45 protein-coding genes (2 of these 45 cut by a window edge) are annotated in these 57,671 nt (G+C 47.3%); 33 read left to right on the forward strand and 12 right to left on the reverse strand.

Features of this window, described 5'->3' with window-relative positions; genetic code table 11:
* From ACJJJB_RS03470 to ACJJJB_RS03480, 3 genes are all read left to right on the forward strand, one after another.
* Positions 1-206 carry the 3' portion of a 4a-hydroxytetrahydrobiopterin dehydratase gene (locus tag ACJJJB_RS03470; protein ID WP_020411679.1) on the forward strand. It extends 139 nt beyond the left edge of the window, so only the last 206 of its 345 coding nucleotides appear in the window; its start codon lies beyond the left edge, outside the window; its stop codon occupies positions 204-206.
* A 213-nt stretch (positions 207-419) separates the two neighbouring features.
* Positions 420-887 carry an OsmC family protein gene (locus ACJJJB_RS03475; protein ID WP_444945446.1) on the forward strand — a complete coding sequence of 156 codons (468 nt, stop codon included), beginning with the start codon at positions 420-422 and terminating at the stop codon, positions 885-887.
* Between the two features lie 46 nt (positions 888-933).
* A complete protein-coding gene (locus tag ACJJJB_RS03480; RefSeq protein WP_445365750.1) occupies positions 934-1,329 on the forward strand; it encodes a GNAT family N-acetyltransferase in 396 nt (131 codons plus the stop codon).
* Positions 1,330-1,448: 119 nt separating this feature from the next.
* Here the strand turns inward: ACJJJB_RS03480 and ACJJJB_RS03485 are convergent, their stop codons facing one another.
* From ACJJJB_RS03485 to ACJJJB_RS03495, 3 genes are all read right to left on the reverse strand, one after another.
* Entirely contained in the window at positions 1,449-2,513 is a 1,065-nt protein-coding gene (locus tag ACJJJB_RS03485; protein ID WP_445365751.1) for a bile salt hydrolase, read from the reverse strand.
* Between the two features lie 1,974 nt (positions 2,514-4,487).
* Positions 4,488-4,991 (reverse strand): thermonuclease family protein, encoded by a 504-nt coding sequence (locus ACJJJB_RS03490; protein ID WP_445365752.1) that lies wholly within the window; start codon positions 4,989-4,991, stop codon positions 4,488-4,490.
* 261 nt (positions 4,992-5,252) lie between these two features.
* Positions 5,253-6,014, reverse strand: a complete 762-nt coding sequence (locus tag ACJJJB_RS03495) for a TlyA family RNA methyltransferase (RefSeq protein WP_445365753.1) — start codon at positions 6,012-6,014, stop codon at positions 5,253-5,255.
* 126 nt (positions 6,015-6,140) lie between these two features.
* Between ACJJJB_RS03495 and nhaA the strand changes: the two genes are divergently transcribed.
* The 5 genes from nhaA (at position 6,141) to ACJJJB_RS03520 (ending at position 10,822) form a co-directional block, all read left to right on the forward strand.
* Positions 6,141-7,601 carry a Na+/H+ antiporter NhaA gene (nhaA, locus tag ACJJJB_RS03500; RefSeq protein WP_353374945.1) on the forward strand — a complete coding sequence of 487 codons (1,461 nt, stop codon included), beginning with the start codon at positions 6,141-6,143 and terminating at the stop codon, positions 7,599-7,601.
* A gap of 114 nt (positions 7,602-7,715) precedes the next feature.
* The gene (locus ACJJJB_RS03505) at positions 7,716-9,089 is read left to right on the forward strand and encodes a hypothetical protein (protein ID WP_353374946.1); all 1,374 of its coding nucleotides are present in this window, start codon (positions 7,716-7,718) and stop codon (positions 9,087-9,089) included.
* Between the two features lie 24 nt (positions 9,090-9,113).
* Positions 9,114-9,479 carry an MmcQ/YjbR family DNA-binding protein gene (locus ACJJJB_RS03510; RefSeq protein WP_020411688.1) on the forward strand — a complete coding sequence of 122 codons (366 nt, stop codon included), beginning with the start codon at positions 9,114-9,116 and terminating at the stop codon, positions 9,477-9,479.
* 42 nt (positions 9,480-9,521) lie between these two features.
* Positions 9,522-10,376, forward strand: coding sequence for a thioredoxin (trxA, locus tag ACJJJB_RS03515; protein ID WP_353374947.1), 855 nt, complete (start codon positions 9,522-9,524; stop codon positions 10,374-10,376).
* An 83-nt stretch (positions 10,377-10,459) separates the two neighbouring features.
* Entirely contained in the window at positions 10,460-10,822 is a 363-nt protein-coding gene (locus tag ACJJJB_RS03520) for a YqfO family protein (protein ID WP_353374948.1), read from the forward strand.
* A gap of 3 nt (positions 10,823-10,825) precedes the next feature.
* Here ACJJJB_RS03520 and ACJJJB_RS03525 read toward each other — a convergent pair whose 3' ends face one another.
* Together ACJJJB_RS03525 and ACJJJB_RS03530 are read right to left on the reverse strand one after the other, a co-directional pair.
* The gene (locus tag ACJJJB_RS03525) at positions 10,826-11,359 is read right to left on the reverse strand and encodes a DUF4124 domain-containing protein (protein WP_353374949.1); all 534 of its coding nucleotides are present in this window, start codon (positions 11,357-11,359) and stop codon (positions 10,826-10,828) included.
* A gap of 100 nt (positions 11,360-11,459) precedes the next feature.
* A complete protein-coding gene (locus ACJJJB_RS03530) occupies positions 11,460-12,005 on the reverse strand; it encodes an NUDIX hydrolase (RefSeq protein WP_020411692.1) in 546 nt (181 codons plus the stop codon).
* A 103-nt stretch (positions 12,006-12,108) separates the two neighbouring features.
* On the opposite strand from ACJJJB_RS03530, the gene ACJJJB_RS03535 reads away from it, so the two are divergent.
* The 4 genes from ACJJJB_RS03535 (at position 12,109) to ACJJJB_RS03550 (ending at position 19,418) form a co-directional block, all read left to right on the forward strand.
* Complete coding sequence (locus ACJJJB_RS03535; RefSeq protein WP_444901978.1) at positions 12,109-13,386, forward strand: efflux RND transporter periplasmic adaptor subunit; 1,278 nt, start codon at positions 12,109-12,111, stop codon at positions 13,384-13,386.
* Between the two features lie 32 nt (positions 13,387-13,418).
* Positions 13,419-16,577, forward strand: coding sequence for an efflux RND transporter permease subunit (locus ACJJJB_RS03540; protein ID WP_020411694.1), 3,159 nt, complete (start codon positions 13,419-13,421; stop codon positions 16,575-16,577).
* Between the two features lie 127 nt (positions 16,578-16,704).
* Positions 16,705-17,316 carry an NUDIX hydrolase gene (locus ACJJJB_RS03545; protein WP_020411695.1) on the forward strand — a complete coding sequence of 204 codons (612 nt, stop codon included), beginning with the start codon at positions 16,705-16,707 and terminating at the stop codon, positions 17,314-17,316.
* A gap of 1,061 nt (positions 17,317-18,377) precedes the next feature.
* Complete coding sequence (locus ACJJJB_RS03550) at positions 18,378-19,418, forward strand: helix-turn-helix transcriptional regulator (RefSeq protein WP_444945437.1); 1,041 nt, start codon at positions 18,378-18,380, stop codon at positions 19,416-19,418.
* A 116-nt stretch (positions 19,419-19,534) separates the two neighbouring features.
* Here the strand turns inward: ACJJJB_RS03550 and ACJJJB_RS03555 are convergent, their stop codons facing one another.
* On the reverse strand, positions 19,535-20,527 hold the full coding sequence (locus ACJJJB_RS03555; RefSeq protein ID WP_282951271.1) for a right-handed parallel beta-helix repeat-containing protein: 993 nt from the start codon (positions 20,525-20,527) through the stop codon (positions 19,535-19,537).
* Positions 20,528-20,781: 254 nt separating this feature from the next.
* Positions 20,782-21,282: a nuclear transport factor 2 family protein gene (locus ACJJJB_RS03560; protein ID WP_282951270.1), complete on the reverse strand. Its 501-nt coding sequence runs from the start codon at positions 21,280-21,282 to the stop codon at positions 20,782-20,784.
* A gap of 392 nt (positions 21,283-21,674) precedes the next feature.
* Between ACJJJB_RS03560 and ACJJJB_RS03565 the strand changes: the two genes are divergently transcribed.
* Positions 21,675-22,271, forward strand: a complete 597-nt coding sequence (locus tag ACJJJB_RS03565) for a hypothetical protein (protein WP_444945436.1) — start codon at positions 21,675-21,677, stop codon at positions 22,269-22,271.
* A 320-nt stretch (positions 22,272-22,591) separates the two neighbouring features.
* Here the strand turns inward: ACJJJB_RS03565 and ACJJJB_RS03570 are convergent, their stop codons facing one another.
* On the reverse strand, positions 22,592-23,488 hold the full coding sequence (locus ACJJJB_RS03570) for a LysR family transcriptional regulator (protein ID WP_444945435.1): 897 nt from the start codon (positions 23,486-23,488) through the stop codon (positions 22,592-22,594).
* Between the two features lie 114 nt (positions 23,489-23,602).
* Here ACJJJB_RS03570 and ACJJJB_RS03575 point away from each other — a divergent pair, with 114 nt between their 5' ends.
* From ACJJJB_RS03575 to ACJJJB_RS03620, 10 genes are all read left to right on the forward strand, one after another.
* Complete coding sequence (locus tag ACJJJB_RS03575) at positions 23,603-23,980, forward strand: YybH family protein (RefSeq protein WP_444945434.1); 378 nt, start codon at positions 23,603-23,605, stop codon at positions 23,978-23,980.
* Positions 23,981-23,991: 11 nt separating this feature from the next.
* A complete protein-coding gene (locus ACJJJB_RS03580; RefSeq protein ID WP_444945433.1) occupies positions 23,992-24,909 on the forward strand; it encodes an alpha/beta hydrolase in 918 nt (305 codons plus the stop codon).
* Positions 24,910-25,074: 165 nt separating this feature from the next.
* Positions 25,075-25,686, forward strand: a complete 612-nt coding sequence (locus ACJJJB_RS03585) for a hypothetical protein (protein ID WP_444945432.1) — start codon at positions 25,075-25,077, stop codon at positions 25,684-25,686.
* 620 nt (positions 25,687-26,306) lie between these two features.
* Positions 26,307-28,115, forward strand: coding sequence for an ABCB family ABC transporter ATP-binding protein/permease (locus tag ACJJJB_RS03590; RefSeq protein ID WP_444945431.1), 1,809 nt, complete (start codon positions 26,307-26,309; stop codon positions 28,113-28,115).
* 72 nt (positions 28,116-28,187) lie between these two features.
* A complete protein-coding gene (locus ACJJJB_RS03595; RefSeq protein WP_020411706.1) occupies positions 28,188-29,906 on the forward strand; it encodes a DUF8614 domain-containing protein in 1,719 nt (572 codons plus the stop codon).
* 349 nt (positions 29,907-30,255) lie between these two features.
* A complete protein-coding gene (locus ACJJJB_RS03600; protein WP_445365754.1) occupies positions 30,256-30,909 on the forward strand; it encodes a glutathione S-transferase family protein in 654 nt (217 codons plus the stop codon).
* A gap of 333 nt (positions 30,910-31,242) precedes the next feature.
* The gene (locus ACJJJB_RS03605; RefSeq protein WP_020411709.1) at positions 31,243-31,794 is read left to right on the forward strand and encodes a hypothetical protein; all 552 of its coding nucleotides are present in this window, start codon (positions 31,243-31,245) and stop codon (positions 31,792-31,794) included.
* A 49-nt stretch (positions 31,795-31,843) separates the two neighbouring features.
* Positions 31,844-32,179 carry a YnfA family protein gene (locus ACJJJB_RS03610; protein ID WP_020411710.1) on the forward strand — a complete coding sequence of 112 codons (336 nt, stop codon included), beginning with the start codon at positions 31,844-31,846 and terminating at the stop codon, positions 32,177-32,179.
* A gap of 486 nt (positions 32,180-32,665) precedes the next feature.
* On the forward strand, positions 32,666-33,478 hold the full coding sequence (locus ACJJJB_RS03615; RefSeq protein WP_445365755.1) for a right-handed parallel beta-helix repeat-containing protein: 813 nt from the start codon (positions 32,666-32,668) through the stop codon (positions 33,476-33,478).
* A gap of 516 nt (positions 33,479-33,994) precedes the next feature.
* Positions 33,995-34,960, forward strand: a complete 966-nt coding sequence (locus tag ACJJJB_RS03620) for a hypothetical protein (protein WP_282951263.1) — start codon at positions 33,995-33,997, stop codon at positions 34,958-34,960.
* A 520-nt stretch (positions 34,961-35,480) separates the two neighbouring features.
* On the opposite strand, the gene ACJJJB_RS03625 is transcribed toward ACJJJB_RS03620, so the two are convergent.
* Together ACJJJB_RS03625 and ACJJJB_RS03630 are read right to left on the reverse strand one after the other, a co-directional pair.
* On the reverse strand, positions 35,481-36,809 hold the full coding sequence (locus tag ACJJJB_RS03625) for a serine hydrolase domain-containing protein (protein WP_444945428.1): 1,329 nt from the start codon (positions 36,807-36,809) through the stop codon (positions 35,481-35,483).
* Positions 36,810-37,205: 396 nt separating this feature from the next.
* Entirely contained in the window at positions 37,206-39,794 is a 2,589-nt protein-coding gene (locus ACJJJB_RS03630) for a thrombospondin type 3 repeat-containing protein (RefSeq protein ID WP_445365756.1), read from the reverse strand.
* A 630-nt stretch (positions 39,795-40,424) separates the two neighbouring features.
* Between ACJJJB_RS03630 and ACJJJB_RS03635 the strand changes: the two genes are divergently transcribed.
* The 8 genes from ACJJJB_RS03635 (at position 40,425) to ACJJJB_RS03670 (ending at position 52,946) form a co-directional block, all read left to right on the forward strand.
* Positions 40,425-41,891 carry a DNA-3-methyladenine glycosylase 2 family protein gene (locus ACJJJB_RS03635; protein ID WP_445365757.1) on the forward strand — a complete coding sequence of 489 codons (1,467 nt, stop codon included), beginning with the start codon at positions 40,425-40,427 and terminating at the stop codon, positions 41,889-41,891.
* On the forward strand, positions 41,888-42,409 hold the full coding sequence (locus ACJJJB_RS03640) for a methylated-DNA--[protein]-cysteine S-methyltransferase (protein ID WP_445365758.1): 522 nt from the start codon (positions 41,888-41,890) through the stop codon (positions 42,407-42,409). The genes ACJJJB_RS03635 and ACJJJB_RS03640 overlap by 4 nt, the downstream gene beginning before the upstream one ends.
* 97 nt (positions 42,410-42,506) lie before the next feature.
* Positions 42,507-43,043 (forward strand): gamma carbonic anhydrase family protein, encoded by a 537-nt coding sequence (locus ACJJJB_RS03645; RefSeq protein ID WP_282951260.1) that lies wholly within the window; start codon positions 42,507-42,509, stop codon positions 43,041-43,043.
* Positions 43,036-43,251 carry a DUF1289 domain-containing protein gene (locus tag ACJJJB_RS03650; RefSeq protein ID WP_020411718.1) on the forward strand — a complete coding sequence of 72 codons (216 nt, stop codon included), beginning with the start codon at positions 43,036-43,038 and terminating at the stop codon, positions 43,249-43,251. The genes ACJJJB_RS03645 and ACJJJB_RS03650 overlap by 8 nt, the downstream gene beginning before the upstream one ends.
* Before the next feature lie 58 nt (positions 43,252-43,309).
* The gene (gene dnaE, locus ACJJJB_RS03655) at positions 43,310-46,828 is read left to right on the forward strand and encodes a DNA polymerase III subunit alpha (RefSeq protein WP_445365759.1); all 3,519 of its coding nucleotides are present in this window, start codon (positions 43,310-43,312) and stop codon (positions 46,826-46,828) included.
* 93 nt (positions 46,829-46,921) lie between these two features.
* A complete protein-coding gene (locus ACJJJB_RS03660) occupies positions 46,922-47,878 on the forward strand; it encodes an acetyl-CoA carboxylase carboxyltransferase subunit alpha (RefSeq protein WP_020411720.1) in 957 nt (318 codons plus the stop codon).
* A gap of 352 nt (positions 47,879-48,230) precedes the next feature.
* Entirely contained in the window at positions 48,231-49,562 is a 1,332-nt protein-coding gene (locus ACJJJB_RS03665) for a sugar MFS transporter (RefSeq protein WP_445365760.1), read from the forward strand.
* Between the two features lie 390 nt (positions 49,563-49,952).
* The gene (locus tag ACJJJB_RS03670; RefSeq protein WP_445365761.1) at positions 49,953-52,946 is read left to right on the forward strand and encodes a di-heme oxidoredictase family protein; all 2,994 of its coding nucleotides are present in this window, start codon (positions 49,953-49,955) and stop codon (positions 52,944-52,946) included.
* A gap of 338 nt (positions 52,947-53,284) precedes the next feature.
* On the opposite strand, the gene ACJJJB_RS03675 is transcribed toward ACJJJB_RS03670, so the two are convergent.
* Together ACJJJB_RS03675 and ACJJJB_RS03680 are read right to left on the reverse strand one after the other, a co-directional pair.
* Complete coding sequence (locus tag ACJJJB_RS03675; RefSeq protein ID WP_020411722.1) at positions 53,285-54,133, reverse strand: LytR/AlgR family response regulator transcription factor; 849 nt, start codon at positions 54,131-54,133, stop codon at positions 53,285-53,287.
* Positions 54,130-55,302 carry a sensor histidine kinase gene (locus ACJJJB_RS03680; protein ID WP_020411723.1) on the reverse strand — a complete coding sequence of 391 codons (1,173 nt, stop codon included), beginning with the start codon at positions 55,300-55,302 and terminating at the stop codon, positions 54,130-54,132. Before ACJJJB_RS03680 ends, ACJJJB_RS03675 begins: the two co-directional genes overlap by 4 nt.
* 441 nt (positions 55,303-55,743) lie before the next feature.
* Here ACJJJB_RS03680 and ACJJJB_RS03685 point away from each other — a divergent pair, with 441 nt between their 5' ends.
* Both ACJJJB_RS03685 and ACJJJB_RS03690 read left to right on the forward strand, forming a co-directional pair.
* Positions 55,744-57,075, forward strand: a complete 1,332-nt coding sequence (locus ACJJJB_RS03685; protein ID WP_353374962.1) for a sugar MFS transporter — start codon at positions 55,744-55,746, stop codon at positions 57,073-57,075.
* Between the two features lie 320 nt (positions 57,076-57,395).
* On the forward strand, positions 57,396-57,671 hold the 5' end (the start) of the coding sequence (locus ACJJJB_RS03690; RefSeq protein WP_444945421.1) for a glycoside hydrolase family 3 protein. The gene runs 2,307 nt beyond the window's last position; the window shows 276 of its 2,583 coding nt (coding positions 1-276); its start codon is at positions 57,396-57,398; the stop codon falls past the right edge of the window.

Consider the following 57,671-nt stretch of genomic DNA (forward strand, 5'->3'; position numbering starts at 1 on the left):
GCGTGTTTAAGTTCCGTAACTTCAAGCAGGCTCTGGCGTTTACTAACCGTGTTGGTGCTATTGCGGAAGAGGTGGGGCACCACCCCGCGTTGCTTACCGAATGGGGTAAGGTTACTGTGACTTGGTGGAGTCATGAGGCTAAGGGCCTGCACAAGAATGACTTTATTATGGCTGCACGTACTGACCAGCAATTGGATGCTGAGTGATAGCACCTCTGGGGCCGCTCTGCGGCCTCTGTCCCTAAGTGCCCGGCCCTGACCCCAGGTTGGAAATGATCATCGAAGATACCTGCCAACTGGCTGCCCTCTCTGGAAGTCCCCGAGTAAGCCCGTAGATTTCAGACAATCAGTCAAAATAGCAGAGAAAGACTCTATCTGTAAGAACAGAAATTGTGTGCCCTGGATAAAAGGAGAGAGATTTTGTCTGAGTACACTTCCACAGTAGTCTGGCAGCGCGACGACCAGATTTTTACCGATAATCAATACAGTCGCGCTCATATCTGGCAATTTGATGGTGGCCTGTCCGTCCCGGCTTCCTCCTCCCCTCATGTGGTTCCCATTCCATATTCGGTTGCAGAGAATGTTGACCCGGAAGAAGCTTTTGTCGCTGCACTTTCCAGTTGCCATATGCTGTTCTTCCTGGCCATTGCTGCCAAGCGAGGTTTTGTGGTGGATGAGTATCGTGATGAAGCAGTTGGTCTAATGGATACGAATAAGGAGGGCAAATTGGCAATGACCAAGGTTACTCTGCGCCCCCTGGTGCGTTTTTTTGGAAATAAGAAGCCCAGTAGGGAGCAGCTGGAAAAAATCCATCATCTTTCACATAAACAGTGTTTTATTGCCAATTCTGTTAACTCGGAAATAGTTACAGAAATTCGCGAGGATTAGCTGACCTATTAAGTGTTGTGATTTATTAAGGGGTATTTAATATATTATGTATACAGTGGTAGAGAACGTGGCTCCCGTTGAAGGCTTTCTTCGTTTGAGGGAAGTTGCTGGACTTACCCCGAGAACCAGAGCGGCTGCGGAAAAGGGCTTACCCAACAGCCTGTATGGCATCCACATCAAAATAGGCTCACAGACTATTGCTATGGGGCGGGTAGTAGGGGATGGAGCCCTGAATTTTGAAATTGTTGATGTTGCTGTCGATCCAAAATACCAGGGGCAAGGTTTAGGGCGCTTGGTGATGAGGTATATGATGTCTTATTTGGATCGGGAGGCCATGCCTTCAGCTTATATTACTCTTATGGCGGATGTACCGGAGCTATACGAGAAGTTTGGATTTAAGCTAAGCAGCCCTGAAAGTGAGGGGATGTACATGTTGAAGTAGATTTACATCAAAGTATGTAAAATCTTGGCTGTAATTAAGGCCATATGGAATATCGGACCGAGTGTTTGATATTAAATGGTGTTTTCGGGTTAACTTGTACATCTTGTATTTCTTTCTGTTTATTTTTTTAGTGGCTGAAATACTTTCGTGATATCTCCAACCAATTGGGGGTTCTTTGGGTCGGCAGCCCGCTTTCCTGTGCCTTTTGAAAAATCAATTCCATGTAAATCTACCCAAACAATATTTGGATTTTTAACCCAGTTGAAATAGTAAATTCGGCGTTTTAAATCAATCACCGAAAGCCACCAAGTGGGGTAAGTAGCTGGTTCTCCAGGCCCCTCTTCCTGATTGGGGCGACTGTAAGGTGCGCCAAAAGGAACGGCCACAGTGCGAATAGCACTTAGGAGGTAAGCGACTGCCTGAATATCATTGGCAGGTTTTGGTAGATTGTGTTGATAGTAAGATAATCTAACAAAACGGTCAGCGCCATCAATCCCTCCTGGAACAGATTTAAGTCCTCCAAAGCCTTGGTAAAAAGGCAGGTTTTGAAGCTGCCATCCATAAGGTGGGTCATTTGTCATAACCGAAAATTTCTTACCGTGATGTACAACTAATTTACCATCGATTATTTCGAAGATAGCTGAATCACCGCTTGGGTCCTCTATTGCCATATGTGCACCAAGTACTTCGCCACCAACTTTCACTGGCGATATGCGTATATTTTTCATCCCGATGACAGCATCTGCGACTGTAGCATGGTTATCGAGAATAAAACGCAGCCAGCGCATATAGGATACCCCTGGCGTATTATTTGGTTTGGCGTAGCGGGTTGCTCCAAGATATAGAATATGTGCCGTTAGACCTTTTTCGTTAATTCCGTCGGTAGCACCGTCATTATTTGAGAAGCCATATTGGCGGGCATAGGGAATAATACTTTGTACAACACTTCCATATTTTGAAGTCCATTTGGCGGGGTTATGGCCATCCTCACCAATCATCTTCATGCCTCGAGGATTTATATAAAGAATATCCTCAAAAGAATGTCCCCAATCCATTGATCTGGCGGCAAAAACACCTTGCTCGGTATTCCAGGCAACCCGGGAGCATGCATAGAGTTTGAATGGCCAAAAAAGTAGAAGCAGTGAGATAATCAGTAGCACTCTTCTTATAGTTACCTTGATCATTGCACGAATCGCCTTTTTGGCGTGGATGAAAGATAAGTAGTTTAGCTTCTTTCTTATGAGCTCTAATATGCACTGACTAACCTTGGCGGATATGTACTCCTAGTCTTTGTTTAGTTAGGCGAAGTGCCGGGAGCGAGTGAGATTTTAATTTAATGAGGTTGGCTGGAGAAGTCTTGGCTGAATTGTTATTTAGTATAAATTACTCGAAGTCAATGTTTTAAATGATAAGGGTATAGGTATTAGCATTAAAAAAATTTACCTTGCTAGTTTAAGATAGTGGTCTTTATGTTTTTTGTAGCTTTATTTATATTGGCGGGGGATATTGAACCTTATTTGATGTAGCCCCGAATAAACAGATATTCGATAATTTGGCTGGAATCTATGACAACATTAAAATGGCTAATGGGCAGTTTTTGGTGTAGGGAAAAGGTTGCAGGCTTTCCTGACTCTACTGGGAGAGTGAAGACCTGGGCAAAATAGGATATATTAGTGCCTTTTATGGTTGAGTCGCAGATCAGGGAAAATAGGGCCCTAATAGTTAACAAAAGTAATATTATCGATAAGTACGACGTAGTAATGGATAAGCGAATCGATTCCACCCTGTTTATACTTTCGGCAGCAATAGTTGCCATGGAAATGGTTGTCCTTTCTGGGCTAGGTGAATCCTACTATCCTGATTAGAGTAGTCTGATGCTTCATAGCAATTAAGGCGTTTTTTTAGAGTGAGGGATGAATGGGTGAGGGTCAATTATTTAATTGACCTACTTGCATTTTTTAGTGTAGGCGTTCATTCTAACGAAATTACGCTAAATAAGCACAAAGTAATTACCTTGGAAGTTTTGAATGAGGAGCGGGGGTGCTGGGTACCTCCACTCACTTCCTATCGGAAAGGTGAATTGAAAAAACATCCAGTTCTTTAGTTTCTTGATGTAGATTTAAATAGCTTCTTTCCTGTTTTACTGGCACGGTTAAACAAATGGTCTCTGATACTACTCCAATTATTCCTGGAATGATTCTTGTTGGAATTATAAGCCAGGAATGAGTAAGAGATAGCTCACCAAACAGGCTGCAGATTAACTATTTTGGATATCGAAATGGAGCGTTAGGTATTACTGAGATTAATGAAGGTTGTCCGACTTCAGGATGGCAAGTCCTAGCAGGTTGTTTATTTGCAAGGTTTTAAGCTATCTATCATTTTTATTCATTCCCAAAAAATTTTAATGTTTACTCTGCGATTGTTCCCGGTATATGGTAGGACGATTAGGTTTTACTGAAGAAATGTACCGATTTTGTATGAAGTGAGCCACTTGATAAATACAAGTTATGTATAGCTACATCTCAATGAATAAGCATGTTTTTCTCAAGGGGAGTCATGTCTCAGAATTTATTGGTCTGTATGTTGATTCTGTGATATATGGTTTATAAGAAAAGTATTACACGATGTCCGTTATTGGTTTCTACAGCGAATTAAGACCTGTTTAAAGGTTATATGATTGATAGTCAGGCCAGGTTTTTTTGGTGATCAATATTGAGAGATATTTGAGAATGTTTGAAAGCGCTTTGTGGAAATTTTTTCCTAATGGGGGATGTTATCAATTTTTATTGTTATAGTCGGTTATGCAATAAGTGGTCCTGGGTTGATGTTGATCGGGCAATATAGTTCCTTAAGTTGAATGCTGAATACTCAGAAACTTACAAAGTGTTGAGTAGCTTGGCTGAAGCCTATATAGTCAAAGGATATATGAAGTAGGCTTTAGGGTACTATGGAAAGCCCCATCATTTAATTTTGAGAATTAGCCCGCAAGAATTGGAATAGCTGAAGCAAGGGTTGAGCAATTCTTGTTCTGAAAATTTCAAATGTAGAGTTATAAAAAATTTATAGTTTTAGCGGCCTGGTAGAGAATCTATTAAATTCTTCAGGCCGCTTTATTAAGTGTTGTGAAATTTAGTTAGCGTTGATGATTTTGTAGTGAGTCAATCATCTAGAATTAAATTATTTTCCGGATTGTAATAGCAAAAAGCGTGATCCAGGCTCTTGCGAAAGCAGTAGGGGTCTTTTGCTTCTGCTTCTCCCCACAATCCTAGATTGGAGTAGTATGCAAACTCTTGCTCAATCTCGAATTTATCCCCGCAATAGTAGGCATAATTCCAAGCGGCTCCTCTTGCGACCATTTCTTGATTGATGTTGTACCCATTTACAAACAGATAGCCAGTTTCTCTGCCGTACTGATCTCTCCCTGTAGATTGGAAATCCACAGAGCCAAATGACAATAAATAATTCAGGGTTTGAGTAGCCTCTGGGCCATACGTTTGCGTACTGGGATAGGTTTCTGGTGCATCAATACATTGAAGGCGTATCTCAACATATTCATCAGAAATATATCCGTGAACTGTGTCACCATCTATTATCCTGTAGTTAGTCAGTGGAGCTGCTTGCAATGAACTGGAGAATGCACACAACAAGATTAATCGTTTCATTGGAGTTATCCGGGCCGTTGTTTTATGTGCGCAGGATAGGGAGCATTTATTACGTGTTCATTTATAAATTGTGATAGTAATAAATAGTTTTTATTAAAGGAGGGAGTGTTTTTAGAGGAATATAGAGATATTCCTTAACTCTAAATGGTAAGTATCTAAGATCTATTTGGAAATTTTAATTTTTAAACGAAATTGTCAGGGCCCTCAAAATATGATGGCCCTGGCGTAAAGTAATATTAAACTTTTTTCAGTTCTCTTCGCTCATATTTCCCTATGTACTGCCCAAAGTAAGAATTCCCGGTTGCCATCGCCACCTTTAATTGGACTGTCAATGTATTCTTTGATCTCAAGTCCTAGTTCATCACATAAATGTGTGATTCTCTGGCGCACCTGTGGGTAGAGATTTGTATTGCGCACCAAGCCCCCTTTACCAATACCTTCGGGACCAACTTCAAATTGTGGTTTTACCAGGGTCAACAATTGGCCTTTTGGTTTTAAAAGAGTGGGTAGCTGCGGCAGTATTAATGTTTGGGAAATAAAGGATACGTCCATAACGATGGTATCAAACCCGTCGTCCCCATAGGGAGCTATCTGAGAGGCTTCCAGGTGGCGAGCATTAATACCCTCAAACAGGTGCATACGTGGGTCCACCAGGAGTTTCTGTGCCAACTGGCCCTGACCAACATCTACTCCTACGACAGATTTTGCGCCTTTCTGCAACAGACAGTCGCTGAATCCGCCGGTGGAACAGCCGATATCCAAGGCGTGCCACCCCTTTGGGTTTAAGCCTGTGTGATCGAGAATGGCTGCCAGCTTTAATCCGGCACGGGAGACATACTGATCTTCCGGTAACGGTGTGACATTAAGGGAACAATCGTCACTGACTAATTGCCCGGCTTTGCGTGCTAGTTCCAGGGGGCCGCCTTCAGATAGCATGACCCTGCCGGTATCAACCAGCTTTTTGGCGTGAGTGCGGGAATTGGCGAGTTTTCTCTTTACGAGCAATTGGTCCAATCGGGTCATCTTCTGCAATGCAATCCTGTCAATATGGTTAAGAATACAGTGGCCATGCTAACCTCTGGCTCCCGTAGGTAGAAGTGCGGCCCTCGTTTTTGTAGGGCTAGTCTTTAGGTAGGAGGACGTCAGTCGATGGCAAAAAGCGTTTTGGATAAGTTCAAGATTCGTAAAGGAAAGGTATTTGAAGCGCCTTTAGAAGGGGCCTTTGGGCGCCTGGTGACACCTTTCGAAGAATTTATCCATCGACAAAGCAGCAGCGGCATTTTACTGATGCTTTCTGCGCTGGCTGCACTGATTATTGCCAACTCCCCCCTGGAAGACGCGTACAAACACCTGCTGCATATGCCTATCAGCCTTAGTGCAGGGGAGTGGGAGTTTTCTCTTTCCCTTCATCACTGGATTAATGATGGCCTGATGGCAATCTTCTTTTTTCTGGTAGGTCTGGAATTGAAGCGCGAATTTATGGTGGGCGAGCTTTCCGACTTGCGCCAAGCGGTATTGCCGGTAATGGCAGCCATTGGTGGCATGGTGGTTCCGGCCCTGATCTACGGCGCCTTTAATTCTGGCGGTGAGGCAGAGCGTGGCTGGGGTATCCCTATGGCTACAGATATTGCCTTTGCAGTGGGGTGTATTGCGTTACTGGGTAACAGGGTGCCCCGGGCGGTAGTAACCTTCCTGGTGGCCTTGGCCATTGTGGATGACCTGGGTGCCATCCTGGTAATAGCAATCTGGTATACCGAACAGGTAAACCTGACTGCGCTGATTGCTTCGGGTTGCCTGGTGGTGATTATGTGGCTGTTAAAGGCTGCCGGTGTGCGCCGCTCCCCAGCTTATGTTTTTGTTGGGGTCTTGTTGTGGTATGAACTCTACCTGGCCGGTGTTCACGCAACCATTGCCGGCGTTATTACCGCTATGGCATTGCCTGCCAAACCTAAATATGACCCGGTGGCGTTCAGTACTTTTGTAAAAGATATTATTCGCAGCTTTGATCGCTGCTTCCGCCCGGGAGACAAGATTATTGCCAATGATGCTTTGCGTGCTCGAGTCATGGCTCTGGGTAATGGTGTGAACCTGGCACAGTCTCCCCTGCAGCGTATGGAAACCCGGTTGCATACCCCGGTGGGCTTCCTGGTAATCCCCATCTTTGCCCTGGCCAATGCGGGTATTCCGTTCGACAGCTTTACCAGCACTACTGCGGTGATTAACCCTGTTACTTTGGGGGTTATTGCCGGCTTGGTGATCGGTAAGTTGGTGGGTATCGTGGGTGCTACGTGGATTGGCTGGAAGTTGGGGTGGGGCAAGCTGCCTAAATCGGCGAACTTCCAACATATTGTTGGGGTGGCATTACTAGGCGGTATCGGCTTTACCATGTCGATATTTATTGCCGAGCTGGCGTTTAGCACCCAGGCGGATCTGTTGATTCAGGCCAAGGCGGGCATTCTGTTAGCCTCTGTGATCGCCGGTATCGCTGGTTTTCTGGTGTTGCGTAGTGCACCTGTGTCAGAAGAATTTGAAGGTGTGCACCTGGAGGTAGAAGGCGAGGAGGGCCTCGGGGAGAGTGCAGCGGACGAGCACCCTGGAAAACATAGCTAAGTTCCTGTCGTCATTTTGATTGTGGGCCCCTGCCTTGTGGGGCTGCGGTTCCCACCAGAGACAATTCATCACACAATCAATATCGGTATTAAATGAGTCGAGCGAGAAATAATAATGATGCAAGCGATTAAAGCGGTGGGTCTGTTGCCGATGCTAGCTGTACCACTGTTTTTGGGTGCATGTGAAGGAAAAAAAGCCAGTGAGACCCATACGGCAATACCACCGAAGGTTATTGAGGCAAAACAGGCTATGGAAGAAGCGAAGGGCGATTTATCTATTGACGATGTGGCAAGGGCGTATGTTTCCCTGGTACTGGAGCTGGGTAATCATGACAAGAGCTATGTGGATGCTTTTTACGGCCCAGCCGAGTGGCGTGAGCAGGCACAGCAAAGTAGCGCGAGCACGGCAGAAATTGCCCAGCGTGGGGAGGCGCTACTTGAACGGTTACCGGTCGGTAGAGAAGCAGATGGTTCTATGGGTGGCCTTCGTCTTCACTACCTGAAAACCCAATTGGGGGCTTTGGTGGCCCACGCTAAGCGCCTTTCCGGTGAAAGCGAACGCAACTTCGCCCAGGAGGCCCGCGAGCTGTATGACACCCAGCCACCTAAGCAGGACTTTGCCAGGTTTGAGCCCCTGCTTACGGAGTTGGAAGAGTTGCTACCGGGTGACCAGCCACTGAGTGAACGGGTACAGGCATTTCGCAGTAATTTTGAGATTCCCGCAGACAAGCTTGAGGCGGTATTCGATGCGTCAATTAGAGAGTGTCGTCTGCGTACCAAGCAGTACATTCCGTTGCCGGACAATGAGAACTTTGTACTGGAGTATGTCAGCGACAAGCCCTGGAGCGGTTACAACTGGTACCAGGGGGGCTCCCACAGTTTAATCCAGGTGAATGGTGGTCTGCCGATCACTATTGATCGCGCTATAGATCTGGGGTGCCATGAGGGTTATCCCGGTCATCACACCTACAATGCGCTGCTGGAGCAATCCCTGGTGAAAGAGCGCGGCTGGGTGGAATACAGTGTTTACCCTCTGTTCAGCCCTCAGTCTCTTATTGCCGAGGGCAGTGCTAACTATGGTATTGAGCTGGCCTTTCCTGGTGAGGAAAAGACCCGCTTTGAGATGGAAGTACTCTACCCCCTGGCCGGGCTGAATCCGCAGAATGCTATAAAGTACGATCGCGTTATGGCGCTAGTGGATAAGTTGAGCTTTGCCGGTAATGAGATCGCGCGCCAATATATTGATGGGGAAATCGAAGGTGATGATGTGCCGGCGCTATTCGAGAAGTACACCCTGATGAGCCCGGCCAAAGCCAAGCAAAGAAAGGACTTTGTGGATGCCTATGGCGCCTATGTCATTAATTATAACTGGGGGAAAAAGCTGGTGGCGGATTATGTAGAGCGCGGTACAGATAATACCGATGAGCGCTGGCACCGTTTTGCCAAACTGCTGTCCTCACCGCGCCTGCCATCTTCATTGGACTGGTAGGGTTTTATTATGTTGAGAGTGGCGATGAGGAATTATCTGCTATCTCGCCCTGAGGCTATTGAGGATTTTCCCTTTGGTCCAGATGTGGCGGTATACAAGATCAAGGGGCGAATGTTTGCTACCCTCAGCCGTTACCGTGGAGTGGATGCCTCCAATCTGAAGTGTGATCCGGATGAGGCTCAGGCCTTGAGGGATATCTTCCCCGGTGTGCTGCCGGGGTACCACATGAACAAGAAGCACTGGAATACGGTGTTGCTGGATGGCACAGTGCCAGATTATGAGATTGAGCGGATGGCAGATCGATCCTATGGATTGGTAGTAAAAGGCCTGCGCAAGATAGAGCGGCAGTCCCTTGAATTGGCCTATGGCGCCGATATCCTATACCGCTAACAGTACAACAAACCAATACGCAGACGTGACTCAGGAGAGTTTGTGAACGAATTTATTGTCGATGTAACGGCAGAAAACGCCCAGCAAGTATTGATTGAAGAATCCATGAAGCGCCCGGTACTGGTGGATTTCTGGGCGGACTGGTGTGAACCCTGCAAGCAGTTAATGCCAGTATTGGAAAAACTGGCTAACGAGTACGCTGGTCAGTTCCTGCTGGCCAAAGTGAACGCGGATACCGAGCAGATGATTGCCGGCCAGCTGGGAGTACGCAGCCTGCCTACGGTGATGTTATTGAAAGATGGTCAACCGGTGGATGGCTTTGCGGGCGTGCAGCCGGAAGCTCAGATCCGCGAAATACTGGACAAATATCTGCCCAAGCCCTGGGATATAAAGTTGCAGCAGGCCCAAGCACTTATTGGTGAGGGTAAGGTGGATGAGGCTTTACCTCTGTTGCGCCAAGCTTACACTGAGTCCTCAGAGCGGGCAGATATTGCCAAGCAGCTGGCAGCAGTATTACTAGACCAGAATCGCGCCCAAGAAGCGGAAACTGTGCTGGGCAAAATCCTGCTTGCAGATCAAGATGCAGAGTACCAGCAATTGATGGCCCAGCTGGAATTGAAGCTGCAGGCCGCGGATACTCCGGAAATCCAGGCATTGCAGAAGGCGCTGGAACAGAATCCCCAGGACTATGACTCCGCCTACCAGTTGGCGGTACAGTACAGCCAGGCGAACCGTCACCAGGAAGCCCTGGAGCTATTACTGGATATACTTCGCAAGGATATGAACTTTGCCGATGGCGCAGCCAAGCAGGCATTCCTGGATATTGTAAAAAGCCTCGGTACTGGAGACCCTGTTGCCACCCAATACCAGCGCAAACTGATGACAATGATGTTTTAAATCATTATGAATTGATGCTGGGCTTTGCCGTACGAAAGAGGCCTTAAGGGCCTCTTTTTTATGCCCCACTGTGAGCTGCTGCTATGTATAAGTTTTGTATTTATATTCCCGAATCCCATCTCGAAGAGGTGAAGCAGGCCCTTTTTGCTGCTGGTGCGGGGCGCATTGGTGATTACGATCATTGTTGCTGGCAAGTGCTGGGTACTGGCCAGTTCCGTCCATTACCAGGTAGCCAGCCATTTATTGGTGAATCCGGGGAGGTGGAGCAGGTATCAGAGTATCGCGTGGAAATGGTATGTGCGGATGAACATGTCGATGCCACACTGCAGGCACTTTATGGTGCCCACCCCTATGAAGAGCCTGCTTTTGACCTGTGGCGCCTGGATGATCGTTGCAATATAGCTAGTAAGCAAAGGCAGGAGACAAGAGAGTTTCCCACCGCTTAGATTCTAGAGGTTGTCTAAGGCTTGTTGGCGCTGCAGGCTTTTCTCTTGCAACGCTTGCACTTCTTTAAGAAGTTGGGAAATCCGGCTATCGGCTCCAGCGCTCTCCTGCGGGGGAGTCGCTTGGGCATGCGGAGGCTCCTCATTGGCAGAGACCTGAGTGCCTGGTACTGTGTTGATGGGCTTTACCCGGTGGATACGTATTGAGGTATCCAGCCCTTCAGGCACTGAGTCAGAGAAGTGCCAGTTTCCCTCTCTATCCTGCCAAGTGAAGACTTCAGTGGCGGGTGTTTCACTTTGAACTGGGGATATCAATCCACTGGACTTCACAAAGCTTTCCAGTTGCTTTGCAGATTGCTGTGAAGTGGAAGTGACTGTGTGCAGTGCACGTTGCCCTTGGTAGCGCACATTGTCTATTGTCTTCTGGTCCGGCAACCAGTCACTGGGAGACATTATTGGTTTGCCCTCTGGGTCAGGCAGAATCATTGATAAACCTACGCCTACCAGGAGCAGGACCGCAAGCATATAGGCATATTTCATCGGAACATCCTTTTACAATCTGGTGAGGCTGTGTTTCTCCCAGGTCTTGGGGTAACAGCTAGCCTTCATTCGCCATATAAGTTTGATGTGGGTTTGCCGATTACAGTTTGAGTTTTCGTGAAATTACGCCGCGGTGCAGTTGGTATTGCCCCAGTTTGCTGTCCTCAAAGTAGTGCTCGAGAGTTTTGTGCATAATGGGAAAGGCAATTTCACGCCAGGGGATGTCCACTTCGCGAAATAATTCCACTTCCAGGGATTCCGGTCCAGGCCCAAAATTGGTATCTGTCAGCTCACCGCGGTACATCAGGTAGACCTGATTGATATGGGGGATGTCATAGACCGAGTAGAGGCCATCCACACGGATGTTGGCGCGAGCTTCTTCCCATGACTCCCGTAGGGCACCTTCTTCGCTACTCTCCCCGTTTTCCATAAAGCCTGCGGGTAAGGTCCAGAGACCCAGGCGCGGCTCAATAGCGCGTTTGCACAGCATCACCCGGTCTTCCAGGTATGGCAGTACACCGACGATAACGCGCGGATTTATGTAGTGAATGGCGCCGCAGTTGCCGCAGAGGTGGCGGGGGCGATCATCACCCTTTGGAATGGAAAACGTGACGGCACTACTGCCGCATTGGCTGCAAAATTTCATGTCGTCAGTATACCTATGCAAGATTCCAGCGTCAGCTCCCAGAATTTTGACGCCTATAGTTGTTAATAGACGTTGATGTATTTAAGGCGGTGTCTTCTCTGCCATGGCGCGTTTTTTATTTTTTTGGCTGATCCTATTTGTCTTATACGCCTGTGGTGGCAAGGGCGATGAAGAAAAAACGCCGCCACCGCCTCCAGTTGAGGTGCTCGTGGTGCGAGAGCAGCCTGTTATTCCGCGCTTTGAATTTGTCGGTAGGGTAGAAGCCACTGACGAGTACAAAGTGCGCCCCCGGGTAGAGGGGTATATTCAAAGCCGCAACTTTAAAGAAGGCGATACCGTTCAGAAAGGCCAATTGCTTTTTGAAATCGACCCACGTCCTTTTATTGCAGAGTTGGATAATCAGAGCGCTAATTTGGAGCGCACTGAGGCCTCGTTACGGGTTGCCGAGCGTAATTTCCGCCGAGGTCGCACCCTCGTAGCAACCGGTGCTATCAGCCAAGTGCAGATGGATGAACTGATGGGCACGTACGAGGAGACAAAATCCCAGGTGGATGCGGATCGCGCCAAAGTCGAAAGCGCCAGACTGGATCTATCCTACACCAAAATTTATGCGCCACTCACAGGTCGTATCGGTCGCACGGATTTTACCGAAGGCTCCCTGGTGGGCCCTAATTCTGACCCCCTAACGACCATCGTTAAGATGGACCCAATTTATGTACTTTTCGAGGTGCCTGAAGATCAACTTTATGCTGTTCAGGTGGATGCGGAGCGACGCCGGCGAGAAGGACTGCCCCCCACCAGTTTGGATGTGCGTATAGAACTGCCGGATGGCAATTTTTACCCCTACAAAGGCAACATAGTTTTTATCGACAACCAAATAGACCCAAATACCGGATCAGTGGCAGTACGCGCCCTGTTTCCCAATCCAGGGCAGTTGCTGGTACAGGGTCAATTTGCCCGAGTTTCCATTTTGGTATTTACCGGCAGTGAGGCATTGAAGCCATTAGTGCCACAGTCATCTGTGCTGGAGGATATGCAGGGTCGCTATGTGTTTGTACTGGGTCGAAACAATATCGCGGAAAAACGCTATTTAACCCTGGGTCAACGCGAGGGGGAACTTTGGGCGGTGAATGATGGGCTGGTTGCCGGTGAGTCGATAATCGTCAATGGCCTGCAGCGGGTTCAGGCCGGAAAACCGGTAACACCGCAAAATACACCACGCAATCCCTATGATGCCGCAGCGAAGCCGGCGGAACCCACAGGAGAAGGTGGCTCACCAGCGCAGATGCAGTCAAAGGGTGCGAAGAAAGGAGAGCCTGGTAAAGGAGAGGATGAAAGTACGCTCCCGGGTTATGAGGGAGAGGCAGATGACTATAAGTAGTCCCGAAAGGGCGGGGGGCATCTAGCGGCTTTATGATCAGTGCCTTTTGTATCCGGCGGCCCCGTTTCGCTTTTGTAATATCCATACTGATCTCCCTTGCGGGGATTTTATCCCTGCCCTTATTACCAGTAGCCCAGTTCCCTGAAATTACTCCTGCGACTATTAATGTCACTACCAACTATGCAGGCGCCAGCGCGGAGGTGATGCGCGATAGTGTCGCTGTGCCAATTGAGTCACAGGTCAATGGGGTGGAAGGCATGGATTATATGTCTTCAACCAGTGGCAATGATGGCTCCTATAGCCTGACGGTCACTTTTAAATCCGGTTACGACGACGATATTGCTCAGGTAAATGTTCAGAATCGGGTAGAGCAGGCAATGCCTCAACTACCAGAGGATGTAAAACGGGATGGTGTAGTGGTTTCCAAGAAGAGTACTACGCTACTGCTTGTCGTTAATTTATTTTCGCCAGACCAGAAATTCGACGAGCTATTCCTGGCCAACTATGCGGAAATTTACCTAAAAGATGAGCTGGCCCGTGTTTCGGGAGTGAGCAGTGTTGTTATTTTTGGTTCGCGTAATTATGCCATGCGGTTGTGGTTGGACCCCAATCGTATGGCAGCACTGGATGTTACTGCCCAGGATGTAATCAGTGCGGTGCAGGCCCAGAACGTTCAGGTGGCGGCAGGGCAGATTGGCTCGCCACCTATCCGCAAGGATCAGCAATTTCAGTACAATATTCTGGTGCAGGGACGTCTGGTTAGCCCTCAGGAATTTGAAGATATTACTATCCGCGCCAAGCCCGATGGCGCCATGGTTAAGGTTAAGGATATAGCCAGGGTCGAACTTGGGAGTCAATCCTACTCGTCCTATGGTCAGTTGGATAACGAGCCTTCGGCAGTGATGGGGGTCTATCAATTACCTGATGCAAATGCCTTGGATGTGGCTGAGGGCATTAAAGAGAAGGTGGCGCAGCTCTCTCAACGTTTCCCTGAAGGGCTCACTGCAGAAGTTCTTTATGACACCACTCTCTTTGTGGAGGCCTCGATTAAGGAAGTGGTGCAGACACTGTTTATTGCCTTGATTTTGGTAATACTGGTGGTGTTCCTGTTTTTACAGGACTGGCGCTCCACTCTGATTCCCGCTATCGCCATCCCGGTATCTCTGGTCGGTACCTTCGCTCTGATGCTGGCATTTGGTATGACCATCAATACCATCACCCTGTTTGCGCTGATCCTGGCCATTGGTATTGTGGTGGACGATGCAATTATTGTGGTGGAAAACACCCAACGCCTGATGGGGGAGGGGTTGCCTCCCAAAGAAGCGGCACTGGAATCTATGCGAGAAGTTACCGGGCCGGTGATCGCTACCACCTTGGTGTTGTTTGCCGTATTTGTGCCGGTAATGTTGATGCCGGGTATTACCGGAAAAATGTATCAACAATTTGCCATTACTATTTCTATGGCGGTGGCTATTTCCTCATTAAATGCGCTTACGCTGAGCCCGGCACTGTGTGCCAGTATTCTTAAACCCGGTAAAGATGGAGAAGTTGCCGGAATTAAAGAGACCGGAGCATTTGGTTTCTTTAATAAACTGCTCCATCGCTCCACCAATTTCTATGTGGGCATGGTTAAGGCCTGTGTGAAAATTCCACTGATTGGTATCCTTTCTGTTATCGGGCTTTTTCTTTTTACCGCCTGGTTATTTACCAGTATTCCCACCGGATTTATTCCCGATGAGGACCAGGGCACTTTTATGTTGCATGTGCAGCTGCCGGATGGTTCATCCCTGGAGAGGACTGGACCAGTGGTTGATCAGGTCACGGATATTCTGTTGGAAGAGCCGGCCATGGCCCATGTGGTAGGGGTGCCGGGTTACAACCTGCTCACCAACAGTGCCTCCTCCAATACGGCCATGATGTTTGCGGTGCTGAAACCCTGGGACGAACGAACAAACGAAGAAGATCATCAGTTTGCCCTGATGGATCGCCTGCAGAAAAAACTGGCAGCGATACCCAATGCGCAGATTATGCCTTTCGCAATTCCGCCGTTACCGGGTATAGGTACCGTGGGTGGATTCGAATTTGTACTTGAGGATTTACAGGGGCGCAGTATTCTGGAACTCACCCAGGTTTTATTTGACCTGCTGGGTAACGCTAACCAGCGTCCAGAAATTGCTCAGGCCTTTACCAGCTTCCAGGCCAGCACTCCCCAACTGGAATTAAAACTGGACAAAGAAAAAGCCCATGTGCTCGGAGTGCCCCTGCCGGAAGTCTATTCCACTTTGCAGACATTTCTTGGTGGCTATTACATCAATGATTTCAATCTGTACGGCAAAGTATTCCGGGTGATTGCCCAAGCTGATGCGCAATTTCGCGATGAGGAAGAAAACCTGGCGGGCTTCTATGTGCGTGCCAATAGCGGTGGCCTGGTGCCGGTGACTTCAGTTGCCACTATCACCCCGATCGTCGCTCCGCAAACAATCACCCGCTATAACTTGTACAACAGTATCACTATCAACGGTGCCCCTTCGACCGGTTACTCCAGTGGACAGGCTATGGATGCAATGGAGGAGTTGGCCGAAAACCTGCCGGAGGGGTATGGCTATGAGTGGACAGGGATCAGTTTGCAGGAAATAACTTCGGGTAATCTGGCTCCAATCCTGTTCAGTCTGGCCATTGTGTTTGTATACCTGTTCTTGGTCGCCCAGTATGAAAGCTGGAGTATTCCGATCGCAGTGCTCTTGTGCGTGCCAATCGCTATATGCGGCGCCATGCTGGTGGTTTGGTTGGCTGGCTCTATCAACAACCTCTATACCCAGATTGGTTTGGTCTTACTTATTGGCATGGCGGCTAAAAGTGCCATCCTGATTGTGGAGTTCGCCTGTGTAGAACGGGATAAAGGGAAGTCGATTGCTGATGCGGCTCTCTCTGCCACGCGTCTGCGTTTTCGAGCGGTTCTGATGACGGCTATGTCATTTATCCTCGGAGTGATACCGTTACTGGTGGCCACTGGGGCCGGCGCGGTCAGCCGGGTTTCCCTGGGGTTGGTGGTGTTTGGTGGCATGTTGGCCGCCAGCTTGTTCGCCACCCTGCTGGTTCCGGTCTATTACGCCTTGGTGCAGACAGTGCGGGAGAAGCTAAAAGGCGGTTATACCCCGCAGACTGAACGAAGTGTTGCGGCGGAAAAGTAGGGATGTAGAGGTGTTCGAGCTATATGCGACAAATGGATTATGTGGCAGATAGCTCGGTGTTAACGCCAGAAATGAGTATGATGAAAGTTAGGGAGTACCCAGGTCTTCTGGGGCAGGACAGTGATTTATGCTATCAACGATTGAAAAAAATATATTTCAGCAGATTGAGGAGCTTGAGGCTGGAGTTCCAATAGGGCCAGACCTGTCCGGTCACGCTGCGGTTCTGGTTGCCCTGACCGATGAGCCTGACCCACAGGTAATTCTTACCAAGCGCTCCGCCAATTTGTCCACCCATTCCGGAGAGGTCTCGCTGCCTGGGGGACGTTGGGATGCCACCGACCCGTCGTTGCAATATACCGCTTTGCGCGAGGCAGAGGAGGAAGTTGCCCTGCCGATGAATGCGGTGCGTATGCTCGGTCCCCTGTGGCCGCGTAGAACCAGGTGGCAGGTAAATGTAACCCCATGGGTGGGAGTAATCTCCCCTGATATCGAACTTTCCCCTAATCCGGGTGAGCTGGATGCCGTGTTCCGTGTTCCCCTTTCTTTTTTTATGGCTGATCCCCGTATCCGTACCGATAGAGTGACCATTGATGATCAAGCTATTTATTTGCCGGCTTATCAATACGAGAGTTATGAAATCTGGGGTTTTACTGCTGGGGTGCTTACGGAATTTCTGGTAAGAATACTGGGGGTATCAATTGGGCGTCGCGATGATGTGCCATTGCGTGCATTAAATTAGTCCTGGTTGGTGGGAATAATTTTATAATTTATTTTGGCCTGTTTTATTACTGTGTTGGGAGTTTAACCCGGTATCAGCTCACCCTGGTTGTTCCATGCATCCAACAACAAACTTATCTGATCGCAGGGTATCCGGATCAGTAATGATAATTGGAAAAACAGGATCTTCCGGCAGGACAACTTCCCTCCCTCGCCGACATTGAAAAAGCCAGTGACCTGCTACCTTGACTAATTGATTCCGGTATTCGGCGGCTACGGCAACAGGATAACCGGATCGAGTCGCTACGATAAACATGGTAGTTGCTTTGCCCGAGGCAGATTGCCCATGTTCTGAACTTTGATGTCAGGGAGAGTATGTAATATGCCGCCCCCCACCTTGTTGTGTATCACTGTGTAGCATTTCAGTTGGGGGCATAGGATTGCCGTGTTTGAAGCGACCTTCAGGCGTAAACACTGATGCTTAGCCATGTGTATCATAGCTACCTATCGTTAATGTGTGGCGAGCAAGTAGATCACTCATTGCGAACTTATCTTTGAATAATTGAAGATCATTCATTTTTATAATCGGATGCCTAAAAAATGGACACCAATGAAAATAACCTGTGTGTCTAATTTTACTGGGATTAACTTTTATAAAGGACATAGTACAAATCAAGGAATAGTGTCGGCCTCCAAGCCAAATTGATAGAGTTCATTTCCGAAGGAATTTTTCCGTTCACCTTTTCTTCATTTTTTTTGCACCTGATGCTCTAACCAGCTAAATGACTATCAATAACAAAGCTGTTATCTACCCGCCTGAAAGCCTGAGAATTACAGGGTTTTCTGATCAGGACGCCAACAGAATTACTGGCCGGGTACTGTTAGCCATAGTCAACAGTAGAATGCTGTGCCAATGAGGGGCAAGGATTGGCCGAGTAATACCCGGGACTCGAAAAACGCGTCTTTATGAGCTCTGAGCTGGAATATGCTGTCTCAATATTCTCTATATTGGTGAGCAGTTGTTCCAAATTGGTTTATTCTTGCCTATTGCCAGCAATGAGACAGCTTAAGGATAAGCGAATCATGCGTAAGGATTTTCTAAAAGAAAAGAAAAAAAACCCGTTTATACAAAAAAGTATCAATACTGGAATTTGGCCGATAGAGGAGCGTTGGTCGCGCTGGAAGCAACATCTGGAGGAAATATTACCTTACAACTGCGAGCTAATTCTCAAGCCCCATCACTGCCAGGAGTATGAGGGGGAATTCTCTGGCACCATAAACCCCCTTACTGGAGACTCTTTTGCCCGCGCAATCTTCTCTGGAAACTCTTTTCATCGCAACAATCATCATCTTAGTGATGGCTACGCAGATTACACCGTGGTGTATATACTGTCTGGTCGTGGTGCCATACAGCGTGGTAATCACTTTATTCCAATGAATTCTGGTGGGATTTATCTGGTGGACTTGGGGCAGACTATTATCCATGACTTGATACAGCAAAGTCATGTACTGCTATGTCGTATCCCTAGAAAAAAAATCGAAAAATTTCGAAAGGGCCCTGGTGATAATCAGCCTCTAGTGATTGATAGCAATAGTGGCCCAGGCCTATTACTCAGAAATTATCTTTTGCTCTTGCCAAGAGCCAGACAGCAAAGTTCTTTTGTCTCTCCTGAGACACTATTTAACCCGGTAGCGGAGTTGGCTATTGCCTGTATAGAGGAGAGCCGCGGAAAGGCGGCGGCTGAAGTGGAAACACCGCAACGCTTGAATGTGGTATTTCGCCAGACTTGTCAGCTTATCCAGAAGTACTGTTGTGATGTAGATCTTTCAGCCCAGCAGCTGGCCATATCCTTGAATATTTCCCCTTCCTATCTACACCGTGCCTTGCGTTATCACAATACATCCTACAATAGCTTATTGCGTCGTGCCAGGGTGGAGTCTGCCTCAGCACAACTGGTGGGCTCTGGGCGCAATGCAAGTATGTTGCAGGTTGCCTTAAACAGCGGTTTTAATGGCACCAGCCAGTTTTCACGGGCTTTTAAAGAGGAGATGGGGATCACGGCGTCTGAGTTCGTAAAACAAACTTTCGCTGAGAAGAATGATTTACTCGTATTGGAAGAGTAGCTTTAGAATTTGGGGATTACATCCCAGCGCTATCATAATCTTATCTTAGGTCCCTTGGAGTGCTTTAAGACGGAAGCAAGGGGGGCATCAGCCACCTTTAAGTATGTGAAATATTCCTATGGAAGAAAGCGCAGGCATGCCGGTTCAGAGGACTCAGCTGTATTGTTACCCCACTCATTGGCAAGATTAAGGCATGTTGGGTCGGCACCTGGTGAACTTAGGTCATAGTTCATATTACCCAGTGCGGTGTTTCCTCTAATGATGTTGCTCTCACTACTGGTTTCTTCTATAAGTATGCCAACAGTTTGGTTGCTATTGGCGGTATTTCCCCTAACAATATTATTGGAGCTGTCATCGGCTATTTCTATGCCTTCAGCACCATTATAATTGGCAGTGTTTTGGCTTACTGAGGCATTGTTAGTATCGATTAATATTCCATCCCCGGAATTGTGCTCAGAAGTGTTAAATGAAACTACGCCTCTGGTTCCATCCAGGTCAATACCATCATCACCACTGTATGATATGTAGTTATGTAGTACTGTTGAGTCCTCTCCATCAATTAGTATCCCTTCATCTCCGGCATATTTTATCGTATTGTGTGTAATTAAATTGTAATTTCCATTTGAGTCTATGCCATCATCACCACTATATAACGGGTTTCCAGTGATCGTATTACCTTTGATGATATTGTTGTCACTATTGATCTTTATACCGTCATCCAGGTAGTAATTTTTTATCTCCATATTCAAAATGGAGTGCGAGCCGGAGCCAGAAACAAGGATACCCCCGGGGCAGTTTTCTATAATTCCTCCGCGTACCTGCCGGCCAGTTCCCTCGATTAGTAAGCCAAACTGGTCTTCCATATCTGAATTGCCGGTGCAAGTTATTCCTCCATCCCCCTGTATTTGTAAGTTGCCGGAAGGTCCGCTGACAATTATCGCGTAAGGATTTTCTGATGTTAATTCACAGTGGAGGTTTTCAGTGAGGAAGGCTGTAGTTGTGACGGTTTCATAGCACTCTACAGCGAATGCAGGGGAGATTGAAAGCGCATTGGCTACAACTATGGTAATAGATGAAGGTATGGTATTTAAGTCTATAAGTTTCATCATAATCCCCCTTTAAGTCAGAGTTAAAGTCAATCTATAAGCTGTTGTTCTGGAGTGCTTGTTAAAGCTGAGCTTTAAAACCAATTTGGTTTTTGTTGCTTAATGTGTCTTAAATGGTTTTATAAGGCTATGGTCTGGCAATTTTTGTTAATAAACAAATGATATTTTTGAGTATAAGAGGTATTTTAATTATTTTTAATTATATGGGTTGTTTTGAATCTTTGGTGGTATTTTGTGCTCGTTGCTCTTGATGACTTTTATACTATAGGTTCTCCCAATTTATCCCATGCGTCGAGTAAAATATTAATTAATTTGTTTGTATGGTGATCTGCGGTTAGCACTGAAAAATCAGGGTCTTCCGGCAAGCCAAAAGCTTCAGCACGCCTGCATTGAAATAACCAGTTGTTATTGATTTTTATTAACTTGTCATCGTATTGTCCGGCCATGATGGTGCGATAGCCATGACGTGTGGCGGCGATTACGAGGGTGGTTGCTTTCCCTGTAGCGCTTTGCCCATCAGAAGAAATGGTATACAGAGGCGAGGAGGTTATATGTCGAGTTCCAAGCTGGCTGTGTATAATCAGATATTGACGCAGTTTTTCTCGCCCTCTTATCATCAGGTTTCCATTCTCAAAGCGCCCATTTTCTGTAAAGAGCGATGCCCACCCCTCAGCATCATGGTTGTCGGCTGTGAGGGTGTACTGGGCCAGCAAATCTAAGATTGCTAGTTTCTCAATATTTTTCTGTAGATTATCCATCGCAGATGCCAGTTCAAAATTTATCTGTTGGGGTCAGAAGCATATCTTGGGATTAGTTGGTTATTTTTTCGTGAGTTTAATTGATTTTTTATTTGAGTAATTGCTGCTTCGTAATTTCTCGTTAAAGTGCAATTCCTATTTTTTTTGATTATCGGTTCTCGGGTTTTTGTTAAGCCTTCAAGTGGAGTATATCAGGTAGTTTCTGTTGAGCTACCAGGTATACGTTTTTAGTTTATTAAAATAAAATTGTGTTTGTTATAAATTGGATGTCTGTAATTCTGGATGTGCAACAATTCCGATGTCTTGAAGTCTAAAAGTATATGATTCTCACTGTAACGCTATTTTTGGCGTTAAAAAAGGCTTCTCTGCCTGGTTAGGTGAAATTAACTTAATTGACTTTAATTATTAATAGAGGGGATTTTGCTATGAGTCGTGCTACAGATATTGCTGATGATGCAGAAGTAGATGCAAATAATCACCAACAATATACTTGGGGTCCCACCGATAGAAATATTACTACCTGGGGAGGAGGTACGGGACCTCATGCCCTGTTAGGAAGTCCTGCCCAGCCTATCAACTGTTGGAGTTATCCAATACTGCTTGCAATAAGGCGCGGCTACCTCAATAGGCAAGGAGCTTTAAATCTAGTTCAGGATCTCAATCTAAAGTCACCATCACTTAAGCCCTATGCTTTTAATACTAGTGACCTGACAACCATGTGGACTGACTGGAAAGATTTTCCAGGTTCTTTGTGGCGCCCAAGAAGGGGGGACCTTGTATTTTTCCGGTCCTTTATGGGCGGATTACTAAATCACGTAGCTATATCAACTGGGAGAATACACCCAATGCTGGGTCATAGTGAGATTATTAGTTTTGGTGAAGGTAGAAGTACAGGGGGGCTCGCGACAGTAAATCGAACATCAATTGAGCTGGTTATGCAAACCCATCATACAGAGGTAAAATTTATTGCTCCTAGCTGGGATCATTAGCCTGGCTAATGTTGTTGTCTAGTATTTATACGATTGATGATTTCGTTTGAATAAATGGCGATTGAGGAACAAAATTATAAATTTTTCTTGGCTTTGAAGCTGGTTAGACAATTAAATAGAGTACAAGCAGAGGTTGTTTGTTTTGAGCAAGCAACCTTTGCTTTTGCTATTCATTTTTATGTTTGAGATCTTTCTGTTGGGCGTATTCCCTTAGGTTGTTCTCAAATTTTTTTGAATGTCAGCCTGCAGGTAATGGCGGCGTTTACGAATGATTTATTATGGCAGGTTAAAATAAATCAGTAAGTTGATCATGAGGCAGCCTAAAGCTGATGGTTATCTTTATCTGAATATTTCAGTTGGTCTTTTACCGATTTTATAAATCTCTGGACTTTAACAGGAGGCTTCTTTGGGTAAAGGTGCATATAATGTATAGGGGTTGAGCCGACTTCAATCACCCGCTTCAATAGACCTTTTTCGATACTTTGTGATGCAGTAATATCTGGAATTCTGGCAATCCCTAACCCCATCTCCGTCATTTTTAAAATATCATGTAAAGAGTTGCAGCGAATTTTTGGTATGACTCGTATTTTTCTTTTGCTGCCTAACTCATATTTAATTGGGATACCCTGCCAATCATTAGCGATATGTCGCCAATGGATCAATGTGGAGAGGTCCTCTGGTAAACCACCCTGCTCATCCATATAAGTTTTGCTTGCATAGAGACTTTCCCGAAGTATGCCTAGCTTGGATACTTTGGCTGATTGCATATCGAGGCTGCCCACTCGGATTGCAAGGTCTACTTGAGACTCAATCAGGTCTATGGGGGCATCGTTCGCCAGTAATCGTATTCCAAGCTGTGGATGCTGTTCCGCGAATTGTGCAATTGCCGGAACAATAACTGGCTCACAGAGTGCGTGAGGTGCAGTAATCGTCAGCGTGCCTGATAACTTTTCATTGGTGCTTTTTAAGTCTGCCAAGGCGGAGTTATAGATATCCCGGATTTCGCGGCAGTGAGTGTAGAACTGGGTGCCAGCTTCCGTTAAAGAGAGTGCCCGTGTACTTCGGTAGAGCAGCCTTGTACCAAGATCTCCCTCCAGCCGGGTAACCGCTTGGCTAATTGCCGACTTGGTACGGGTAAGGTTATCTGCCGCAGCTGTAAAACTACGGGCTTCTACTACGGCCAGGAATACTTGCATATCCTCAAGATTAGGCTTCATTGTTTAATTTTACTAAACAGTTATTTGATTGAATACCTGTTTATCATAAGGTAGTAGCTGGGGCAATATGCTTGCAGAAATTCAATACTTAGTTTTTGTGAAGAGGAGTCTGATATGAGTAAGGTGCTAATCGAAAAAACTGTAGTAGCCAGCGAGCAATGGAAGTTGTTTTTCAATCAGGGTAATGCTGAAGGCTGTGCGTCTATGTATGAAAAGGATGCCCAAATGGTGGCCAAACCGTTCGGCCTGTTTCAGGGAAGGGAGCAGATACAGGCCTTTTGGGAAAATCTGGTAGCCCAGGGGTTCTCAGAAGTGTCCTATCTGGATACTAAAATTGAGGTCGTAGATGATGTTTCAACTGTACTTTCTAGCAATTGGAAAATGAACAAGGCGCAAGGGGTGATCACGCGGGAACTCTGGGTTCTACAGGAGGATGGCACTATGCGCCTGCGCGAGGATCATTTTGAAGCTTTAGACCCGAGTGTGAAGTAAAGGAATATAAGATGAACGAATACTGGAATAGTTTTACACGGGAAAAAACAGACGAACAATACAACCCAACGCTGTGGACCCATCGGTTGCCTACAGAGGAGTTACTACCAGCCCATGTGGCATTCACCGAGAGTCATAGCTCCATTTACCGTCAAAAGGTAAAAGATGGGTTGCAAACTGTTCACTTTGGAGAGGGAGAGTTATTGGGTTCTATGGATGTCTTCAGGCCTGGGAATGTTCCTGAAGATGCACCCATCGTAATTTATATTCATGGTGGTTGGTGGCAGTGGTTCTCAAAGGAACAGTTTTCCTTTCTAGCTGAATCTTTTAATAAAAAGGGGGTTGCTGTCTACATGCCTGGATACCGTATGGCCCAGGATTGGAATAATGGCCAGCCAATGGAATCCATTGTAAAACAGATGCAGTGTGCGATGGCTACGGTACTTATAGAAGCTGAACAGAGAGGCTCGTCGGCAGTTTACCTGGTAGGGCACTCGGCGGGTGGTCAGCTTGTAGCGATGCTTCACCAGACCGATTGGGAACAGTTTGGTGTTTCAAAATCCGCACAGAGCAAATTCAAGGCTGCATTTTCCTTAGCCGGGCTTTTTGATATCCGCCCCCTGGTAAAGAGCTTCGTCAATGACACAATTAAGATGTCGATGGACTCAGCGGAGAGGGTAAGTCCACAGTTAATCCCGCTTAGAGAGGGGAGAAAACTCTGCCCGCTACATCTAATAGTGCCTGAGTTTGATACTCCTGAGTTTTTTCGCCAGACAAAGGAGTATCAGGAAAAACTGCTTAAGTCAGGAATCAACTGCTCTTTTTCTCTGGCTAATGACCGAGATCATCTTAATATTCTTGAACGATTGAATAATGTTGATGACAAAGTTTTAAAATATATGTTAGAAAATATGGATTGCCATGGTTGATTACTTTCAGTTGGTTTGGGGTTGATCCAACAGGATAGTTTTAAAGCTTCGAGATCTCTGAGTTATTTTTAAGGGCTTAAATGCCTTTATTAGGTCAATTTATTTTTGGAGAGTATTGATTTCTAAGATGTGATTTGAGTACAACAGCCATTCAAGGAGAGAGAAATGCCTTTTACAATGCATCAAAGCAGAAGGTTTGTCCGTGAATTTGAAGCTTGTAATGCTTATAGACAGCAAACAGGTGGGGTGAATGAGTATTTGATTTACAGATTTGACAGTGATGACAGCACCCTCAGTAACATATTCTCGATTGACTACAAAACCCCTGTTCGAAGTTCACCTTTACCTGGAGGAATTTACCCTGCTCAAAGGGGTAGGCTTAATAGCAGTAAGACAAAAGTGACCAAGCCACAAAATTATCAAGGTGGTGGGCATGCTGAAGAAATTTTCTTACGGTCACTGGATAAGTTTACTAGTTATGGGCCGGTAGGGAGAATAGAAATGTATATTTCAAAGATTCCATGTAATTATTCATCTGCAATGATGGTGAATGTAAATGGGTCAAATCATCACGTCCCATCTGGTTGTGGGAATAAGCTTCAATTGATGATCGAAGCCTTTACCAATATAAATTGGTATATTTGTTTTGATAGAGAGTACTCAGGTGCGACTCAAGGGCGTGAAACCAAGCAGAAAATGCTGGTGTTAGATGCAAAGATGAATTGTGAAGTTTACCGCTACAATAATGGCGCGCTGAATCGAGTTTCGGCGAATTAGGGGGGGAAGCTGTATCACGTTAACTTAAGAGAGTTATTTGTCAATCCAGATGACTTTCTTGGGTGTGTCGAGTGAGTTTATGACTTTTCCTGACCTGTAATATTATATTTTTTATGAGATTCTTACTCTAAAAATATGTATTGGTTATTGGCTTGGCGAAAGTCAAATCTGATAATTAAAATATTATCTGTTTATTGGTAATAGGCAGAGCCTCTCTTTCTCACTAGATAAACACTATTTGCTGCAGGGCAATGTCGTTATAGTCGTTGGTAGCAATATAGAGGTATCGCTAAGCGCCGCTTGCCGCTTTGTGGAGGCGGGCTAAGGGTAGCTATTCTGATGAATTGTGAGCTGGAGGACGAAAATTCGAATAAGCCTTCTTATACTTCCACCGATGCTGACCAGGTTGGGTGTTTGCCGCTGTTTCCAGTGCCTGCTGTCTCCCTGGCATCTGATAACCCCCTCTTTATGCTGCGGATATGATCAATCTGAATATTGGTTGGGTAACCAAGGTATGTGATGCCGCAGTAGGGCGTTCACCCTGCATATCTGGCTGAGCGTCTATATAAGTCTTTCAGTCTATTTATAATAGGCGCCTAATTTTCCTTCCGGAACCAATTATGCCGAGACCTAAGTCCACAGTTCCATTGGATGAGGTGCATTGGGGCGCACTTAAGACCCTGTTTCCCTACCTGCTGGAGTTTCGTAGAGCTGTTGTCCTGGCAATCCTGTGCCTGATTGGAGCCAAGGTCGCAGGGGTTACTCTTCCATTTATTCTTAAGCACATAGTCGATAATTTGGATAAAGCTGGTGGTGTAGCCGAGGCTATTGCGTTGCCGTTGGGGCTTTTGCTGGCCTATGGTGCAGTGCGTTTTTCCAGCACCTTGTTCGGTGAGTTGAGGGATACCATTTTTGGCCGTGTGACCGAGCGTGCCCAGCGCCGGGTAGGGCTGGAGGTATTTCAGCATCTGCACAAGCTGGATTTGGATTTTCACCTGGATAGGCGCACCGGCGGTTTGTCCCGGGATATTGAGCGTGGTAATAGCGGCATCGGCTTTCTGATGCGTTTTATGGTGTTCAATATCGTGCCTACCCTGGTAGAGATTGCTATGGTGGCGGGGCTTCTTTGGTGGAATTACAGCGGTGTGTTCGCCCTGGTAGTTTTGGCGGCGGTCATTATTTATATCGGCTTCTCCGTAGTGGCCACAGAATGGCGCACCCGCTTTGTACGAGCGCTTAATGAGGCGGAGTCACAGGCCAGTAGTCGTGCCGTGGACAGCCTGCTGAATTACGAGACGGTTAAGTACTTTGCCAACGAGCGGCACGAATCCAGCCATTATGATAAGGAGCTTGCAACTTGGGAGCAGGCCCGGCGTAAGAACCGCTTATCCTTGTTTAGTCTGAATACCGGTCAGGCTCTGATTATTGCCAGCGCCATGTGTGCCGCGATGGTGCTGGCAGCGGTTGGGGTAACGAACGGACAGATGACCATCGGTGATTTTGTCCTGGTTAATGCCTTTATGATGCAGATCTTTATCCCGCTTAATTTCCTCGGGTTTGTCTACCGCGAAATGAAGGGAGCCCTGGCAAATATTGAGAAAATGTTCTCCTTGCTGACGGTAAAGCCCGCGGTAGCAGATATGCTGGAGGCGTCCAAACTACAGGTATTCGAAGGGCGTATCGACTTCGAGCAAGTACGGTTCGGCTACAAGGACAATCGCGAAATTTTGCGTGGAGTAAGCTTCTCAGTGCTGCCACGTCAGAAAGTAGCTATTGTCGGTGCTAGTGGTGCCGGTAAATCAACATTGTTTAAGTTGCTGTTCCGTTTCTATGATGCCGAGGGTGGCAGAGTCTGTATCGATGGTCAGGATATCCGCACTGTAACCCAGGAATCCCTGCGCCGAGCTATTGGCGTGGTGCCACAGGATGCGGTGCTGTTCAACCAGTCAATCAAAGAGAATGTGCGCTACGGCAAGGTAGGTGCCACTGATGAGGAGGTAATGGAGGCGATCCAACACGCGCACCTATCAGACTTTGTCGAGCAATTGCCTAATGGAATAGATACCTTGGTGGGAGAACGCGGCCTGAAACTTTCCGGAGGGGAGAAGCAGCGGGTTGCGATTGCCCGGGCGCTGCTCAAAAAACCACCAATTATGATTTTTGATGAAGCGACCTCCTCCCTGGATAGCCGATCAGAGCGTAGCATTGTCGCCTCACTACAGGAGATTGCCCGGGAGCAGACCACTCTCGTCATTGCTCACCGCCTCTCTACGGTTGTAGATGCGGACACCATCCTGGTAATGGATCAGGGCAAGGTTGTTGAGCAGGGTTCCCACAGCCAGCTGCTGGAACAAGGGGGTCATTATGCGATGCTCTGGCAGATGCAGCAGCAGGAGCGTACCGATGAGGTAGAGATTGTCACGCCCTAGGCTCCTATCTTGATAATTGTGCCCAGCCCGACTAATGTGGCGCCGACACAAAAAAACGATAGGCAGAGCGATATGACCATTCCTTTTCAGTCCTCCAAGATCGCTGCCGCGCTGTTGGCGATAGCGCTGGTGGGCGGCTGTAGCAAAAACAAAGAGGCCGAAGAAGTCAAAAAAGATGAGGCCGAAGCCCAGATTGTTGAATCTGAGACTGTGAGCCCGCCTCCTGGCCAGACTGTGGAGAATGCAGATAAGCGTTTTGATATCTATGTGCCTGTAGAGCTTACTGCTAACCTCAGCAGCTTGAGCAATAACCAGCGCAAGATGATTGGTTTGCTGATCGACGCCAGCCAGATTATGGATCGCCTGTTTTGGCTGCAGTCCTACGGCCCCGCAGAAGTACTGCTGCCGGAAATCGAAGATAGCCGCGCGCGCAAGTTCGCCGATATTAACTATGGCCCCTGGGATCGTCTAAACGACAACAAACCGTTTATTGTTGGCTATGGCTCTAAACCCCTCGGTGCGAACTTCTATCCAGCGGATATGACGCGTGAGGAGTTTGAGGACTGGGATCAGCCTGGCAAAGATGGCCTCTATTCCCTGGTCCGTCGCAATGATGCCGGCAAGCTGGAGCTGATTCCTTACAACAAAGCGTATAACGCGGAATTGAAAAAAGCCGCTGATATCCTGCGCCAGGCTGCCGCACTGGCCGAGAGCAAGGAGTTTGCACACTACCTGACCATGCGCGCCGATGCGCTGTTGACGGATAATTTCCGTCCCAGTGATATGGCCTGGATGGACATGAAGGAAAATGAGATCGACGTAGTCATCGGCCCCATTGAGAACTACGAAGACCAGATGTTTGCTTACCGCACCGCTTATGAGTCTTATGTATTGTTGAAGGATAAGGAGTGGAGTGAAAAGCTGGCTAAGTTTGCCGCACTGCTGCCTGAGCTTCAGAAAGGCCTGCCAGTTGAAGAGAAGTACAAATCGGAAGAGCCGGGCACTGATTCTGACCTGAATGCTTACGATGTACTTTTCTATGCAGGGCATAGCAATGCTGGTTCCAAGACCATTGCCATCAACTTGCCCAATGATGAAGAAGTGCAGCTGGCCAAGGGCACCCGTCGTTTACAGTTGAAAAATGCCATGCGCGCTAAGTTCGACAAGATTCTGGTGCCTATCAGCGATGTACTGATTGCTCCTGAGCAGCGCAAGCATATTACTTTCCCAGCTTTCTTCGCCAATACCATGTTCCATGAAGTGGCCCATGGCCTCGGGATCAAGAAAACCGTTGATGGTGGTGCGAATGTACGCACTGCATTGAAGGAAACCTCCTCCTCCCTGGAGGAAGGCAAGGCGGATATTCTGGGTCTGTATATGGTCACCCGCCTGCATGAGAAAGGTGAAATCGAAGATGGCGAGCTGATGGATAATTACGTTACCTTCCTCGCCGGGATCTTTCGCAGCGTACGCTTTGGTGCGGCAAGTGCGCATGGTAAGGCGAATATGATGCGCTTCAACTTCTTCAAGGAGCAGGGCGCTTTTACCCGTGATCCTGAAACTGGTCAATACAGTGTAGACTTCGAGAAGATGCAGCAGGCAATGACTAATTTGTCTCGCCTGATCCTTACCATCCAGGGTGACGGTAACTATGAAGAAGCTAAAGCGCTATTGGCCAAGCAGGGCGTGATTGGTCCCGAATTGCAAGGTGACCTGGATCGGTTGTCTGAAGCGAACATTCCTGTAGATGTTACTTTTATCCAGGGGAAAGAGGTACTAGGCCTTAAATAACAGAGTTTTAGGACTGGAATTAAAAGCCCGGCATCGCCGGGCTTTTTTATTCTTTCTTAAAGCAGATCATTGATTTTGAAGTAAAAGCTATTAAATAATTTTTTCTACTTTGATAACAAATGTTATCTAGAGCTTTCAGTGATTCTCTTCTCCCCCAGGCTTTACTTGTAGTTCTCATTAAGCTTGCTCAATCAAGTCAAACCTGTTGCACTTTGGCTTAAATTTGTTGGTACGTTTGTGCCCTTAAACTGATAGAAAATAAATAGCTTTTTGCATTCTTTCGTTGCTAAATAAGCGCCGGTTATTATGAGGTGGAAATTACTAGTCTTCAGTTAGGTGGAGAGAAAGGATGCGCCGTATTTTATACACCGGTACAAAAAATGCCTCCTCTTGGGCATTCCGCGCTTGGCTCGCTATGCGGGAGCTTGGTATTCAATTTGAAGAGCGAGTGGTGGATATAAGAAAGCCCCAGAGGTTCGAAAATCTGCGGCGAATTGGAGAAATATCACCATCTGCATCCGTACCAGTGTTGGTTGATGGCGATAACATCATCTTTGACTCTTTGGCAATTATGGAATATGCCAATGAAGTAGGTGGGGATGCCCTGCTCCCCGCTGAGCCTTTAGCCAGGGCAAGGGTCCGCTCATTTCTGAGCTGGCAACATGCCGGGTTATCGGGGCTCTGTCCCCGCCTGTCATTTGAAAGTGCTTTTTATCCCAATAAGCGTGAGATGACCTCGGATGAGCATAAGGATACGGAGAGATTATTTTCTGTGTGGGAGTCGGAACTGAAATCTAGTGGTGGCCCTTATCTATGTGGGGAGCTTTCTCTGGCCGATCTGGTACTGGTGCCTACAGTTATTCGGATTTACTCACATTCTCCCCATATGAATACCTGGCCCCTAACTCACCAATGGATAGTGAAACTGCTGGCAAGAGAGAGTGTGGAAGAGTGGGTGTCCCAAGCCAGGTCTTTACCGCCCGTGATTTTGGACAATTATTGACTGCCAGCACATTGATAACGAGTTTGGAGTTGGGCTGGCGTTGTTTATTTCGCCAATAACTGGTCACTATTGGAACTGATGCTGGCCTTCCTTTACTGCCCCTTCATATTTTTAGGTACTGATGAACTGGCAGTTACTACCTTTTATCTGTTTATGGCGTTTATAGCTTGTAAAAAGAGGGACGCCGCGTACATTTTGCAGGAAATTCCTCAAATGTGAACCTATAGAAACTCGGTTGTAAAAAGGCGACTAAAATGTCCCTGGGGTAAAGGAAGGTTTGCCCGCTGGAATTGGGCGGCCAATATAAAAATGTTAAGGATAAACATTGGAACAATGAAAATACCAGCCTTGATTCTCGCCTTTGTATTCTGCCAAAGTGTGCAGGCCTCTTGCCAACTGGAGGAGTATGAACGTTTCCTGAATACGCAAAGCCTGGTGATGTTGGAAGCTTCCGTTAAACTGTTCGAAGAAGATAAAGATAAGTTCAAAACAATAAAACCATTCGTGAAGCTGGAAGTCAGGAATAACAAGCTGAAGGTATATATTGCCAGAAAACTGAGTGAGCTGAATCCAGAGGTACTCAATCTAACCGGGCCAATTGCCAATCTGGTTCCCAGTGTGTCGGTGCAAATTATGCCTGACGGGTCCATAAGGGATAAGGTGGATTTGGCGATGTCTGCAGATTCCCACTACCGACAAGAAAAGGCAGCAATGAAGCCTGTAGAACAGTTATATCTGTATCATGAAGGAATGACAGAGTCAGAAAAAAAGCGTTTTCTTGTCGCCAGAAGCTCATTGAGTAAACTTATGGAGACCAATGAGCAATTTGAATTTATGAAGCGTGCATTTACTACTTCGCTTGAAAGTCTTTGTCCCGTTGATTAGTAATCGCTAGTGAACTTTTGGTGATAAGGAAAGCGGTAAATCTCCGGTAATGTTTGAATTAAAAACAATAGCTTTGTTTTTTGTAACTGCACTTGCTGAAATTGCCGGCTGTTATCTTCCTTATCTCTGGATCAAGCAGGGAATGAGTGCTTGGCTTTTGCTACCTGGCGGCATTAGTCTCGCGCTATTTGTCTGGCTGTTAACACTTCACCCGACCGCAGCAGGGCGGGTTTACGCAGCTTATGGCGGTATTTATATCTTTACGTCCATTATGTGGCTATGGTTGGTGAATGGAGTCAAGCCAACTGTCTGGGATATAACCGGTGCCAGTGTGGCAGTGGTGGGGATGAGCATTATTATGTTCTCCCCGCGACAAATGCATTAATATAATGGATTTGCTGTAATAGTATCCGATTTTTTCTTCATAAGAATAAGTTTTATATATAAATCAAGTTTCGTTTGTATTCTGGTTAACATATAAATCTTTAATGAATTGACGCTTTAGCTGTTTTATGGTTTTCAGTGCTTCTGTTTTTTGCTGTAAAATGGTGCGCTTATCTTTTTATGGCTGTCGTGTTGTTTTACGTTTTATGCCCGGAATAAAAGTTTTTCTCATAGGCTTATAATTTTTTTAATCTTCCTAATTTACCTGGGGTCGGGCATTCTACTTACCTGGGCCAATTGAAAAATAGTAAATGGTTATAACAGTATCTGTTGGGGATATTGATTGTTTTGGCTGTTGATAATCCAGGTTGTTTTGCTATCTATTTAGGAAAAATTTCCTATGGCCCTTTCTCAAACCTAGGTCAAACTCTCCTTGGCTTTGGGTGTACTCTCCTTTGAAACAATCAATAAATGAAGGGAATCTAATATGAAAAATGTAAGTGTTAATCCTTTAAAAGCAGTACTGCTCGCCGTTGCCGGAGCCGCCAGTATTTCGGTGTCGGGTATAGCTTCAGCTGTCAGCTGTGGTGATGTTCTTACATCCGCAACTGTTCTGTCTGGGGATATTCTTTCATGCGCGATAAATCCTGCAGTAACGTTAAAAGAAGGTGCAAGCCTGGATTTAAATGGTTATACCATTAGTTGTGATACTCCCGTTGGAATCGGAGTGAGGTTAGTTGGAGCAGGCAGGGTTCTTGAGGATACTGCAGGCGGTGGAAGCATTGAGGGTTGTGCCACTGGAGTATCTGCAGAGGGTGATGGTGGCCATTTTATTATGGGAGTAAGTACCACTCTCAATAGTTTGTCCGGAGTTACCCTTTGGAGCACTGGCAACACCTTGGAGGCTTCTTACGCGAATGGCAATACAGGCATGGGTATTCGTCTGATGGGTGACGGAAGCCAGGTGAGAACTACTGAGGCGACAGGAAATACTCTTATGGGAGTAAAAATTGTCGGTAACAATTCATTGTTGAGAGATAATGATACCAGCTCTAATGGAGCGAGTGGCATCGTAGTTGCCGAAGGAAATGGCGGTATTATTGCCGAGAACTTATCAACGGACAATGGTGTAAATGGAATCATGGTACAGCCGTTTGCTCAGACTGGATGGCTTATTATCGGGAATGATGCCGCAGGTAATACAGGCAATGACCTCAATGATCAAAATGTTCCCCCTTGCACTGGTACTGTTTGGGTGCTCAACACCTTTGACAATGCTGCAGACGCCTGTATTCAGTAGAAGTAAAATCTAATCTTTGGGTGGGCCTATGTGTTGAGGTCGTATTTGATATGTAGGTCCATTATATTTTAATTTGACTTTTCATTCGTTAGTGGTTTGACTTGAGATGGCCAGGCCGCGACATTTGACTGCATTTTATGCTTGGTAAATAGTCAGTCTATATTGCACCTCCATTTGTTACGCTCTAAATCTCCACACTTTTATTTTGTAAGCTGGCTGGGTGATTGCGCCATCGTGTTGTATTTTGCCTGATTTTGATAATTCTCTTCAAGGTCTGAATCTACCTGGGTATTTTTTCCTATATTTTCGGTACTTATCTCCTATTGCGCAAGCACGGCCTGGCTACAAAACTCATCACAGCATCAAGCTGTGGCCTTATATAAGAAGTAACTCGTTGTGTGTTTCTACTGTGAGGAAATTTACAAGGATAGTTGCCAGAGTATCGGTACAACTTTTGTTGAGTATTACGCAGGAAACCCCTTTAAGCATTGGCGTTTGCTTTTGTGCTAGGGCGTGATGTTGATTAGATTCATCTTTAAAGCAGTAACAAGAAGTTTAAGTTTGCTAATTTCATTTCCTAAGGAGATAAACGTGAAAAGATGTACCCCCATAGCAGCCGCTGTTTTGTTCGCTATTGCCAGTCAAGGTGTTTTTGCTGACAATAACACTGCTATTGTTAACCAAAGTGGCAATGCGCACACTAGTGTTGTGGATCAGGTGGACCCAACAGTTACCCATAGCTTGATTTCCCAAACCCAGATTGGCACCAGTAACAGTGCCTTTGGCCAGCAGATAAATAGCACCTCATTTGCTTCTATATTTCAGCTTCAGGATGGGCAGTCAAATACAGCTAATTCTGTTCAGGATTTTGCCACTCTTGGAACGACTGCCGGTATTGCGCAAGTTGGTAACAACAATACCGCAACAACATCTCAGATTACTGCAGAAGCCACTGTAGCGACGATCAACCAGTTTCAGCAAAGTAATACAGCGACAATTATTCAAGCAAATACTTTCGGTGGTACTACTGCGGTAGCTACTCAAGTAGGCACTTCCAATGTAGCCACGATTGGGCAGTTTGTTGTTGTAAGTAGCTCTGCGGATTCAAGTCAAGTTGGTAATACCAATACAGTAAATATCAATCAGTCCAACCTTACAGGTGGATTTATTGATGCGGATCAGTTAGGAAATAATAACTTGTTGAATGCCTCACAGGTTGGCATTGGCCATATTGCCTTTGTTAGACAGGAGCAGGAGTCGAACACTCTGAATCTCTTGCAAACTGGTACTTCTAACTTTGCAAACTCCTTCCAGCTTGGAACCAGTAATACGGGACTCTTAGCCCAGTTTGGAATGATGAATGTTGCAGTTGCTTCGCAGAATGGGCAAAGTAATAATTTTAGTGTGACTCAAACCGGCACTATGGATACTGCAACAGTCGGACAAATTGGTAATAACCATAACAGTACAATAGTACAATAGTTAATCCTTGCCTCAAGAAGTCCCTGGCAATTTTTAGTTTAATTGTTAGGGATTTCTTATTGTTGTGATCTATATTTGATAGCCCATTTCTTGTTGGGCTATTTTTTTACCTGAAAGTAAAGGTTAAGGTTGATTTGGGAAGTTGAGCTCTTTGCTATTTCCTTAAATCCTGGTTGATATGGTTTCTTTAATGTTAGGGTTGAGGGTTTATTTGCTAATGCTCATTGATAGTTAGAAGAAGAGGTTTTAAGAAACAGCTTTGTAGTGTATTTTTCTAATCGGGAGGGAGTTCTCTTATAAGGCCTAAAAGGGTAATTTTTTCTGATCATAAACCGAGAATCTGGTTTTTTAATTTCAGTTAATTGTTGAAGCTATTGTTGCTTCATATACTGAATAGGGGGTGAGGCCAGAATGGTGATCTATATTTATAGTTTCCGACACTCACCGTAGTGCTTTCTGTATACTCCTAAGAACAACCTACATTATAAGTCGAAGGCCGCTGCTTAAAGAGATAGTTATACTATTGTGTGCTTGTTTGTAGCCCTGAGGCGGCTTCGAAGAGTTTAGTTATGAGTTTGTTGACTTTGATTTTGTTGGCGTTCTCAAGGTTGCTATTAGCCAGTAAAATTACTCCAATTTTATCAGCTGGGTTATAGAGTAAGTAAGAAAAAGAGCCTGGATCCCTACCATTGTGGCCATTAAGTTTGTGATTTTTTCCATTGTAATTCCATAGGAAATCAAGACCCCAGAAAATGCCGAAACCATCTTCAATTGGTGTCAACATATTAGAAACAGTTTTAGCCTCTAGAATTCTACTGCCCTGTTTTCTTGATACTAATTCACCACCATTCATAATAGTGGCGAGGAATAGTGCCATATCATAGGCGCTACTCCTTAATCCTCCATCTGGCCAGGTTGCAAGGTCGTAGTGTGGTATAGGTGTTAAATTATTTTCGATCGCATAGTGTGGGCTGGCGATATTTCCTGGGATAAAGTCGGGGAGCTTCCAGCTTGTGTTAATCATACCTAAAGGGGTAAATATTTCTCTATCCGCATAGTCAGCGAGAGAAAATCCGCTGGCGAGTTCCACAGTATATCCAGCTAAGGCTGCTCCTATATTAGAATATTCATATGCTTCTCCAGGTGTCTGCGAGAGAAAGTTGTGCTCTGAATCATAAAACTCTCCCTCGCTGTCGAGGTACGCTCCTAAAAAACCGGCCAAGGTGATTGGGCTGTCTTCTGGACAGATTCCAGGCTCTTTGAGGTTCATCAGTTTTGAGTGGGTACCATCTCCATGATTGATATAGTAACTACATTGATATGTGGGGCCATCATTAATGCCAGATCTATGGGTGACAAGATGTTGGAGTGTAATAGGTTGTGAGCCTGGGTTATCAATGTTGAAATAGCCCCCAGCAAGAAGGTTTTGTACTTCCTGATCCAGGCTCAGGATTCCGTCTTCTTGCGCTTTTGCAATCGCTGTTCCCATAACAACTTTACTCACTGATGCTAGCCAAAAGGCCGTATTCCGGGTAACCAGGCCACCCTCTTCCAGGCTTTTTACTCCATATCCTTTAGACCATATGATTGGCATTTCAGGCCTGGCAACCAAGGCAATAGCCATGCCGGGAATTTCGATATCCCGCATGGTGTTTTTAACGGCTTCATCAATTTTGGTGTGGTCAAAAATGCGAGGTTTATTTGTATAAGTTACTGTGGAATCAGCTTTAGTGTATTCAGTGTAGTTGCTGGTATCACTAGCATCCATTGCATTTGTAAGCACGGTTATAGATAGACTTGCACAAATAAAAAGATTAGACAGAATTGAAGTTGTCTGTTTTCCTTTCATGGTAAAACCTCCTTGATTTACTTTTCGTTTGGTTACTCCAGTTTTTTACGTCCGCTATCTATTTTCCTATATTTTTGCTGAAAAAAATTGGAATCAAAACAGCGGTTTAATGCTTCGGAAGATTGTTTCTTTCCTGCTATAGAAGAGGTAGCTCTTCCAGGAAGGGTGTTGCCAGTATGTGAATCGCTGACTTAACCTGTGCTGAATAAGATAGGTTTGAAATTATTCTGGCGGATTTATCTATTAATTAGGCGTGACTGCAGGCTTAATAGTAATCGGCGATTAAATTAAGCTAATACCTTGAAGGGGCTGTGTAGAAAAAATGAAAGGTACTTTTTATGGTGATAGTGAAAGCAGCAGCCCTTTTTAGGGCTGCTGCTTCGATGATTAATAAGCTTATGGTTGCTGGTCAATCGGTACCGCGCAGGCTAGATAAACATCCAGCTTGTTATTAATAGAGTTCAGGCCTTTCAGGCTTAGGCGAACCTGATCAAAGTCAGCCTGGGTATTTGCAAGGAGTAGACGGTGATAGTGCGCTCCGTTCACTTTGAAGGGGGCGAGCATATAACCACTTGTAGTCTCGCCAGTGGCTATGCCATCCAGGTAAGTACCGATAACAATGCTGTTCAGTTCGATCTCATCGAGCGGTGAATTGCCATTTTCCACCAGGAAGCCAATCATGTAGCGGCCGCTCTTAATATTGTCGTGATTTATCTGGATATAGGCGCTGCCTCCAGCACCGCTAACTACCTCTATTCTGGCTGCATCGGAGAGTATTCCGTTGGTTACCTTGTCGATAGATGTTACTGAACATCCATCGCAAGGTGAGGTTATGCCGTTGACCAACTCAGCATTCACACCATCCATAACTTCAAGACCTTCGAAAGAGGTACAGGAAAGTACACTATCAAAGTCACAGGCATCTCCTACGCCATCATTATCTGAGTCTTCCTGGTGAGGGTTGATGGTTTGTGGACAGTTATCGATATCATTTTCTACACCGTCATAATCCACATCCGGGTCGCAGGCATCTCCCAGACCGTCACCGTCAGTGTCAGTCTGGTTTGGGTTGGGAATAGTGGGGCAGTTATCTGCGCCGTCATCTGAGCCGTCGTTATCCTGGTCATGATCACAGGCATCACCGACACCATCGTTGTCGCTATCTTCCTGCCCACCATTTGGTACTGCTGGACAGTTGTCGACATTATCTTCAATGCCATCTCCATCAACGTCATCATCGCAGGCATCACCAGTACCGTCGTTGTCACTGTCGGTTTGGTCATTTGGAGTCAGAGGGCAGTTATCGAGATCGTTGATTACTCCGTCGCCGTCGCGATCGTTATCACAAACGTCGCCGATATTGTCTCCATCTTGGTCTGCTTGATCGGGATTTGCATCTGCCGGGCAATTGTCCTCACCATCGTCATGGCCATCGTTGTCGCTATCACTGTCCAAGTCACAAGCATCACCAATACCATCGCCGTCCTGGTCCTCCTGCAGTGTATTGCTGACAAGGAGACAGTTATCGACCTCATTTAATATGCCGTCGCCATCTAGGTCGGAATCACAGGCGTCACCAATGCTATCGCCGTCGGTATCTGTTTGATCGGAGTTGGGAACAAGCTGGCAGTTATCGGTGAGGTCATCTACGCCGTCATTGTCATCGTCGGAATCGCAAATGTCTCCCTGGCCATCACTATCATTATCCGCTTGATCCTGGTTGGGAATATAGGCGCAGTTATCGCTATTGTTGTCGACGGTATCTCCATCGAGATCGCTATCACAGGCGTCGCCTACGGTGTCACCATCCAGGTCTAGCTGGTCGGGGTTGGGTACATTAACGCAGTTGTCGATACTATCTGGAATTAGGTCCCCGTCGCTATCGGTATTGTCGTCACAGGCATCACCGTAGCCATCTCCGTCTGTGTCGGTCTGGTCTTCATTGGGTTCCAGCGGACAGTTATCATTGTTGTTTTCTACACCGTCATTATCGCGGTCGCTGTCACAGATATCTCCAGTGCCGTCATTGTCGGTGTCGGTCTGGTCCTCATTGGCATCTGCGGGGCAGTTGTCGGAGTCATCTTCAATACCGTCAGCATCATCGTCGCTGTCACAGGCATCCCCTTCGCCGTCAGAGTCGATATCACTTTGGTCGGGGTTGCTAATAGAAGGGCAGTTGTCGGTATCGTTTTCAGTACCATCATTGTCGAGGTCGGAGTCGCAAGTGTCACCAATACCATCGTTATCCTGGTCATCCTGCGAAGCGTTGGGGACATTCGGGCAGTTGTCAGAGTCGTTATCAAAGCCGTCGCCGTCTCTATCGCTATCGCAGGCATCGCCTATGCCGTCTCCATCGGCGTCTTTCTGGTCGGGATTTGGTGTATGTGGACAATTGTCGGCGCCATCGTCCAGGCCGTCATTGTCACTATCACTATCGGCATCACAGAGGTCGCCAATGCCATCATTATCCTGATCCGCTTGGTCGGGATTGGCTGTATCCGGACAGTTGTCCAGGCTATTGGTGTAATCGTCGCCATCACGGTCATTATCGCAGGCATCACCGACGCCATCGTTGTCTATATCGCCCTGCTCATGATTTGCGTCAGCGGGGCAATTATCGCTGTCATTATTAATTTCATCGCCGTCAAGATCTTCATCACAGGCATTGCCAATGCCATCGCCATCACTATCTGCTTGGTCAGAATTGGCTGTTAGCGGGCAGTTGTCGTCGGAGTCTGAATGGGTATCACCGTCGTCATCGCTATCGCATGCGTCACCATTGCTGTCTTTATCGGTGTCATCCTGGCTGGAATTGCTGATGCTTGGGCAGTTATCCCTGCTGTCTTCAATCCCGTCTCCGTCAGTGTCCACAATACTGGCGCCTGGCAATAGATCTTCGGCAGCATCTCCCCGGCCACCGTCGGATCCACAGGCACTTAAAAATAATATTGAGAGAAAAAGTATAATTAGCGGTATTTGGGGCATGGTTAAAGTCTCCGAAAACAAATTTTATTTTTGTTATCTGTCGGAGAAGAAGAGATGGATCTCGTCGGTTAACGTCGGAAAAGTATAAAAATTATTTTCACTAGTTTCCCGGTCTCTACTTCCCTGTAGATAGTTCCGGGGTCGTGCAGATAAATCGCTAATACTTTTGTATGTAACTACGGCACCGGACTTTGTGCCGTTTAATATGCGTTGTTTTGGTGTTGGATGTGTGAAGGTCTATGAAAAAATGGCGGGCTATTTTCTGGTTTATATCTCTTGTAATTTTAAAAAATAAAACTCCGCCATTTGGTTGGGAATGTTCGCGCAGATGTTGTGTTAAACATGTTTAGGCAAAAGTGTCAGGCAGATATAAGAAAAGGACTATGAGTCGAAGATACTTTTAAATTCATACTTGTATTGTTATTTATGCTTTAGCCTGATTTTTTCCAGTAAGCGAAAAAATTTATGCATTCTCTGCGCAAGTGTTACTGCCGTTATTGCTACTGATATAAGCCTGCTTCCAATTGAGTGAGACCAGTTAGTCAGTCTTTTATAAATGGCCAGTTCCGTTTTTGACTAGTTCCATGGGCGTGGAATCCATACACTGGTAGTCAGAAACGGGAGGGGTTTATGAAAATTGATGCTGCAGTTTGCTCCAGTGCGCGACTGGCTCGCGATCGTCGTTTCGATGGACGTTTTTTTACAGCGGTGAAAACCACCGGGATTTTTTGCCGTCCCATCTGCCCCGCACGCCCCCCCCTCGAGCAGAACGTTACTTACTTTGCCACTGCGGCAGAGGCCGCGAGTGCTGGTTTCAGGCCCTGTTTACGCTGCCGGCCAGACTCTGCCCCAGGCAGTCCGGCCTGGGAACTGGTCTCTACTACCGTACAGCGGGCACTGAAGTTGATGCGCAGCGAACGGGAGCCTCATTCAGTGGAACGGCTGGCGGAGCGCCTTGGGGTCAGCAGCCGTTACCTACGACGTTTGTTTGCTGAGCACTTGGGCGTGAGCCCTTTGTCGGTATGGCAGACTGAGCGGGCGCTTTTTGCCTTTCGTTTATTGCGTGATACCAATTTGCCGGTAGCAGAAATTGCTTATGAATCGGGATTTAACAGCTTGCGTCGATTTAATGGTGTGTTTAAACAGATTTACCAACGCACACCATCCGAGGTGCGCAGGGAGGGCCATAATAAGCGGCTGAAATGTGGTGTTTCTACAAAAGTACGGCTCTATCTCGATTACCGCCCACCATTGGATTGGCAGCAATTACTGGCATTCCTCCGTACCAGAGCCCTGACGGGGGTAGAGCAGGTAAGGGACTGCGAGTATTTACGCAGTTTTGCGTTGGAGGGGGGGCGTGGAGTGATGCGGGTGACCCACGATCCAGAGAGAAACCGCTTGGTAGTGGAGGTATCCGGGCAGGAGGGTGGTACCGGCTTGTACCTGCTTAATCAGTGTCTTCGTCGATTGTTTGACCTGGATGCTGATACAGCGGAGATCCAGGCAGTGTTAAATGAAGACCCCTTGCTGAAGAGACAGCTGGCACAGCGACCGGGCCTGCGCTTACCCGGAGCCTGGGACCCATTTGAATACGCTTTGCGGGCAATACTTGGGCAGCAAATCAGTGTGGCAGCGGCTACCACGATTGCGGGGCGCCTGGTGGCTCGCTATGGGGAGTCCTTTGTGGATGACTCTGGAGTTGAGAGGTTCCTGTTTCCCACTGCAAAACAACTTGCTGAGGCGGATTTTACCGGCTTGGGGCTGACACGTACCCGGGCCAATACTTTGCGAGAGTTTGTTGACGCAACACTTGATGGCCGGGTTAATTTTGGCGAGCAGTCCCTGGAGGATTGGTGTACGCAGGTCACTGCATTGCCGGGTATCGGCGATTGGACAGCACAATACATTGCCATGCGCGGGCTATCCATGCCGGATGCCTTCCCATCTTCAGACCTGGGAATCCTGCAAGCACTGGGCAGTAAAGGTCTAAAGGCAAAACCAAAAGAAGCCCTGGCGAGGGCTGAAAAGTGGAGGCCCTGGCGGGCTTACGGGGCAATCCTGCTGTGGCAGTCCCTGAAATCTGGAGAGCAGAAATGATTTTTTATGAGAGTTACACCACAGAACTGGGTGAAGTTGCCATAGCGGCCTCTGGTCAGGTAAATGAGGGTGAAGCCAGGGGTATTGTTTCGTTGCAGTTTTGCGATAGTGAGCGCCCGCTTCGCGCTGGGCCGGGTTGGAAAAGAGAAACCTCTGATCTTATCGAAAAAGCTGCTCAGCAGTTGCGAGAATATATTGCCGGGAAGCGGAAAAATTTCGATCTGCCCCTGGCCCCGCGGGGGACCGAATTCCAACGGCGAGTATGGGACGCCCTGTTGCAGATTCCCTTTGGTGAGACCCGCAGTTATAGCCAGCAGGCACAGCTCTTAGGGCAGCCTCGTGCTATTCGCGCGGTAGCGCGGGCCAATGGTGCCAACCCGGTAGCGGTGATAATTCCCTGTCACCGGGTAATTGGTGCGAATGGCAGCCTTACCGGTTATGCCGGAGGCCTGCCACTGAAGGCTCGGCTTTTGAAGCTGGAAGGAGCCAACTTTGTAAGTCAGGGTGAGTTACTTTAGTGCCCGGAAAGTGAAAAGCACAAGTGCCACCTGCTAGCCATAGACCCTTTGGCGCGGGATAATAAGCGGTTCATAATCATATTGAGCCGGAGGCCAAATGCTGTACAGATTGGGGGATAAACAGCCGCAACTGGAAGGTGAGGGCCACTATATCGCGCCCGGTGCCCATGTGATTGGCGATGTGCGTATGCTTGCGAACAGCTCTGTGTGGTTTAATGCGGTGGTGCGTGGTGACTGTGCGCAGATCACCATCGGTGAAAATAGTAATGTGCAGGATGGCTCTGTGCTGCACGCCGATCCGGGTACGCCGTTGACAATCGGTACCGGTGTCACCGTAGGCCATAAAGTGATGCTGCACGGCTGTGATATTGGTGATTACAGCTTGATAGGTATCAACGCCGTGATCTTAAACCGGGCCAAAATCGGTAAGTGCTGTATTATCGGCGCCAATGCGCTGGTGACCGAGGGCACGGTGATTCCCGACTATTCGATGGTTGTGGGTACTCCCGGTAAGGTGATAAAAACTCTCGATCCCGCTGCCTATGCGCTGCTGAAAGCCAGCAGCGATCACTATGCGGCCAACGGTAAATATTTTGCCAGCGAGTTGGCTCTGCTCGAGGCTGAGGATGTCTGAACAATCTGTAAAAACTGCGGTGCCTGAAGAGCACCCGGTTAAGTCCCCCTGTATTTCCGTATGTGCACTCAACGACCAAGATGTTTGCGAGGGTTGCTTTCGCAGTGGTATGGAAATCAGTCGTTGGGGCTCCATGAGCAACGATGAGCGCCGTGCAGTTCTGAAGCTCTGCACCGAGCGAGCGCGGCAAATGGGCCGACTCTGGTAAATCATTGAATGCGCTTTGCGGGGGCCTAGCTCCGCAGGGCCTGGAATCAAACGCGAATATGACCCAACCTTTTGTCCATTTAAGAATCCACTCTGAATTCTCTCTGATTGATGGCCTGGTACGTATTAAGCCGGCAGTTGCACGAGCGCAGGAGCTCGAAATGCCTGCCCTGGCTCTTACCGATCAGTGCAATCTGTATGGCCAGATAAAATTCTACCGGGCCTGCCTCGGGTCCGGCATTAAACCTATAACTGCTGCAGATTTCTGGCTCAGTGAGGGCGGCGAGGGTAAGCCTACGCTGATCACCCTCTATGCCATGAACGGCGATGGCTATCGCAATATCACTGAACTGATTTCCCGCGCCTGGATGGAAGGGCAGTACCACGGCAATGCCTATATCAAACGTGAATGGGTGAAAGAGTACAGCGAAGGGGTGCTCATGTTGTCCGGGGCCAAGTACGGCGATGTGGGCCGCGCCCTGGTTGCCGGACGCCGTGCTCAGGCTGAGGAACTGGCCAGTGAATGGGCGGAACTATTCCCTGGTCGCTATTACCTGGAGCTGCAGCGCACTGGTCGCGCCGGGGATGAAGATTACCTGCACGCTGCAGTGGAATTGGCCCGGGCCCTGAATTTACCTGTGGTTGCCACTAACGACGTGCGCTTTATGGAAGAGAGTGAGTTTGAGGCCCATGAAGTGCGTGTATGCATCCATGAAGGCCGTGCTCTTGATGATCCACGCCGTGAGCGCCGTTATTCCGCCGAGCAGTATTTCCGCACATCGGAAGAAATGTGGGAGCTGTTCAGCGATATTCCCGAAGCTTTGCAAAATACTGTAGAGATCGCTAAACGCTGTTCCGCACCGATTCAGCTGGGTAAGTACTTCCTGCCTGAGTACCCGATTCCCGAGGGTATGACTGAAGACCAGTTCTTTGAGAAGGTGTCCTATGAGGGGATGGAGCGGCGACTGGAGAAGATCCTGGATAAGACCGCTGCCGATTACGCCCAGCGGCGCCAAGTGTATGAGGATCGCCTGCGTTTTGAACTGGATATCATCATCCAGATGGGATTCCCCGGCTATTTCCTGATCGTGATGGACTTTATCCAGTGGGCCAAGGACCACGATATCCCGGTGGGGCCGGGGCGTGGTTCCGGTGCAGGCTCCCTGGTGGCCTACTCTCTGGATATTACCGATCTTGACCCGCTGCAATACGATCTGCTGTTTGAGCGATTCCTCAATCCGGAACGGGTTTCGATGCCCGACTTCGATATCGACTTCTGTATGGAGAAGCGCGACCGGGTTATTGGTTATGTAGCGGATAACTACGGCCGCCAGGCGGTGAGCCAGATTATTACTTTCGGCACCATGGCTGCAAAGGCAGTGGTGCGTGATGTGGCGCGGGTGCAGGGCAAGTCCTACGGCCTAGCCGACAAGCTGTCTAAGATGATCCCCCCCGATGTGGGTATGACATTGCAGAAGGCCTACGATCAGGAGGATGTACTCAGGGAGTTCCTGGAAAGTGACGATGAGGGCCAGGAAATCTGGGAGATGGCCCTGCAGCTGGAAGGGGTTTCGCGCAATGTGGGCAAGCACGCCGGTGGTGTGGTTATCGCCCCCACCAAGCTCACTGATTTTGCTCCGCTTTATTGTGATGAGACCGGCGCTGGCCTGGTAACCCAGTTCGATAAAAACGATGTGGAAGATGCCGGCCTGGTGAAGTTCGACTTCCTCGGCCTGCGGACACTGACCATTATCGACTGGGCCAAGCGCATGGTGGATGAGACGCGCGCGCGCGAGGGGTTGGAACCTCTGGATATCGCCGCGCTGCCGCTGGACGATGATGAAACCTTCAAGATGCTCAAGCGGGCAGAAACTACAGCGGTGTTCCAGTTGGAATCCCGGGGTATGAAGGATCTGATCAAGCGCCTACAGCCGGACAACCTGGAAGATATGATCGCCCTGGTGGCCCTGTTCCGTCCGGGTCCGCTGCAATCGGGCATGGTGGACGACTTTATTAACCGGAAGCACGGTCGCGCCCAGGTGGCCTACCCGGATGCCAAATACCAGCATGAAAAGTTAAAGCCGATCCTGGAGCCCACATACGGGGTAATCGTTTACCAGGAACAGGTCATGCAGATCGCCCAGGAGTTGGCGGGGTATACCCTTGGTGGCGCTGACCTGCTGCGCCGGGCAATGGGTAAAAAGAAACCGGAGGAAATGGCCAAACAGAGGGCCACTTTTGAAAATGGGGCAAAAGAGCAAGGAATTGACCCCGAACTTGCGATTAAGATCTTCGACCTGGTAGAGAAGTTCGCGGGTTACGGTTTTAACAAGTCTCACTCGGCAGCTTACGCCTTGGTGTCTTATCAGACTGCCTGGCTGAAAGCGCACTACCCAGCCCAGTTTATGGCTGCGACCATGTCTTCGGATATGGATAAGACCGATAAGGTGGTGACCTTTATCGAAGAGTGCCGTGCCATGGAGCTGGTGTTGGTGCCGCCCGATGTGAACCTGGGTAGCTTCCAGTTCTCGGTGGATATCGACAACCGAATTATCTACGGTCTTGGTGCCATTAAAGGGCTTGGAGAGGGGCCTATCGAGAATATTATCGCGGCGCGGGAGGAGGGTGGGCCCTTTAGTGATCTGTTCGACTTCTGCTCGCGGGTTGATCCTCGCAAGGTAAACAAGCGTGCTCTGGAGGCGTTGGTTCGCTCTGGTGCTCTAGACAGTATTGGGCCGGATACCGGCGGCAATGATGGTCTGGATTATTCTCGTGCGGTGCTGTTTAACGCCCTGGACGAGGCAGTGAAGGCTGCTGAACAGCAAAAGGCCAATGCCAATGCAGGCATGATGGACCTTTTTGGTGAAGTGGTACCCCAGGCATCCGATGGTGATGTTTACGAAGATTTTCGTCGCACCCGTTGCTGGAGTATTCGTGAGCGCCTGGAGGGTGAAAAAAATACTCTGGGACTTTACCTGACGGGCCACCCTATTGATGAGTACGCTGATGAGCTGCAGCACTTGGTTAAGGCGCGCATTGCCGACCTGAAGCCGGGGCGCGAATCGCAAAAAGTGGCGGGGTTGGTTGTCGCTTTGCGAGTGATGAAGACCAAGCGTGGCGACTCCATGGCAATTGTCACCCTGGACGACCGCAGTGGTCGTATTGAGGCGGCTATGTTCAGCGAGGCTTTTGGTGAGCATCGGGAAAAGTTAGCCAAGGATGCGCTGCTGGTGTTGGACGGGCCTGTGGCGAATGATGATTACAGTGGCGGTCTGAAAATGACGGTCAATGGAGTGTCAACTCTGGATGAATTGCGCCAGAGCAGCGTGAGTGGTTTGCGTTTACAGGTTGTCAGTGGCACTGCGACGCCGGGTTTGGCAAAACGATTGGCCTCCTGCTTGCAGCCTTATACCGGTGGTAAATGCAGGGTCAGCCTGGAAGTCGTGCGTCACGATGCGCGAGGTCTCTACCGCCTTCCACCCGAGTGGAATGTTGAGCCGAATGACCAGATGGTTCAGTCCCTGCGAGAGTTGTTGGGAAGAGAGCAGGTGGCGCTTCAATACGCTGAAAGGCGTTAAAGTCCACCGGACTCGACTGGTCGGTTCTGTACAGTTAAGCTATGCCGCTGTGAATGCCCGGTGGCGTTGGAAAGAGTTAAAGGCGCAGATTTCATGAATTTCAACTTTCTCGAGTTTGAGCAGCCAATTGCAGAGCTGGAAAGCAAAATTAAAGAGTTGCAGCTGGTCGGTGACGACAACGAACTGAATATTGCCGAAGAGGTTACCCGGCTGAGGGAAAAAAGCAGAAACCTGACTGAGTCTATCTACTCTGAGCTCACCCCCTGGCAGGTTGTGCAGGTAGCGCGTCACCCACAGCGTCCCTATTCCAAGGACTATATAGAACGCTTATTTACCGACTGGGATGAGCTGCATGGCGATCGCCACTTTGGCGACGATAAGGCAATTATTGCCGGTATCGCCCGCCTAAACGGCAAACCGGTGGCGGTGATTGGGGAAGAGAAAGGCCGCTCCGTCAATGAAAAAGTTGCGCGCAATTTTGGTATGCCGAAACCAGAGGGTTACCGCAAGGCTCTGCGTATCATGGAAATGGCCGAGCGCTTCAAAATGCCGGTGCTCACCCTGATTGATACCCCGGGAGCTTACCCCGGTATTGATAGTGAAGAGCGCGGTATTAGTGAAGCCATCGCCCAGAATTTAGCTGTGATGTCCCGTTTGCGCACGCCGATTATTTGTACCGTGATTGGTGAAGGCTCTTCAGGTGGTGCATTGGCTATTGGCGTGGGAGACCAGCTCAATATGCTGCAATACTCCACTTACTTTGTGATCTCCCCGGAGGGCTGCGCCAATATTATCTGGAAAACGGTGGAAAAAGCCCCGTTAGCTGCTGAGGCTATGGGGGTGACCTCCAGTGTGCTGGAAGAGCTGGGTATCGTAGATGAAACAATTCCCGAGCCCCTCGGTGGTGCACACCGCGACCCCGATGCCATGGCTTTGAGTCTGAGAGAGCGTCTCGGTGAACAGCTGGATCAGCTGAGCAGTATTCCAATTGATGAATTGTTGGAGAAACGTTATCAGCGCCTGATGAGCTACGGTAATATCGTTTCCTAACCCCTTAAGAAAAGAGTTTTGTGGCCGGCGTCTTACTGGAGAATCGAGGGCCGGCTACAGACCTTCCCCTTCTTTTTTTCCTCAGTTAATGACCCTTAGCTAGCTTCTCAGCTTGCAACTGGGCGTTGTCTTTTGACTGTTTCCCAAGACATTAAGCCGCTGGTTTTGTCTTCCTCCAAACGATCTGCTCCTTAACTTGCTGGTTTCAATTGCTTTTGAGCGCTTTTCTTAAGCAGCTGGGTATGGCTAGCGGAATAGTTACCTGCGTGTCCACATTGCCCCTGTTTTAACCCCCCTTATCGAAAAGACCTGCGGAGTTGATGTAGCTCCATGTTAGAAAGCTGGAAGAATAATGAGTGGTTTGATTGGCAATGATCTCCAGCTATGGGTGGGCGATATTGCTGAGGTCTGTGGAACAATAATTATGGCAATTTTGCAGAGTAATACAGCAACGGATACCGAGCAGTTGCAAGCTGGTGAAAAACCTGGAAATAGTTTTGCGTTGGTGGCTTTAACCTCCCTGTTTTTTTTGTGGGGGTTTATTACCTGTTTGAATGATATTCTGATTCCCTACCTCAAAGAAATATTTAGTCTGAGTTATACCCAGGCAATGTTAGTGCAGTTCTGTTTCTTTGGGGCCTATTTCCTGGTTTCCTTACCTGCTGGTTTTTTACTTTCTCGTATCGGTTACCAAAAAGGGATAGTAACTGGGTTAGCTGTTTCGGTAATTGGATGTCTAATATTTATTCCCGCTGGGCGTATGGAAACCTATGCGCTATTTCTGGGGGCGCTTTTTATTTTGGCCTCTGGTATTACCATTTTGCAGGTGTCGGCAAACCCTTATGTCGCTGTGCTAGGTAAAGAGAGTACTGCTGCCAGTCGTTTAACAATGACCCAGGCATTTAATTCTTTGGGAACAACTGTGGCTCCACAATTTGGGGCGCTGTTAATTCTTCCCGCTGCAGGTGTTGCTGCTGGTGCCGTCGGCGCCACTTCCGTAGAAATCCCCTATTTGATATTGGCCGTGGCCCTGGCATTGTTGGCAATTGTATTTGGATACCTGAAACTACCTAATATCGTCAGTGCCAACAGGCTGCCCGAACCTGAAGAGATTACCGGGTCGGCTTGGAACCATCGCCACTTGGTACTTGGTGCTGTAGCCATATTTCTTTACGTGGGTGCAGAGGTATCCATTGGTAGCTTTCTGGTGAATTTTATAGCGGAGGACTCTATTGCCGGGTTGGAAGAGTCCGAAGCCGCATTTTATATTTCCCTTTATTGGGGCGGTGCAATGGTGGGACGTTTTGCTGGTGCGCTGGTAATGCACTATATATCTGCCGGAAAAGTGCTGGCTATCTGTTCTATTGGCTCTTGTTTACTTCTAATGATCACGATTACCGGCAGTGGGCATCTCGCAATGTATGCTGTGTTGGCGGTTGGTTTGTGTAACTCCATTATGTTCCCGACAATATTTAGCCTGGCCCTGGCGAAACTGGGCACGGCTACCAGTCAAGGGTCTGGTATTTTATGTCAGGCGATAGTTGGCGGGGCTGTTGTGCCATTGTTGCAAGGAGTACTTGCCGATCAAGTGGGTGTGCAGCTTGCGTTTGTCCTACCGATTTTTTGTTATCTGTATATCCTTTACTACGGTGTGATCGGACACCAGCCAAATAAGTGCGCTTAAGTTGTTTTTATACTCTCAACTGAGCTCGTTTTGCCGGCATTTTATGTCGGCTTTTTTCTGTTCCTAAGAAAAATATTAGGCTTAGGGTTGATTTAGATAAGCGAGCTTAAGCTCCTTGATAAGGTAGGTTTAATGATGTCTATCCGCATGCATTGATTGGTGGGATTTATCTTTATGCGACATTGATTTTTTATTGAACTCTTGTGCCTACCTTGACACTAAGCTGGATTAAATTTTTGAGTGAAGCTTCTGGATAAATATTTTGGTTCCGTGTGGCCGCTTTCTTTCGTGAGAGCTTTGTGAAAAATTTCCTGTTTTTTGATTTTTCGTAGGTTGAAGTTCCAATATAAGAGTAAGTCAAGAGTAATTAACCGGGAAGGAAAGATAATTATGAATATCTATGATGCTCGGAAGGCTAGAGTGCAATACCTTTCAACCAAACTGTTTTTCAAGTACTTAAACCAATTGCGCAAGCCGGTTAAGGTGGGTGTCATTTTTTGTGCTGTGTTTTTTCTCGCTGCTAACCATGCCGTGGGTTTGCAGGCGATACAAAATGGAATTGGCGGTATTCAATTTACAGATGAGGGCTCAGCTGAATTTTTTGTTAATGTCGGTAGCTGGGCCGATGTGCATTACCAAGTAAATGGTGGTGTGCAACAAAATGTACGGATGCAACAATCCGGTAACCGCCAAACACTCTTTCTGGATGATTTACATCTGGGTGCCACGGTGAGGTACAGCTTCACCTACTTTGATCAAGAGTGTAACTGTGCTATCGATAGTGATTTACGAGATTATGTTCATGGCGATGGCGATGGCGATGAAACTGATGGGCAAAATAGTGATACAGGTATACAAGCCCAAGATGTCAACAGTGCGCGGTTTTTTGTAAATGGCCAGGGCTGGGCCGATGTGCACTATACACTCAATGGCGCTGGTCAATTAAATCACCGTATGACCCAGGCGGGAGGCATAAATAAATTTGATATTACCGGCCTCTCAAATGGTGATGTTGTCCGCTATCGTTTCACCTACTGGGATGTAGATTGTAATTGTGCCAAAGTTACTGAGTGGGCAATTTATACTCACAACGGTGACGGTGACGGTGACGGTGACGGTGACGGTGACGGCGTAGTTGATAGTGTCGATCTCTGCCCTAATACGCCACAGGAAACATCTGTAGATATCCACGGCTGTCCGCTGGCGGTTGATGTAGCTGAAGTCAGCATAATGAATGGCTTCCTGGTTGGGGGTAGAGGCAGTGAATTTCCCGGCTATGCGCTCTACTTTTTTGATGGCGATTTAGGGTCACCAAATAGTAATTGTAGTATTGAGTGCTCTGATAGCTGGCCTCCATTGTTAGTAAATGATGCGGCAGCTTCAGGTATTTCTGGCCTAGACGTTATTGTACGTGATGATGGTAGTCAACAGGCTGCTTACAATGGCCGTCCTTTATATTTCTTTTCTGGTGATTCCCAACAGGGTGATCAAAATGGTCATGGTGTAGGTGGAACTTGGTGGCTTGCAGAGTTGTTTGATCGCAGTGACATTGTTCCCCTGTTTAACGGTGATACCCCCCTTGAACCTGATACGGTTATCGAAACGGGAGATGCGATCATTACTCGTTTTGCTGATAGAGCCCGGGATAGACATGCCAGGGAAGATCAATTCCAGGCTTATGACCATTACCTTACTTTTTATTGGGAGCACCGCACAGCGCAAGTTGAGATTATCGACCGGGTTGCAAAGGGTGGTAATGATATTACCATCAACGTGATCACAGAGTGGGAGTTGGGCCAACCCGAGTTCCGCGCTTTTTATCGGGGAATCAATACCGTTGCTGAGTACTACCACAATGTCTTTTTAGACCGCGATCCTGAGGATGTAACCCGGTATAGCACAACGATCCATTTTAACAGTAAAGAAGGTCGCCCCCTTCAAGCTGGCGATCGTATGGAAATGGAGGTGAGTCAGTTTTTACTTAATCCACCCAATGGCCGGGCCAATTATTATGGATCTACCGTGCTTTATATTGTGGGACAAGGAGGGTTGGTGCCTTGGGAAGCAAAGGGCACCTTTGGTGACCCCGCCACAGAACGAGAGGATTCCTATCCTATCCCTACTAAGGGGTGGTTGGGAGGGGGCACTACTCTCCCCTATCAATATTCAGGTGAAGCAGATAACCATTTTATGCAAATGGCTTCGAATCTTGCTCCGCAAAACGGTCAAATCTTTGTGCGGGGTCGTCGAATTCATCACAGCGATTTTGGTGATGGATCCCACAATGAGAGTAGTGAAAATCCTGGGCTTATTGAGGTTGCCAATAAATTAGGCCCTCAATATATAAACCGATCCTGCGTTAGCTGTCATGAAAAAAATGGCCGGGCCCCATCTGCAACTACCGGCTCTGATCTATCCCAGTATGTAGTCAAAGTGGGTTCTGTTAGCGGAGAAGCGGATCCACTTTTAGGTCATGTATTACAGCCTAAAAATATCAATGGTAGCCCGGAGGCCACAGTTACTCTCACCGCGTGGGTGGAAAATAACGGCTTACGCCGCCCAGTCTACAAGTTTAGTGGAAATAGCCCTGCGTATTATTCCGTCCGTATTGCTCCACAATTAGTAGGCATGGGTCTATTGGAAGCAATTCCTGAAAGCGCTATCGTGGCCCAAGCGGATCCAGACGATAGTAATGGCGATGGTATTAGTGGTCGTTTGCAGGTTGTCAGTGACCCGCAGAGTGGGGAGCAGCGAATTGGTCGTTTTGGCTGGAAAGCGGCTCAAGCCAGTGTTGCTTCGCAAGTTGCCGCAGCTCTCAATACCGATATGGGAGTAATGACTTCGATATTTCCGCTACCTGATTGCGGTAGCGCCCAATCAGGCTGTGGCGCTGTTGGTAGTGAATTAAATGAACAGAATCTTAGTGACTTAGTCGACTATGTATCACTATTGGGCGTTAGTGCACGCCGAAACCTGAACAACAATACTGTGCTGAAAGGTGAAGAGTTGTTTACTAATGCTGGCTGTAGCAGTTGCCATACGCCTACCGTGGTTACCAGCGCTTATCATCCAAAGGCGGAACTTCGTAACCAAATAATTCACCCTTATACGGATTTATTGCTCCATGATATGGGTCCAGAGTTAGCAGATAATCTTCCGGAGGGGGTAGCTTCAGGTTCTGAGTGGCGAACCCCTCCACTTTGGGGGATTGGGCTGGGAGTCGATGTTAGTGGAGATGAGAGTTATCTTCATGATGGTCGTGCCCGCACCCTTGACGAGGCAATTTTGTGGCACGGGGGAGAGGGGAATAATTCGAGACAAGCTTATGAGCGAATGTCGGCGGATGAGAAGAATGCGTTAATTATGTTCTTGCAATCACTCTAATAAAAATAGCCCCTCTCAAGTAAGAGAGGGGCTATTTTTAGAATATTTCCGGCCCCTATGCTGCTTACCAAGTACTAGAGAGTGCTAGCTTACTGTAGTAAGGGAAACCCATATGAATTTGATAATCCTTATATGGCAGTTAACATTGACACCTGGAATGTAAGTTTTTCGAATGATTCGTTTTATAGGTGCGTGTAATCGGAAGTGCTGGAAAGTTGACTATATGTGAAAAAGAAATTATTTGTCGTAAAGATATTTCGATTTTATTAACAGATAGAAATACCAGCTAATCCCTGTCGGTATTTCTCGGACTCGAATTATCTTTTGTCAAAAGAATACTAGGAAGCTTGGGGGGCGGCTAAATTTTTGTGCCGATTGGACTCCAGGAACTCTTTGATTGGCAAGCGATAGTTTCTGCTAACCTTTACTTTCGCGCCACTGGTCAAGGTGAGAAAATATTCTCCTTTGGTAAGAACCTTAATGTGCTCAATAAAGTTAAGGTTTACCAGTGTGGAGCGGTGAATACGTTTGAAGTTCTTAGGACACAATTTTTTCTGTAAGTCTTTAATAGTGCTACGCATAACATGTGTCTCTCCTTTTACATGTACGCACATATAATCCCCGGCGGCATCAATCCACTCAATATCCTGCTGGCTCACCATAGTGATACTACCGCGGTCTTTGATGGCCAACCGGTTGGAAGCGTTTTGAGGCAGAGTAGCCCCTCTGTGGGCGTTACCCTGGTTTACAGTATCGTCAATGGAGCGCATCAGCCGGTTTTTCTCTGTCTGATGGCTATGTTTAGTAGAGGTATTCACCAGTTGTAGACGTTGCCGAGCCCGTTCCAGGGCTGTGCGGAGACGCTTACCATCTAACGGCTTGAGTATATAATCTACTGCGTGGACTTCGAAGGCTTTGAGAGCGTATTGATCAAAAGCAGTGGCGAATATAATTTGGGGCATAATGTCTCCCTGCAGGTTATAAACTACATCGAAGCCATTCATTCCCGGCATTTGCACATCCAGCACCAGCAAGTCGGGAGTGTGATCGGATACTGCTTGCAGCGCTTCTCTGCCATTTCGGCAGCAGGCAACAATTTTTATATCGGAAAACTCCTCAAGCATGCTTTTTAACAGCCGGAGGGCCAGGGGTTCATCATCCACTAGCACGACGGTGTAATTATTCATAGGGCTTCTCCCTGTGTCTGGTTTATGGGGGAGGTGGAAATTTCCAGCGGGATATCAATATGCACCATCATCCCGCAACCGGTCTTTTGGAACTGCTTTATTTGGAAGTCTTGTGGATAGAGGCTGGAGAGTCTCTCGCGCACGTTCTTTAATCCAACGCCGGTAGAGGTTGTGTGGCCGTTCTGCTGCTCTGGAGAATCATTCGAGCAGCCTGAATCATTGACTTTCAGTACTAGGCGGTTACCCGACCGGTGGGCGCGAATTGCTATAGTTCCACCTTTTTCATTGGGGGCAATAGCGTATTTAACTGAGTTTTCGACCAAAGGCTGCAGTAGCATACTGGGAACCCGGGCTTTGCGGACTTCTTCATCAATAGCGATATCTACACTGAGCCGATCGACAAACCGGGTCTTCTCAATTTCCAGGTAGAGTAGAACGGCTTCAATTTCCCTTTCTAATTCTACTTTTTGCATTGGCCCTTCTTTTAGGGATAGGCGCAGGAAGTCGCTTAGCCGGATTACCATCTCCCGGGCTTCGTCGGCTTGCTGAAAGCGAATTAAGGCATTAATGGAGTTCAGGGTGTTAAAAAGGAAGTGAGGGTTCAATTGATAACGTAGCATCGTCAGTTGGGCTTCGTTGGCAATAGCTTCCGCCCGGAGTCTACGCAGCTGCTCGCGTTCGTTGACTGCAGCTACATCAAGCATTTTCCTGTGCTCATCCTGCAGGAGCATATAGTATTTCACTCCACAGTACAGGGCGCTCCAGAATAAAAACACAAAGAGTGAGGCGTAATACCAACCCCCGAATTCGGACCAGATAGAATGCTCACCGCTCAGTCGGATATAAGCCTCCATTCGTACCAGTGTCCATATGCCTGAAATTACTGCTACAGCGAGCAGGTAGATGACGGTTCGTACCGCGAGCTCCGAGTCCCAAGCTATATCAAAAATGGGCCTGAGAAATAGCGACAATACAAAAGCAACTGCGCATTGGAACACGGTGTTTGCTGGTTCAAATTTCGGCCATTCAGAAGGGGAGTGCCATAGTGTGAGTGAGAGAAATGTAACCAGCAGGATGCCGGCCCAGCTGACCAACTGTAACTTCCAAAACCAGCGAGTCGACTGAACATCAGCGTTAAGTTCTATAGTTTGACGGGGGGAGTACTGCATGATGTCCCGTTTATTTAGTATTGTGAAAATGACGGGATAGGCGCTGATTATTGCGCTTATTATTATCCAATAGATACTACCTTGGCTTGGCGGGCCCCGCCATAGCTGGTGAGCGCCAGCTTTCCGGCTTACCTTTTAATTGGTCCTACTTGTCGCTTTTTGGGGTGATTAGTCAAGTAACTTTCGGCAATCTGGGTCCATAAGGCAAATATACGTGTTGAATGATATTTTTACTGGTTAATACCCTAAGCCCGTTAACCATTTTTAATGGTGATGCGATATTTTAGATTGGAATCAAGGACAAAAGAAGAAAGTCGATGACTGGAATAGGCCATTCTGCTGCATTAATTTTCCTTGTTTATCCTTAAGCGACTAAAAAGGGTTTAGGATAAACAGTTTCATTGCCGATATATAAAGAAGAGATTTGGGGATTGGTTTCTAATGAGCCAGATGTTGCCCGGGTCGAGGCTTCCCTCGAACGATATGGCTGTAAATGGTATTGGTGCTTCGGAACAATCTGCCGTGGCTCCAGGTCCTTTCAATTTGGCCGCCTTGACTTCACTGTTTTTACTTTGGGGCTTTATCACTGGTCTAAATGATGTACTGGTGCCCCACTTCAAAAATGTTTTTGAGCTGAGCTATACCCGCGCAGTACTGGTTCAATTTTATTTTTTTGCTGCCTATTTCCTGGTATCCGTTCCAGCAGGCCTACTATTACGGCGAGTAGGTTACCAGTTAGGGTTAGTACTGGGCTTGTTAGTAGCTTGCGCGGGTTGCCTGATATTTATTCCTGCTGCGCGCCTCCAGATCTATGAAGTTTTCCTGCTGGGATTATTTGTGCTGGCTTCAGGCATTACAGTACTTCAGGTGTCGGCAAATCCCTATGTTATTGCCCTCGGACACAGTAGCACGGCACCCAGTCGATTAAACCTTACCCAGGCATTCAACTCTTTGGGTACCACGTTGGCACCTATAGTTGGCGGAGCTGTTTTTTTTACCGCTTTTTCCATCACTTCTGATCCGGATACAGCGGTTACTCTGTCTGACTTCCGTGCGCGGGAGGCAGCCCTGGTAGAGAAGCCATATTTTTGGCTGGCAGTTATCTTGTTGCTGCTTGTGGCTTTCTTTTCCTGGATACGCCTGCCCGTTATTCCAGGGCATCAATTAGCTCCCGGGGCTGAGGCTAATAAAAGTGATGTTTTCTCTATATGGCGCTTTCCGAGATTGACGTTGGGTGCGGTGGCGATTTTTGCCTATGTTGGAGCTGAGGTGGCTATAGGCAGTTTCCTGGTCAGTTTTTTTGGCGAGCCCTCAGTTGCGGAAATGCGTCCCTTAGAGGCTGCACACTTTGTCTCCTATTACTGGGGAGGTGCCATGTTAGGTCGTTTTGCCGGCGCTTTGTTATTGCGATATATACCCGCGAACAAAATGCTTGCAGTCTGTGGGTTAGGGTCGGTTGTTCTGATTGTAGCGGCAATGCTTTTCTCCGGGCTGGTGGCAGTTTGGGCGATTGTTGCTGTAGGTCTGTGTAACTCCATTATGTTTCCAACCATTTTTAGCCTCGCTCTTCGTGGTTTAGGTAGGCATACCAGCCAGGGCAGTGGTGTGTTGTGTATGGCCATTGTCGGAGGAGCGATGATTCCGCTTATGCAGGGTGTTCTGGCTGATAATGCTGGTATTCAACTTTCATTTTTAGTGCCGATGTTGTGCTATTGCTACATCGTTTACTACGGTGCTTTTTCTCCAACTTTACGCGGCGCGGCAGTGGAATAGGGTATGTCTATATTTCCACTTTGTCCGTATTTTGAACCAGTCCATCGGATTTCTATTGGCGCTTCAGGTCAAGTATTGCACTTTGGTTGAATTCATCCTTTTCAGGCGGTTTCTGGTTAGAGTGGGTTGTTAAAAGTTGTCAGATATTTACCTGTTTGTATTTTGGACATTCTGTAATTATCCAGAGCCGATAAATTTATAAAAGTAATAAAATTAGCCTGTTTCCAATTTTCTAAAATTGAGCTTGAAGCCCGCAATACCAGTGGGTAGCTGGAAAATAGTAGCTGGTTAACAAGATAGGAAAAACTTGGGAGTTATCTGTGAAATTTAGTAAAAATTTTTCACTGGGTATTGTGCTCTGTGCGTCAGTATTTGCTGGTTGCCAACAGCAGAATAATGAGAGCCAGGCAAGAAAAGGTGAATCCCTGGTAAGTGATGGCGGTGGCAATCTCGAGAACTGGCCTGTACTTGCACCAGCGTTCATACGTGATGAAAAACTGGAAGCGCGTATTAATGAAATAATGTCTCGCATGTCTCTGGAGGAAAAAGTAGGCCAGTTAATTCAGGCGGAAATTCGCCATGTAACCCCAGAAGAT

The organism is Microbulbifer variabilis (assembly GCF_052468405.1).

What these genes read in the sequence shown, in the direction of transcription:
- ACJJJB_RS03590 (WP_444945431.1), top strand. Translation starts at nt 26,307, where the DNA reads ATGCCGAGACCTAAGTCCACAGTTCCATTGGATGAGGTGCATTGGGGC.
- ACJJJB_RS03495 (WP_445365753.1), bottom strand. Translation starts at nt 6,014, where the DNA reads ATGACCCGATTGGACCAATTGCTCGTAAAGAGAAAACTCGCCAATTCC.
- ACJJJB_RS03520 (WP_353374948.1), top strand. Translation starts at nt 10,460, where the DNA reads ATGTATAAGTTTTGTATTTATATTCCCGAATCCCATCTCGAAGAGGTG.
- ACJJJB_RS03635 (WP_445365757.1), top strand. Translation starts at nt 40,425, where the DNA reads ATGAAAATTGATGCTGCAGTTTGCTCCAGTGCGCGACTGGCTCGCGAT.
- ACJJJB_RS03570 (WP_444945435.1), bottom strand. Translation starts at nt 23,488, where the DNA reads ATGAAGCCTAATCTTGAGGATATGCAAGTATTCCTGGCCGTAGTAGAA.
- ACJJJB_RS03530 (WP_020411692.1), bottom strand. Translation starts at nt 12,005, where the DNA reads ATGAAATTTTGCAGCCAATGCGGCAGTAGTGCCGTCACGTTTTCCATT.
- ACJJJB_RS03650 (WP_020411718.1), top strand. Translation starts at nt 43,036, where the DNA reads ATGTCTGAACAATCTGTAAAAACTGCGGTGCCTGAAGAGCACCCGGTT.
- ACJJJB_RS03555 (WP_282951271.1), bottom strand. Translation starts at nt 20,527, where the DNA reads ATGATGAAACTTATAGACTTAAATACCATACCTTCATCTATTACCATA.
- ACJJJB_RS03660 (WP_020411720.1), top strand. Translation starts at nt 46,922, where the DNA reads ATGAATTTCAACTTTCTCGAGTTTGAGCAGCCAATTGCAGAGCTGGAA.
- ACJJJB_RS03640 (WP_445365758.1), top strand. Translation starts at nt 41,888, where the DNA reads ATGATTTTTTATGAGAGTTACACCACAGAACTGGGTGAAGTTGCCATA.
- ACJJJB_RS03585 (WP_444945432.1), top strand. Translation starts at nt 25,075, where the DNA reads ATGCCTTTTACAATGCATCAAAGCAGAAGGTTTGTCCGTGAATTTGAA.
- ACJJJB_RS03595 (WP_020411706.1), top strand. Translation starts at nt 28,188, where the DNA reads ATGACCATTCCTTTTCAGTCCTCCAAGATCGCTGCCGCGCTGTTGGCG.
- ACJJJB_RS03505 (WP_353374946.1), top strand. Translation starts at nt 7,716, where the DNA reads ATGATGCAAGCGATTAAAGCGGTGGGTCTGTTGCCGATGCTAGCTGTA.
- ACJJJB_RS03480 (WP_445365750.1), top strand. Translation starts at nt 934, where the DNA reads ATGTATACAGTGGTAGAGAACGTGGCTCCCGTTGAAGGCTTTCTTCGT.
- ACJJJB_RS03625 (WP_444945428.1), bottom strand. Translation starts at nt 36,809, where the DNA reads ATGAAAGGAAAACAGACAACTTCAATTCTGTCTAATCTTTTTATTTGT.
- ACJJJB_RS03615 (WP_445365755.1), top strand. Translation starts at nt 32,666, where the DNA reads ATGAAAAATGTAAGTGTTAATCCTTTAAAAGCAGTACTGCTCGCCGTT.
- nhaA (WP_353374945.1), top strand. Translation starts at nt 6,141, where the DNA reads ATGGCAAAAAGCGTTTTGGATAAGTTCAAGATTCGTAAAGGAAAGGTA.
- ACJJJB_RS03550 (WP_444945437.1), top strand. Translation starts at nt 18,378, where the DNA reads ATGCGTAAGGATTTTCTAAAAGAAAAGAAAAAAAACCCGTTTATACAA.
- ACJJJB_RS03610 (WP_020411710.1), top strand. Translation starts at nt 31,844, where the DNA reads ATGTTTGAATTAAAAACAATAGCTTTGTTTTTTGTAACTGCACTTGCT.
- ACJJJB_RS03485 (WP_445365751.1), bottom strand. Translation starts at nt 2,513, where the DNA reads ATGATCAAGGTAACTATAAGAAGAGTGCTACTGATTATCTCACTGCTT.
- ACJJJB_RS03600 (WP_445365754.1), top strand. Translation starts at nt 30,256, where the DNA reads ATGCGCCGTATTTTATACACCGGTACAAAAAATGCCTCCTCTTGGGCA.
- ACJJJB_RS03645 (WP_282951260.1), top strand. Translation starts at nt 42,507, where the DNA reads ATGCTGTACAGATTGGGGGATAAACAGCCGCAACTGGAAGGTGAGGGC.
- ACJJJB_RS03630 (WP_445365756.1), bottom strand. Translation starts at nt 39,794, where the DNA reads ATGCCCCAAATACCGCTAATTATACTTTTTCTCTCAATATTATTTTTA.
- ACJJJB_RS03665 (WP_445365760.1), top strand. Translation starts at nt 48,231, where the DNA reads ATGAGTGGTTTGATTGGCAATGATCTCCAGCTATGGGTGGGCGATATT.
- ACJJJB_RS03490 (WP_445365752.1), bottom strand. Translation starts at nt 4,991, where the DNA reads ATGAAACGATTAATCTTGTTGTGTGCATTCTCCAGTTCATTGCAAGCA.
- ACJJJB_RS03540 (WP_020411694.1), top strand. Translation starts at nt 13,419, where the DNA reads ATGATCAGTGCCTTTTGTATCCGGCGGCCCCGTTTCGCTTTTGTAATA.
- ACJJJB_RS03620 (WP_282951263.1), top strand. Translation starts at nt 33,995, where the DNA reads ATGTTGATTAGATTCATCTTTAAAGCAGTAACAAGAAGTTTAAGTTTG.
- ACJJJB_RS03545 (WP_020411695.1), top strand. Translation starts at nt 16,705, where the DNA reads ATGCTATCAACGATTGAAAAAAATATATTTCAGCAGATTGAGGAGCTT.
- ACJJJB_RS03685 (WP_353374962.1), top strand. Translation starts at nt 55,744, where the DNA reads ATGAGCCAGATGTTGCCCGGGTCGAGGCTTCCCTCGAACGATATGGCT.
- ACJJJB_RS03605 (WP_020411709.1), top strand. Translation starts at nt 31,243, where the DNA reads ATGAAAATACCAGCCTTGATTCTCGCCTTTGTATTCTGCCAAAGTGTG.
- ACJJJB_RS03675 (WP_020411722.1), bottom strand. Translation starts at nt 54,133, where the DNA reads ATGAATAATTACACCGTCGTGCTAGTGGATGATGAACCCCTGGCCCTC.
- ACJJJB_RS03510 (WP_020411688.1), top strand. Translation starts at nt 9,114, where the DNA reads ATGAGGAATTATCTGCTATCTCGCCCTGAGGCTATTGAGGATTTTCCC.
- ACJJJB_RS03575 (WP_444945434.1), top strand. Translation starts at nt 23,603, where the DNA reads ATGAGTAAGGTGCTAATCGAAAAAACTGTAGTAGCCAGCGAGCAATGG.
- ACJJJB_RS03535 (WP_444901978.1), top strand. Translation starts at nt 12,109, where the DNA reads ATGGCGCGTTTTTTATTTTTTTGGCTGATCCTATTTGTCTTATACGCC.
- ACJJJB_RS03580 (WP_444945433.1), top strand. Translation starts at nt 23,992, where the DNA reads ATGAACGAATACTGGAATAGTTTTACACGGGAAAAAACAGACGAACAA.
- ACJJJB_RS03525 (WP_353374949.1), bottom strand. Translation starts at nt 11,359, where the DNA reads ATGAAATATGCCTATATGCTTGCGGTCCTGCTCCTGGTAGGCGTAGGT.
- dnaE (WP_445365759.1), top strand. Translation starts at nt 43,310, where the DNA reads ATGACCCAACCTTTTGTCCATTTAAGAATCCACTCTGAATTCTCTCTG.
- ACJJJB_RS03560 (WP_282951270.1), bottom strand. Translation starts at nt 21,282, where the DNA reads ATGGATAATCTACAGAAAAATATTGAGAAACTAGCAATCTTAGATTTG.
- ACJJJB_RS03670 (WP_445365761.1), top strand. Translation starts at nt 49,953, where the DNA reads ATGAATATCTATGATGCTCGGAAGGCTAGAGTGCAATACCTTTCAACC.
- ACJJJB_RS03680 (WP_020411723.1), bottom strand. Translation starts at nt 55,302, where the DNA reads ATGCAGTACTCCCCCCGTCAAACTATAGAACTTAACGCTGATGTTCAG.